The organism is Rhizobium mulingense (genome assembly GCF_029194105.1).
GTDB classification, from domain to species: domain Bacteria; phylum Pseudomonadota; class Alphaproteobacteria; order Rhizobiales; family Rhizobiaceae; genus Rhizobium; species Rhizobium mulingense.
This window is the reverse complement of the sequence record NZ_JARFVE010000008.1, coordinates 277,730-333,553: the sequence shown is the minus strand read 5'-3', so window position 1 is coordinate 333,553 and position 55,824 is coordinate 277,730. Positions and strand designations below refer to the sequence as shown.

Below are 55,824 nucleotides of genomic sequence, written 5' to 3'. Positions count from 1 at the left end.
GGTTGCCTTCTCGAAGCCGAATTCGGAGGCGCGCGCCTCAGCAAGCCCGGCATTGGCTTCAGCCAGATGCACGAGTCGCGGACGCTCGACATCGCCGAACACGGTCTTCACCGCATTCCACGCCAGCGCATGGCACTTGCCCATATAACCCGTGCCGATCAAACCGATGCCAAGTGGCTTCATTTCCGTCTCCTCCAGGACTGCGCGCGGATTTTTGGAATATTTAGATCATTTTGGCAAGAGACCGTTCACCGGCATTTTCCGTCTCATCCCCTGCCAAAACTGTTTAAAAGGCTTGAATTACAGGCGATTAAAAACAATTAGGCGTGCCGTTTGAAATCGTTTATGCTCAATAATATGGAATATTTGTTTCATCCCGTGAGCCGCACGCATGGATAATGACCCCCAGAGGCACGCACGTGTGCCGCGCGATTTCGAAAGCCTGCGCAGCACCATCATCGAGCGCAAGGCGAGCATGCCGAAGCGGCTAGCGCAGGTCGCTGCCTTCGCGCTGGGCAATCCCGACGAAATCGCCTTCGGCACGACGGCGAGCATCGCCGCTGCCTCCGACGTCCAGCCCTCGACGCTGGTGCGCCTGGCACACCATCTGGGTTATGAAGGCTTTTCCGATCTGCAGAGCATCTTCCGCGAAAGGCTGCGCGACCGGACACTGAGTTACGAAGAACGGCTCGTCACTCTGGAGCAGGCGAGCGGCGACGACGAGGACGCGAACCTGCTCTCCGGCTTCATTGCCGCGGCAAGCCAGTCGGTCAACCGGCTGGCGGCGACCGTGCAGAGCGATACGTTCACGAAAGCGGTGGATATCCTGGCCGCCGCCGAAACGATCTATCTGATCGCCAAACGACGCTCCTATCCGCTGACGGCGCATATGACCTACGCTTTTTCCAAGCTCAACATCCGCCACCAGATCGTCGCCTCGCCGAACGGCGTCGATCCTGAGATGGTGCAGTTCGCAACGCCGAAGGATGCGGCGATCGCGGCAAGCTTTTCGCCTTATGCGGCCGACAGCCTCAGCCAGAGCCAGGAGCTTGCCGACCGCGGCGTCCCCATTATCGCGATCACCGATTCGGCCTTCTCGCCGCTTGCCGCCTGCGCCACCCATTGGTTCGAGGTGGCGGAGGCCGATTTCGCCGGCTTCCGCTCACTGTCGGCCTCGATGGCGCTCACCATGGCGCTGCCGGTCGCCATCGCCGAGCGGCGGCGCAAGCGACAGCACGCAAAAGCGGGAAAAGCGAAAATGGAATAAACATTCCGAATTGACAAAATATCGGAACCAATGTTTCATTATTATAATTCGCAGGCACTGGAAGCCGCGCAAAATCTAGCGGGAGGACATCATGGTACAATCGAATCCGGGTTTACAGCCGGAGCCGGCGCTTGATGTAATCACCATCGGCCGCTCCTCGGTCGATCTTTATGGTCAGCAGATCGGCTCGCGGCTGGAGGATATCGCCTCCTTTGCCAAATCCGTCGGCGGCTGCCCGTCCAATATCGCCATCGGCACGGCGCGGCTCGGCCTCAAATCCGGCCTCATCACCCGCGTCGGCGACGAGCAGATGGGACGCTTCATCCGCGAGCAGGCGGCGCGCGAAGGGGTCGCGACGGACGGCATCGTTACCGACAAGGAACGGCTGACGGCGCTCGTGCTGCTTGCGGTCGAGGCTGAGGGCGTATCGCCGATGATCTTCTATCGTTCCGACTGCGCCGACATGGCGCTTGAGGAAGGCGATATCGACGAAAATTTCATCAAGTCGTCACGCGCCGTTCTCGTATCCGGCACGCATTTCTCGCGGCCAAATACCGAGGCCGCGCAGCGCAAGGCGATCCGCATCGCCAAGGAGAACGGCCGCAAAGTAATCTTCGACATCGACTACCGGCCGAACCTCTGGGGCCTTGCCGGCCATGCCGAAGGCTTCGAGCGCTACGTGAAGTCCGACCGCGTCTCCTCGAAGATGAAGGAGACGCTGCCCGATTGCGATCTCATCGTCGGCACTGAAGAGGAAATCCTGATCGCTTCCGGCGCCGACGACGTGCTCGGCGCGCTGAAGGAAATCCGCCGCCTGACGCCGGCGACGATCGTCCTGAAGCGCGGCGCCATGGGCTGCATCGTCTATGAGGGGCCGATCGCCGACGACCTCGAAGCCGGCATTGTCGGCCAGGGTTTCCCGATCGAGGTGTTCAACGTGCTAGGCGCCGGTGATGCCTTCATGTCCGGTTTCCTCCGTGGCTTCCTGCGCGACGAACCGATGAAGACCTGCGCCACCTGGGCCAATGCCTGCGGGGCTTTCGCCGTCTCCCGGCTGCTCTGCTCGCCGGAATATCCGACCTGGGCGGAGCTCGACTTCTTCCTGAAAACCGGCAGCAAACATCGGGCGCTGCGCAAGGACGAGGCGATCAACCATATTCATTGGGCATCCACCCGGCGTGGCGACATCCCGCTGCTGATGGCGCTGGCGATCGATCACCGCTCGCAACTCGTCAGCGTCGCCGATGAAGTCGGCGTCGGCCACGAGAAAATCGTCGCCTTCAAGCGGCTGGCAGTCGAAGCGGCGGCGCGCGTTTCGAACGGCCGCGACGGTTACGGCATGCTGATCGACGAACGCTTCGGCCGCGATGCCTTTTTCGATGCGGCGACGAAGAATTTCTCCTGGATCGGCCGGCCGGTGGAATTGCCGGGTTCCAAGCCGCTGCGCTTCGAATTCAGCCAGGATATCGGTTCGCAGCTTGTCGAATGGCCGCTCGGCCATTGCATCAAATGCCTGTGCTTCTATCATCCCGACGACCCGGCCGAATTGAAGAGCGAGCAGCAAGAGAAGCTGCGCACGCTGTTCGAAGCCGCACGCAAGGTCGGCCGCGAGCTGCTGGTCGAGATCATCGCCGGCAAGAACGGACCGCTTACCGACGATACGATCGCAACCGCGCTGGAAGAACTTTATGCGCTCGGCATCAAGCCGGACTGGTGGAAACTGGAGCCGCAAGCCTCCGGCGAAGCCTGGAAGAAGATCGACGCGGTGATTGCCAAAAATGATCCATTGTGCCGCGGTATCGTGCTCCTGGGCCTCGAGGCGCCCGCCGAGGAACTGATCTCCTGCTTCGAGGCGACGCTGGCGGCTCCTTCGGTGAAGGGCTTCGCCGTCGGCCGGACGATCTTTGCTGATGCGGCGCGCGCCTGGCTTTCGGGCGCCATGAACGACGAGGAGGCGATTGCCCATATGGCCGGCCGCTTCCGGCAACTGACAGAGGCGTGGCTGAAGACACGCGGGCTTCAGTAGCAATAGAATTGAACCCCTCCCCAACCCCTCCCCACAACGGGAGGGACTTAACTTGAGGCGCCGCCTCACGCCATCATCGAACATCCTCTGGATGAGACGTGCGGCGGGAACGCAGAGAGGCGAACAGGTTAGCCCCTCCCCTTGTGAGGAGGGGTTGGGGAGGGGAAAAGATAAAGAGTTAAAACTCCGGGAGACCCCGATGGGCAAGACGATTCGGTTAACGATGGCGCAGGCCGTCGCGCATTTCCTTAAAAAGCAGATGACGGTTGTCGACGGCAAAAAGGTGCCGATCTTTGGCGGCGTCTGGGCGATCTTCGGTCACGGCAACGTCGCCGGCATAGGCGAGGCGCTTTATCAGGTGCGCGGGGAATTGACGACCTATCGCGCCCACAACGAACAGGGCATGGCGCATGCCGCGATCGCCTATGCCAAGGCGAATTTCCGCACGCGCTTCATGGCCTGCACGACCTCGATCGGTCCCGGCGCGCTGAACATGGTGACGGCCGCCGGTGTCGCACATGTCAACCGCATTCCCGTTCTTTTCCTGCCGGGCGACGTTTTCGCCAACCGCGCGCCGGATCCGGTGCTGCAGCAGATCGAGGATTTCGGTGACGGCACTGTTTCGGCCAATGACGCCTTCCGCCCGGTTTCGCGCTATTTCGACCGCATCACCCGGCCGGAGCAGATCATCTCGGCGCTGAAGCGTGCCATGCAGGTGCTGACCGATCCACTGGATTGCGGTCCGGTGACCTTGTCGCTCTGCCAGGATGTTCAGGCCGAAGCCTTCGATTATCCGGAAAGCCTGTTTGAGGAAAAGGTCTGGACGACCCGCCGGCCGCAACCGGATGCAGACGAGCTCGCCAATGCCATCGCGCTGATCAAGGCATCGCAGAAGCCGGTGATCGTCGCAGGCGGCGGCGTGCTCTATTCACAGGCGACGAAGGAGCTTGCCGCCTTTGCCGAGGCCCATGCCATTCCCGTCGTCGTCACCCAGGCCGGCAAATCCTCGATCGACGAAACTCTGCCGCTGGCGCTCGGCTCGGTCGGCGTCACCGGCACATCGGCAGCGAATGCGATCGCCGAAGAGACGGACCTCGTCATCGCCGTCGGCACACGCTGCCAGGATTTCACCACCGGCTCCTGGGCATTGTTCAAGAACGACAGCCTCAAGATGATCGGGCTCAATATCGCCGCCTACGACGCGGTGAAACATGACAGCCATCCTGTCGTCGCCGATGCCCGCGAAGGGCTGAAGGCGCTTTCGGCGGGCCTTTCCGGCTGGAAGGCGCCGGCGGCGCTGACCGAGAAGGCGGCTGCGGAAAAGAGAGTCTGGATGGAAGCTGCGGCGAAGGCCATGGCGACGACCAATGCCGCCCTGCCCTCCGATGCGCAGGTGATCGGCGCGGTGGTGCGCACGATCGGCGGCGACAGTACGACGCTGCTTTGCGCAGCCGGCGGCTTGCCCGGCGAATTGCACAAGCTCTGGCCGGCGACGGCGCCCGGCAGCTATCACATGGAATACGGCTTTTCCTGCATGGGTTACGAGATCGCCGGCGGCCTCGGCGCCAAGATGGCGCGTCCCGAACGGGATGTCGTCGTCATGGTCGGCGACGGCTCCTACATGATGATGAATTCCGAGATCGCAACCTCGGTGATGCTCGGCCTCAAGCTCAACATCGTCGTGCTCGACAATCGCGGCTATGGCTGCATCAACCGGCTGCAGATGGGAACCGGCGGCGCCAACTTCAACAATCTGCTCAAGGACTCCTATCACGAGGTGATGCCGGAGATTGATTTCCGCGCGCATGCCGAAAGCATGGGGGCCATCGCCGTCAAGGTCGGCTCGATCGCGGAGCTGGAGCAGGCGATTGCCAGTTCGAAGAAGAACGACCGTACCTCGGTCTTCGTCATCGACACCGATCCCTTGATCACTACTGAGGCCGGCGGCCACTGGTGGGATGTCGCGGTGCCCGAGGTCAGCCCACGCGAAGAGGTCAACAAAGCGCGGAAGGGCTATATCGAAGCACGCGCCGCCCAGCGCATCGGCTAAATCATTGCTGTCATTTTTCGGAGGAGCGGAACCGCTCCTCCGCATTATCTTTAAGGAGAATGTTGATGAAGGCCAAACTCGGCATGTCGCCCATCGCCTGGTGGAACGACGACCTTCCAGAACTCAGCGACGATGTGTCCCTGGAGGAATGCCTGCGGCAGTCGCGCAGCGCCGGCTTTACCGGCATGGAGCAAGGGCGCCGTTTCCCGAGCAACCCGGAAGAAATGCTGCCGATCCTGCGCGCCGCCGACGTGACGCTGTGCGGCGGCTGGTTCTCCGGCACGCTGGTCAATGAGGAGCTTGCGGTCAACAAAGACCGCATCGCGCCGATGATCGAACTGTTCAAGGCAGTCAACGCGCCCTGCATCGTTTACGGCGAAGTCGGACGCTCCATCCAGGGCGACCGCTCAAAACCGCTCGCGACCAAGCCGCGCCTCGCCGACGACGAGATGAAGGCCTATGCGCGCCGCGTCACAGAATTCGGCGAATGGTGCGCCGAGCAGGGCATGCCCCTCTCGTACCACCACCACATGGCGGCCGTCGTCGAAACCGAGCCGGAGCTCGATGCCTTCATGCGCAATTCGGGCGAAGGCATTCCGCTGCTGCTCGATGCCGGTCATCTGGCTTTTGCCGGCGGCGACGTGCTGCGCGCCATCGACAATCACCATGCCCGCATCAATCATGTCCACGTCAAGGACATTCGCCAATCCGTGGTCGATGGGCTTGACCGCAGCCGGCAGTCCTTCCTCGACGCAGTAGCGCTCGGCGCCTTCACTGTCCCGGGCGACGGTTCGCTCGATTTCGGCGCCATCGTCCAGCGGTTCGCCGACCACGGCTACGAGGGCTGGTTCGTCGTCGAGGCCGAACAGGATCCGCGCAAAGCGCCGCCGCAGAAGATGGCCGAGATCGGCCATGCGGAATTGATGCGGGTGATGGCCGCGGCTGGTTATACGGTGGAAACGGAAGGTTTTCCCAAGGGATAACGGAAAAGAAAACCCCTCCCCAACCTCTCCCCACAAGGGGGAGGGACTTACTTGAGGCACCGCCCTGCTCCAGACAGCGCCACCTTGCAAAAGGAACGTCGCAACATGAGCGAGACAGCGCCGCAGATTAAGGCCCTCCCCCCTTGTGGGGAGGGGTTTGGGGCGGGGATTTTGTAACGTACGAGGAGAAACACCAATGCCAAACCTCAAGGTGAAACCGTCCGGCACGCATGGCCGCGTCACGCATGTCACCCCTGAAAATGCCGGCTGGACCTATGTCGGCTTCGATCTGCATCGCTTGAAGCCGGGCGAGACGGTTTCAGGAGAGACCGGCGATCGGGAAATCTGCCTCGTCTGGGTCACCGGCAAGGGCAAGGCATCGGCCGGCACCAGGGATTTCGGCACGCTCGGCGGCCGCATGAGCCCGTTCGAAGGCGCGCCGCATGCACTTTACATCCCGATGGAATCGACGTGGTCGGTGACGGCGGAGACCGATCTCGAGCTCGCCGTCTGCTCGGCGCCCGGCGGCGGCACCTACCAGGCGAAGGAAATTCCGCCCGGCACGCATCCACAGGTGACGCGCGGCAAGGGCACGAATGTGCGCTACGTCAACAATATCATGCCGGAGGACGACAGCTCGGCGCATTCGCTGCTCGTCGTCGAGGTGATCACGCCCGGCGGCCACACCTCCTCCTATCCGCCGCACAAGCACGACCAGGACGACCTGCCGAACGAGAGTTTTCTGGAAGAGACCTATTACCATCGCCTCAACCCGCCGCAGGGCTTCGGTTTCCAGCGCGTCTATACCGACGATCGTTCACTGGACGAAGCGATGGCGATCGAGGACGGCGACGTGACGCTGGTGCCGAAGGGCTACCATCCTTGCGCGGCAACGCACGGCTACGATCTCTACTACCTCAACGTCATGGCCGGACCGAAGCGCATCTGGAAATTCCACAATGCCGCCGAGCACGAATGGCTGCTGAAAGCATAAGCGCGCCTCCGATCGCTAAATAATCTGACAGCGGCAAGCCGCCGCTGATGGTTCACTGCCTCCATCCAACAAGAATGGAGGATCATCATGCACAGCTCGAATAACACCATAGCAGGCCGCAACGTCCGTTCTTCGCATCAGGGGCGCGGCCTGTTGCTTGCGGCAATTACGGCTGTCCGCTGGCTGGCACGCAAGGTCGGCGAAAGGCGCAACCGCAATGCGCTGATGGAACTTTCCGACGATCAGTTGAAGGATATCGGCCTTTCCCGGGGGCAGACGGAAAGCGACGTTCACGTCTATAGCCGCTACTGAACACAGGCATCAGTCGTGATACTGTCCGCGGGTCGCCTTGTCGGCGGTCTGTCCGGCTGGAATATAGGATGTCGCAGTTTTCAACAACATTGCTCCTGGAAACAAAGACCGTCACCATTCGTGACATCGTCTGCAATGGCGAATGCCGGCATAAGAGCGACGAGGAATGCGCCCACAAGACAAGCCTCGTCTACCCCTATCGCGGCATCTTCATGCGGCATGTCGGCCGCGCCGATACGGTGGCTGAGGCCAATCAGATGCTGTTCTTCAATGCCGGCCAGAGCTATCGGATCAGCCACCCGATCGAAGGCGGCGATGCCTGCATCGATCTGGCGGTTGACGAATCCATGCTCGAAGAGCTCGCGCCGAAGGACCAGGTGCAGCTGGGTGCGGCCTTTTCATTCCGCCGCCAGCGCCGCCGGATCGATCCGCGCGCGCAGGCGCTGGTCGCTCTGCTGCGTCACGGTCTCCGCCGCAACATCGCCGAAACGCTGGAGGCGGAAACATTGGCGCTGACGCTGGTGCACCGTTCGCTCGGCGAGCGCACATCGCATGCGGCGGGCGCCAGCGCCGGCCGGCAGAAACTCGTCGACCGGGCAAAGCTGGTGCTTTCCTCCGATCTCGCGCGGCGCTGGACACTTTCGGAAATCGCCTCCGAGGTTGGCGTCTCGCCCGTTTATCTCACCCAGGTCTTCCAGCAGGTCGAGGCGACGCCACTTTACCGCTATCAGCTGCGGCTCAGGCTTGCCCGCGCACTCGATCTGCTCGGCCAGTACGAGGATCTGACCGCGCTTGGCCTCGATCTCGGCTTTTCCAGCCACAGCCATTTCAGCGCGTCCTTCAAGCAGTCCTTCGGGCAGACGCCGGCCGAATTCCAGCGCTCGGCGCAATTGCGGCGCAGGTAAGTCCGACATCGATCGCTAAAGATTTCGACAGCGGCGATGCGGTCTTTGATGATCTTATGAAGACTGTCCCGATCCGGGACGATCAACCGGAGGATCATCCAATGAAGAAGTCGACCTGCGCTGCCTGCGACTGCGAACTCGGCACGGAGACGATTACCGTCAAGCTCGGCGGCAAGACCGTCGAGGTCTGCTGCCAGGAATGCGCCGCGGCGCTGAACGAAGCGGAAGCCGCGACATCGGCCGCTTCGGCAGACACGGAATAGAATATCCGGCAAGGCCGCGCACCGGCGCAGCTTTGCCATCTCAGGCAGGCAGAAGCCCGTAGCGCCAGCCGTGACGTTTCGCGTTTTGCGACAGAACCAGCACGGCCAGAACGACCATGCCGACTTCGGCGAAGACCGGCACCATCCAGATCCCCTGCTCGCCGAAGACGAAGGGCAGCAGGAAGGTAAGCGGCAGGGTGAAGAGATACGGCCGCGACAGGCCAAAGATCGCCGCGCGCGGCGCATCGCCGATCGACTGGAAATAGGACGACAGGATCAGCATCTGCCCGAAGAGAAAATAGGCGCCGATCGTCCAGGGCAGAATACGCCTAACCTCGGCGACAATGGCAGGATCGGCGACGAAGACGGCGCCGAGGCGGCCAGCCAAAAGTTCGACCGCGATCTCCACCAGGCTGCAATAGACGAGCGCCGAAAGCATGGCGATCTGCAAGCTGCGGCCGACGCGAAACCCGAGGCCGGCACCGTGATTGTTGCCGGCAATCGTCTGCAGGGCGACGCTGAGGCAAGCAGCGGCAGATAGGTGAAGGTCATGATCCGCGTGATGATGCCGTAAGCGGCGACCGTCGCGACATAATCTGCCACGCTCCAGAGCGAGATATTGACGAGAATGGCGGCGGATGCCAGCGATATGCCGATGAAGCCGAGGCTCATCGGCGCGCCGAAGGCGGCGATGCCGCGCCATTCGGCAAGGGCCAATCCTCGAGAAGGTCTGAGTGCCGCCGCCCGGCGCCAGCGATAGGCAAGCACGGCAGCGAGACAGACGAATTGCGAGGCGATGGAGCCGGCGGCCGAACCGAGCACGCCCCAATGCATCACGGCCATGAACAGCCAGTTGGCGAGGATGTTGAGCAGCGAGGCCGACAGCGTCACCAGCGTCATGAAACCGATCTTGCCTTCGCAGCGCAATCCGTCGAGATGCAGCGACAGAAAGAAGCTCACCGGCGCAAAGGCAATCATCGTGCCCATGAACAGCATGGCGCCATTGGCCACGGCGGGCGTGCCGGCACCGGTATCGATGATCTGGCGGCCGAGGGTCCAGTAGAGCATATTGAGGACCAGGGTGACGGCCAGCGCCAGCGTATGGGCGCCGGCAAATACCCTGCCCGCGCTCTGGCGATCGCCGGACCCGAGCCGGCGGGCGAGCATGCTCGCCATGCCGTTCGAAACGAGCGATTGCAGGGCGATCAGCAGCATCAGGCCCGGGAAAATCAGGCTAACGGCGGAGAGCGCATCGGGGCCGGCATAGGCGCCGAGGAAATAGGCGTCGACGACGGTGAAGAGGCCGTTGAGCGTGGTGATCGCGACGATCGGCACCGCCGTCCTGATGAAGACGCCCGGCAACCAGCCGGTGAGAAAAGCATTGCCTTGGGAAAGATCGGTCATGGAGAAATCCGTACAATATGGCGCTCCGATCCGGGGTGACATCATCCGGATTCAGATGGCCTCAAAGTGAATCAAAAGTGATTTAGAGATCGAGCACCAAATGCGGCACGCCGTTCGAGGTTTTCCTCGGCGAGACGCCGTCGGCATCGATCTGCGCGCTCACACGCCGGCGAAAGGCTGAAAAGCTCTCGAAGGTCACGACATCGACCGCTTCGTCGAAATGGATGGTGATCCTGTGGAGTTCGCCTCCCGGCAGGGCCGACAGCGCCAGAACCTCGCCGGTGAACGGCTGATTGAGATAACGGCCGCGAATGTGCGCCCCGACGAAAAGGGGTGTCTTCGCAGCCGCATTGGGTTTCGCCGCCAGCGCCGCCAGCGTGTTCCAGTCGCGCGCGCCGTACTGGCGGGCGATCATTTCGAGCGCCGCACTATGGGTCAGCGCGGTGCCGCGATCGTTCATCGCCTGGCGCAGGCGTTTGGCCTGGGCCTTCAATTCGTCAATGCCGGGATAGGTCGTCGTCATGGAGTGGGCCTTTGCAAAAGGCATGCTCTTCGACTGTGGATGGGAGCTCGCATTGCCGTCAGTCAGCATGCACCAAGGGGCCGTGACCATGATCGCGAGGACTTCACCATGGATTTTCATCCGCGAGCGGCCGGTGCCTCGAACCGGGAGTTTGTATGCGCGAATGCCGCCGACATGTCAAGGATGGCCGATATGCACCGGGAATGAACAAATTTGGAGCAACACTGCCAGAAATCGATGCGATTTTCCGGCAATCTCCCAAGAAGACTTCAATCTTAACGATGTTCTTCAGCAGCTATCAGTAATCTCGTGTTAATTTTCTCATATGATAGCGGAGGCTAAAAGGGCCTTTCAGATGCACCTCGACACAGAACACCCCAAGCCGGAACGTGCTTACAGGGAATTCAACCTCGACAGGCCCGGCAACATCATCTTCGTCGGCCATCACCTCAGCACCGGAACGCAGGTGCGGTGCCTGATTCGGACGATCACGCTGGCCGGCGCGGTACTCGAGGTCAGCCCGGGCCTGGAGATGCCGAGCCATTTCTTTCTCGAAATCCTCGGCATTCACGACGAGATCGGCGCCACCATGGTCAAGCGCGAAGGCGAATTGGTGACGGTCAGCTTCAACATGCTGCTCAATCCGGAATTCCTGCACCACGTGCTGCGACTGAGCTTCGAAACCTGAAGCTTCTTTCAATCCGTGCCTTATCGCGGCGTGGCCTCGTCTCGCCTCTTCTTGAGGAGAGATACGCGATGATCGGGATGATCCAGAGAAGTCCGCGCCATTCCGGACCATCGAGCGGATCGGCCATGGGATCGCGGCGCATGCGGCGTTTGCGAGTTTCGACTTCCTCGAAGAGAACGACCCAGTTGAGAAGCATTGCCTATCCTCCATATTGCTGGAGCACTTGAGCTAGGCCTTCACGCGCTGGCTATGTAGAGGCGCCGGGGAAAGGGGGTTTTCATCCATGAAAGATGCGAGCTGGGACGATCTGCAACTCTTCTTCCATGTTGCGACCGGCGGCGGGCTTTCGGCGGCGGCAACACGCACCGGCCTCAGCGCGCCGACGATCGGCCGGCGCATGCTGGCGCTCGAACGGGTGACCGGGCGGTCGCTGTTCAGCCGTGGCCCCACCGGTTACCTTCTGGCGAAGGACGGTCAGGAGCTCCTCGATCGCGTCCGGCGAATGCAGGATGCGGCGCAGGCGATCTCAGACTGGCGCGACGAGGTGCTGATGCTGCCGATCGTCTCGACGGCCGCCGACAGCTGGACCCTGCGCTTCATTGCCGACCATCTGGCCGGCGTCTGGACGCCGAAGGACAGTTTCCGCATGTGCTATAAGACGTGTGATGCGAGCGTCGACTTCACCTATCGCGAGGCGCACATCGCCATTCGCCATAGCCGGCCGGACAGCGGCAACGTCGCGATCCGCCGTTCGGTCAAAGTCGCCCATGCCGCTTACCACGCGGCCGACTTTGCGCAGACCAATTGCAACTGGATTTCGCTTGGCACCGACACCGCGATCACCCCGGCGGACAAATGGACGTTCGAACCGCCGGATTATTGGATCACCAGCTGGACGAACACGCCGCATGTGCTCTTTTACCTGATCCGGGGCGGAGCCGGCCGCGGCGTACTGCCCTGTTTCATCGGCGATCAGGAGCGCAAGCTCGTGCGCGCCGGGCCTGTCATCGACGATCTGACCTACGACATGTGGATCGTCGCGCATGACGATGAGCGGCAACGGCCGGAGGTCAGGATCGTCATCGACCGCCTGGGAGCCCTGTTTGCCGACCATGAAGATCTGTTTGCCGGGCAGAGGCCGTCGGAGTGAGGGGAACAAGAAGCGCGGGCCAGCCAGTCCGCGCTCTCTTATGCCTTTGATCAGGCGGCGAGATGTCGCTCGATCTCGTCGATCGGCAGATTGGTATAGTCTTTCGCCAATTCCGCCGAAATCGCCGCCTGCGTCTCGGCGCTGAGCGCCGGCCGCAAGGTGCCGAGCGCCTTCGGCGGCGCAATGAGGACGATGCGGTGTGCATCCTTTGCCTGGGTCAGCTCGTCCATTCGTTCCGCCACATGTCTCAGGAATTGAGCTTCGGCCTGCTCCTGCCAGCTGGTCTCTTCGACAGCGCTGCGGCTGAACCCATCGGCGGCATGGCTGCGACCGGGCTTGTCGGCGCCGATCTCGCGATCGGGCTCGTTCGGCTGCGTCAGGGTTTCCAACACCTTGAGGTTCACCAGTTGGGCATCGCCGGCATTCTGCATGATCAGGGCCTTGGCTCCATTGCAGACTACGACCCATGATTTCCCAGGAATTCTGACGTCGGTCATCTTCAACTCCTCGCTGTCCTCATCGAAGCGCGCTGTGCTTCATCGATCAAGACAGAACGTCCGGCCGTTGAAAGAGTTCGAGAAATGGCGCCGGAAATCGATTGGAGCGGCGGTCCGGTTTCCAGGCCTCGCTGTTTTCTCGTCTTTCGCCGCCGCGGCGATTTGTGCAGGCGATGTTGTCCGGCAGCTGCGGCGCCGACCGCTGGCCGACGCATATCTCGCCCTCAGAAATCTCGGATGAAACGGGTGTCGGGCTGACGGCCCCGTCCCGATTGTGAACATCGGGGCGTCCCGCTTGGGAACAAAATTGAAAGTCGTTAAAATTGTCATTTTATATTTGACGAATGCGCAAAACATTCATGTGACCTTGGCCGGAGCAAGATCAGCTTGCACCAGAGCAAGAACCCCAACTGTGCCCTGCCTGACGGAGAATGCAAGATGACTATGCTCCGCGCCACACACCTTGCCACGGTCAAATCCGCCATCTACGACCTGCGCTGGGAAGAATTCCACGTCAAGCGCCCCGCCCGTATCGTCGCCGTCCGGCCGTGCCTCACCGGCGTATCGATGCGAAGCGCCGAGGTCATCGATATCTCGCAAGGCGGCGCCACCTTCATCGTGTCGACCACCGCCGGTCTGCCGAAACATTATTATCTCAACATTCTCGGCCTCGCCTATCGGATCGGCTGTGCCGAGGTCTACCGTCGCAAGGAACGCATCGGCGTGCGGTTCATCAACCTGATGGATCCCGAGGTTCTGCGCCGCGTGGTGCGCACCGACTTCCTTGTCGGCAACATGGAAGCGCTCGATGCACGGCGTGCGCCGATGTTCCGCCCGCAGGCGTCGCCCATCGGTCAGCTGTTGAAATAATCTGGCTTGCCTTGGCCGTACCCCGGCCTATTGTTGCGTCAACCGTCAACATGTCCGGGAACTTGCCTTCGCATGTCCGCCTTTTCGCGCTTCACGCCCCTCATCAGCGCCCTGCCCTCCACAGTTCCCTTCGTGGGCCCCGAGGCCATCGAGCGCCAGCGCGGACGTGCCGTCTTGGCACGCATCGGCGCCAACGAGAACGGCTTCGGCCCGGCCCCTTCCGTGCTTGCGGCGATAAGCGAGGAGGCGGGCAATATCTGGAAATACAATGACCCGGAAAATTTCACGCTGAGGGAAGCGCTCGGCGCTCATCTCGGCACCTCCTCCGCCAATATCGCCATCGGCGGCGGCATCGACGAGTTGCTTGGCCAGATCGTCCGGCTGGTGATCGAAACCGGCGCGACGGTCGTCACCTCGCTCGGCGCCTATCCGACCTTCAATTTCCATGTCGCCGGCTTCGGCGGCCGGCTGGTGACCGTGCCCTATGTCGATGACCGCGAGGATCTCGACGGGCTGCTCGAGGCCGTCAGGCGCGAGAATGCGCCGCTCGTCTATTTCGCCAATCCCGACAATCCGATGGGAAGCTGGTGGGACGCCGACAGCATCGTCGCTTTCGCCCGGGCACTGCCCGAGACGACGCTGATGGTGCTCGACGAGGCCTATAGCGAGACGGGACCGGCAAATTCGCTGCCGTCGATCGCTTCGCTGATCGATCTGCCGAACATCGTGCGCACCCGCACCTTCTCCAAGGCTTATGGCCTTGCCGGCTCCCGCACCGGGTACGTTATCTCGACGCCCGGCACGGCGCAGGCCTTCGATAAGATCCGCAATCATTTCGGCATGAACCGGCTGGCGACGGCAGCCGCGCTCGCCGCCCTCAAGGACCAGGCCTATCTCACCGAGGTGGTCCGCAGGATCCATGCGGCGCGGGAGCGCATCGGCCGCATCGCCCGGGCAAACGGCCTTGAGCCGCTGCCCTCGGCGACGAATTTCGTGGCGATCGACGCCGGCCGCGACGGCGCTTATGCGCGGGCGATCGTCGACGGGCTGATGGAGCATGGCGTCTTCATCCGCATGCCCGGTGTGGCGCCGCTCAATCGCTGCATCCGCGTCAGCGTCGGGCCGGAGACCGACATGGCGCTGTTCGAGGAAGCGCTGCCGCAGGTGCTGAAGGCGATCGGCTGATCAAGCATGATGCTGAAACATGTGAGCGGTTTTCGTTCGACATCATGCTGATAATTAAACGAAGAACCGCGGCCGGTATCCGGCCGCGGTGCTCTTCTCCCGGCATCGGCGTTTCAAACGCCCCGCCCGCCCCTCTTTCGAGGTTGTTATTTCTGTCGAAGCGCCAGCAGGAGACGGTTTCAGTGAACCGTCATCCATTCGCGGGCAGCGCGCAACGCTTCCACGAGCTGCATCTTGTTCATGGTGGCGGCCACGTCGGCGCGAAGCTCGGCGGCGCGGTCGTTACCCTTGATCGCGGCAATGTTCAGCCATTTGTGGGCAGCGACGAGATCGACGGCGCAGCCGCGGCCGGTCGCATACATCAGACCCATTTCGCAGAAGACATCGGCGCTGTTGTCGCCACCCATGGTGGCCGTTTCAGCATTGTGCATTTCAAAGCGTGCCATCGGTTTTATCCCTGTTAGTCTGTTTATGACTTACCCTGTTTTACCTCCGGACCTTGCCGTCTATTGCGGCTTGCAGCCCTTCAGTTTCGGCGGGTTTGCCCCGCTCGTTTGATGGCTTCACTATGCCGAACCGCCTTCAAAAAACGCCTAAAATCCATGATTAATTTGAGACAAACAAAGTGCAAACACTTGGTAAAATTGGATTTTTATTAAACATCGGATGCCCTGGAGCTTAAGGGTTTTCGTTCGAATTTTACGAAAGATTCAGATTCGAAAATAAACCGATCGTTCATCATGAAATCAGCAGACGACAGATTTAAGAGCCTCGACCTTTCGCTTTTTTTCCAGCTTTCGGCGATCTCCGGCGATAGCGATCACCCTGTATTTACCTTTACGTTCGCGTCAGTTATTTTCGCGGCCGGTCAAAGGACATCAGGGAGGAAAAGATGATCCGCAGCTTCATTCTCGCCGGCGCCATCGCCGTGATCGCGGGCACAGCGCATGCCGAAGAGCCGATCGTTGGCAATTGGAAAACCGCCTCGGGCGAAACGGCGGTGATCGCGGCCTGCGGCGGCAGCTACTGCGTGACGCTAAAAACCGGCAAATACAGCGGTCGGAAGATCGGCAGGCTTGCCGGTACCGGCGGCAGTTACGCCGGCGAGATCACCGATCCGGCCGCCGACAAGACCTATAGCGGCTCGGGCAAGGTTTCCGGCAATTCGCTGCGGATGCAGGGCTGTGTCTTGAAAGTCCTCTGCAAGTCGCAGACCTGGACGCGGCTCTGATGCGATAAGGCCAACATAGCAAATATCCAAAACGCCTAATCATGCCGGCCGAAATGCCGGCATGCCTCGGAGCTTTCTCAGCTCGCCAATCGTCACGACAATTCTTCAATCCTGCCCCGCAAGCTGAACGGTGGATGAACCGGCATCTCAGCACTCGTTCAGCCGTCGCATGGCAAAACTCATGTCATGGTTAGGTTGCGCATCGGGGCATGAGATGAACCTCTACATTCTGGCAAGACGTTTCAGCATCATCACGCTGTTCGCAGCAATCTTCGCGATCACATTTTCGGCGATCGTTGTGCATGAAGGCGGCGGCGGCACGCAGTCGCATTTCGGTGCGAGCTATACCTGCCTGGAGAGAAACGGGACCTTCTGCGCGCCGACGGTGCGGTGAACGGTACAGACACGGAAGAAGATTAAAAATCGATTTCCGCCGGCGCACGTTGTTTGCTTGTCAAAAACAACTCTCTATAATGCGTCATGAACAAACGAATCTCCCCTTTGTCGCCCCTCGACATTTCCTCTCCGCCCCCTTTCCAGCCGCAGAGCTTCGATGATCCCGCCAAGGCCGTCGACACGCTGACCGAACTCTACGAGCGCAATACGGCCTTCCTGATCGAGAGCTTCACCGAGCTTGCCCAAGGCGCTCCGATCGCCTCGCGCTACCGCGCTTTCTATCCGCAGGTGAGCATCGAGACGACCAGCTTCGGGCATGTCGATTCGCGCCTCTCCTACGGCCACGTCACGGCGCCCGGCATCTACACGACGACGGTTACGCGGCCGAAGCTCTTCAAGCATTACCTGAAGGAGCAGCTGTCGCTGCTGATGAAGAGCCACAATGTTCCAGTGATCGTCTCGGAATCGACGACGCCGATTCCGCTGCACTTCGCCTTTGGCGAGGGCGCGCATGTGGAAGCAGCGACCTCCGCCTTCGTCGACGTCCCGATGCGCGATATCTTCGACACGCCGGACCTCAACACCACCGACGACGAGATCGCCAACGGCGAATATATCCCGCCGCCGGGCGAGCCCTCACCGCTTGCTCCGTTCACCGCCCAGCGTATCGATTATTCGCTCGCCCGGCTGTCGCATTATACGGCGACGCATGCCGAGCATTTCCAGAATTTCGTGCTATTCACGAACTACCAGTTCTATATTGACGAATTCTGCAGCTGGGCGCGCAAGCTGATGGCCGAGGGGGGCGACGGTTATACCGCCTTCGTCGAGCCCGGCAATATCGTCACCCTGCCCGGTTCGAGCGTGCCGGATACGGATGCGACACTTGCCCGCCTGCCGCAGATGCCGGCCTACCATCTGAAAAAGAAGGGCCATGCCGGGATCACCATGATCAATATCGGCGTCGGTCCCTCCAACGCCAAGACGATCACCGACCATGTCGCCGTGTTGCGCCCGCATGCCTGGTTGATGCTCGGCCACTGCGCGGGCCTGCGCAACAGCCAGCGGCTCGGCGATTATGTGCTTGCCCATGCCTATATGCGCGAGGACCATGTGCTCGACGACGACCTGCCGGTCTGGGTGCCGATCCCGGCGCTCGCCGAAGTGCAGGTGGCGCTGGAGGCGGCCGTCGCGGAAATCACCGGCTACGAGGGTTTCGAGTTGAAGCGCATCATGCGCACCGGCACCGTCGGCACGATCGACAACCGCAACTGGGAACTGCGCGACCAACGCGGGCCGGTGCAGCGGCTGTCGCAGGCACGCGCCATAGCGCTCGACATGGAATCGGCAACGATCGCCGCCAACGGGTTCCGCTTCCGCGTGCCTTACGGAACGCTGCTCTGCGTCTCCGACAAGCCGCTGCACGGCGAATTGAAGCTGCCGGGCATGGCTACCGCCTTCTACCGCACGCAGGTCAACCAGCATCTGCAGATCGGCATCCGCGCCGTGCAGAAACTGGCCGCCATGCCGAAGGAAGCCCTGCATTCGCGCAAGCTGCGCAGCTTCTTCGAGACAGCCTTCCAATAGAGATTTCCGTTTCTTCGACGGAAATCTCTTTGTCTTCACGCAATTCCGGCAAAAGCGCTTCGCGCTTTGCCTGGCAAAACCCACCGCGCATTTTTACCGGAATTGCTGTAGGCCGTTTCCTCATCGGCCTGCGACGACAGGCGCTGGCTGCTGCGCAACCACCTGCGGTCGGCCGGCAGCAAGATTCAGCCCTGCTATCAGCAGGGTGAAGGCGACGAAGGTGAAAGCGGTGCGCAGCAGAATCTTCAGCCCATCGCCTTCGTCGAACGCCTGGGGACGCTTGTCATGGCGGCGGGCCCAGATTTGGCTTGCGAGCGCGATTTCAAGAATACTCATTGCCGTTCTCCTCGACAGGTTTCGATGAAGCCTTGTCGAGTGCTGCCTTGCGATTTCGACAGCCGGCGGCGACAAAGATTTTTTCTGCCGCTGTCGAAATGTGTGAAGCTCGATCGTCCAGAGTCATTGAAACATCCCAAGGAGGCTGTCTGCGATGAAATATCTCTGTCAGGTCTGGTTCGACGGCGCGGTGCTCGACGCGATGACGAAAGAGGAGAAGGCCGAGTTCGACGCGAATTCCTTGAACTACGACAAGGACCTTGCCGAAAGCGGCCACATGATCGTCGCCCAGGCGCTGCAGCCGCCGACATCGGCGGTGACCGTGCGGGTGCGCAGCGGTGAAACATCGGTGACGGACGGTCCTTTCGCCGAGACGAAGGAGGCGCTCGGCGGTTTCATCCTGATCGAGGCCAAGGATCTCAACGAAGCGATCCGCATCGCCGCCGGCATCCCGCTTGCGAAGCTCGGTGCGATCGAGGTGCGGCCCATTCATTCCTTCGGAAAAGACGCGTGAGGAGACGGCGATGAAATATCTGTGCCAGGTCTGGTTCGAAACCGCGAAGATCAACGCAATTTCCGCCGAGGAAGGCGAAAAGCTGACGAAGGATTCGATCATCAACGATGATCGGCTGCGCGACAGCGGCCACCTGCTCGTCGCATTGGCGCTGCGCGAGCCGGCCACAGCCGTGACGGTCAGGGTTCGCAGCAACGAAGTGACGGCGACGGACGGCCCTTTCGCCGAGATCAAGGAACATCTCGGCGGCTTCGTGCTGATCGAGGCCAAGGATATGCAGGAAGCAACCGCGATCGCCGCGACCTTTCCCGTGGCGCGTTATGGCGCGATCGAGGTGCGACCGGCCTATTCGATCAAGGAGGAGTGCTGAGCGATGCGCTACATCTGCCTGATCTATAACAGCGCCGACACCGACGGCAGACTGACAGCTGACGAAGGCGTCGACCTCATCAAAGCGCATTTCGCCTTCGACGAGGAACTGCAACGCGACGGCTTCATGATCCATTCCGATGCGCTCGAAATGCCTGACCAGGCGAGCGTGCTGCGGGTTCGAAACAATAGGCTCTCCGTCACCGACGGCCCCTATGTCGAAACGAAGGAGCATCTGGCCGGCTTCTACGTCATCGAGGCGCCTGACATGGCGAAGGCGAAGGAGATCGCCGGGCGAATTCCGTCGGCCCGCTATGGCGCGGTCGAACTGAGACCGGTGCGAACGCTCACCCTCCCGAACTGAGGTGCCCCCTTGGAAAGCGTCATCGAGGAGATCTACCGAAGCCAGTCTCGCCGGGTGCTGGCGACGCTGATCCGATTGCTCGGCGATTTCGACCGTGCGGAGGAAGCGCTGCACGATGCCTTTGCAGCGGCCGCACGAACATGGCCGGTCGACGGCGTTCCCGACAACCCCTCCGGCTGGCTGGTGTCGACCGGCCGCTTCAAGGCGATTGACGCAATCCGCCGGCGAGCGCGTTTCGATGCCGCGCAGCAGCACATCGAGGACAGCCTCTACAGCATCGACGCAACGGAGATGGGCGAGATGGAAGCGATCGAGGACGACATGCTGCGGCTGATCTTCACCTGCTGCCACCCTGCGATCCCGGCGGATGCGCAGACGGCGATGGCGCTGCGGGAGATCTGCGGACTGACCACCGAAGAGATCGCCCATGCCTTCCTCATCCCGGCGCCGACGGTCGCCCAGCGGATCGTGCGCGCCAAAGGCAGGATACGGACCGCGAACATCCCTTATGAAGTGCCGGGCCGCGAGGCGCTGCCCGAGCGGCTCGACCGGGTGCTGCATGTCATCTATCTCGTCTTCAACGAAGGCTATTCCGCCTCTTCAGGAGACGCGGTCGTTCGTGCCGACCTGACCGGAGAAGCAATCCGGCTGGCGCGGCTGCTGCTGGCGCTGCTGCCGCATCCTGATGTTTGCGGACTTCTGGCGCTGATGCTGCTGCAGGATTCCCGCCGCAGCGCGCGCAGCAGCGAGGAGGAAGCGCTGGTGCTGCTTGCCGATCAGAACCGCTCGCTCTGGGACCGCGCCAAGATCTTGGAAGGCCTGGCACTCCTGGCCAAGGCAATGCGGACAGACGAGATCAGCACCTATACGGTACAGGCGGCGATCGCCGCCGAACATGCGAAGGTGGCGACCGCCGAGCAAACCGACTGGCCGCGGATTGCCTTCTACTACGACCTGCTTCTGGCAGCCCAGCCCTCGCCGGTCGTCGAGCTCAACCGCGCCGTGGCGATTTCGATGGCCGAGGGGCCGGCAAAGGGGCTGGATCTGATCGATGCCATTCTGGGACGCCAGGAACTGCAGGCCTATCATCTTGCCCATTCGGCCCGTGCCGATTTCCTGCGGCGGCTCGGCCGGAGGGAGGAGGCGATTGCAGCCTACCAGACGGCCTTGTCGCTCTGCCGGCAGGAGCCGGAGCAGGCGTTTCTGCGAAAGCGGATTTCAGCGCTTGCCGCGGCGTCCGAGCGGCAGTGAGATCGCTGTGCCCGTCAGCGCCGAAACGATGATCAGCAGATGGGCATTGACGCTCGCCTGCGCCAGCACGGCGAGTGCCGCCCGCTCGCTCGACGCTCCGAGCGCAATGGCGCCGGCGGTGATGCCGGCCGGATAGGTGCCGACCCCGCCCGGCGCATGCACCGGCAGGACGGAGGAGAGTTCGCCGCCAAGCGCGCCGCCGAAGCTGGCCGCCATGGGAAACACGCCCATCAGGCCGAGCGCCCATGCGAGCACGATCACCTTCACCAGCCAGTTGACGATGGTCATCGCCCAGGCGCGCGCAAAGGCTGCGGCATCGAGCGGCAAGCCGTTTTCGATCTCGACGACCAATCTCTGCGCCTTTGCAGGCAGAAGCCTGGCGGCGACGCGCAACAGCGGCTTGCGCGCGGCGAAGGCTGCGACCGGCAGCAGCAGGAAGGCCGCCCAAAGCGACCATGCGACGAGAGCATCGGCTGCGGCGAGCGCAAAGCCAATGCCGGCGGCTGCCAGCAGAGCATGCAGGTCGAGCAGCCGCATGACTAGGAGTGCCGAGGTCCCGCGCGTCAGCGGAATGCCGAATTCAGTGCGCATCAACAGAGGAAAACTGGTCTCGCCGGTCCGGAAGGGTAGCATGATGTTCAGGAGATTGTGGATCTGCGTGACCCGGAAGAGGGTCGCAAACCGGCCCGCGGTCTCCGTCGGAAAATAGTCGTAGATGCGCCAGGTGCGCAGGAAATAGGTACCCGTCAGAGCCACGAGCGCGCCGATCACGGGACCTGCCCCGACATCGGCCCATTGGCTGATGATGACGGGCCACCCCCAGAACCACTGCACGAAGAGCGCATAGGCTGCGACAATTACGACCGTCAGCGCCGTCATGCGATTGCGCATAAACCAGGACTGCTGGCTTTCAACGATCGAACTCTTCATGTAGTAGGCATTCCTCGCTTGGCGTCGGCATGGGCCTCGGTTCCGTCCCCGGCGTTTTAGGAGAAATGAAGGTTGCGCACAACGGCGGAGTTGATGACGGTGACGGGATCGCCTCAAGCCGGCGATCCGCGCGGCGGACCGACAGATGGCGAGGCCTTGCCGGCTTGACTTGGAGATCGATGTTGGAGCGCATTACCAAAAGCATCAAGAGCGCCAGCATTTTTCTGGCAGTCTATTTCCTGCTGAACATCCTGCTCCGCATCTCATTGCCTCATACGCTCGATCTCGACGAGGCAGAGCAATCATTCTACTCGCAATATCTTCTGGCCGGCTACGGCCCACAGCCGCCCTTTTATAACTGGATCCAGTACGCCATCGTCTCGGTGACCGGCATCACGATGTGGGCGCTCTCGGTTCCCAAAAACATCATCCTGTTCGGCTGCTATCTTTTCTACGGTCTGGCTGCCCGCGAGGTGCTGAAGAGCCGTTTGCTCCCGCCCATCGCCATGCTGAGCCTGATCACCCTGCCGCAGGTCGGCCTGATGGCGCAGCGCGAGCTCACCCATACCGTTGCCCTGCTGTTTGCGACCTCGCTCTTCCTCTTCGGCTTTTTCCGGACGCTGCGCCAGCCGACGACCGGCAGTTATCTCGTCATCGGCATTGCCACCGGCATCGGTCTCATCTCCAAGTATAATTTCGCCATCCTGCCGTTTGCCGCCTTCGTCGCCGTGCTGCCGGACTGGAAGTGGCGCAACCGCCTGTTTGACTGGCGCCTGCTGCCGGCCGCCGTCATCGCCATTTTGATCGTTCTGCCGCATGCGCTCTGGCTGCCCGATAACCTCGTCAGCGCTTCGGCCCCGACGTTGGAGCGGATGACTGCCGAGCATGAGGCCGCAGCCGGCCTCCCCCGCATCGGACAGGGGCTGTTGTCCCTCGTCATCGCCGTGCTGGGCTTCATCGCGTTGCCGATCGTTCTCATCGCGGCTGCCTTCAGGCGGGATTTCTTCCATGCGCTCTCTTCGTCCAGTCCGATGATCCGGGTGATCGAGCGGATGATGGTTGTCAGCCTGCTCGCCTTCGCAGGCATCGTCGTCTTTGCCGGCGCGAGCGACATCCATGAACGCTGGCTCGACCCGTGCCTGCTCGTCCTGCTGATCTATCTGTTCCTGAAGCTGGAAACAGCAGGTTTCGATCTCTCCGCCGGCCTTGCACGCTTCCGGCCGGTGGTGCCGGTTTTCATGATCGTCATCCTGTCGATCCTGCTGCTACGGATCGTCGCCATTCAATATATCGGCACCTATACGAGAACGAACGTCCCCTTCGCGAACTTCGTGACCGAACTGACCGCGACCCGGAAACCGGTTCTGATCGTGGCGGGGACCAAGTTCGTGGCGGGCAACATGAAGCTGGAGTTTCCCGACGTTCCCGTCGTGATCCCGTTCTTCCCCGGCCCCGGGGTTCCCGAATATGCGGCTGCGAAGGGGCCGGTGCTGGTTGTCTGGCGCGGCGAAACGGCAAACGACCCTACCATTTCCCCCGGCTTGGCCAACGATCTCGTGAAATCGGGTATTCATCTGAACGAGATAAATACCCTGACGCTGCCCTATCTTTTCGGTGACGGCAAACATACCTTCTCCATAGGCTACTCCTGGGTGGAGGGCGGCGCGCAATAGCGTTGCGGCAGCTGGAGCGAGGGAAACCGGCATTGCCCGCTGGCAACGGGCGGACACTTCATGTAGTAGGCTTCCGCATACGCGGTGGCGGCAGTAAGGACTGCCAGGCCGCCGGCCTTTTGGAGATGAAAGTTGCAGACAACGGTAGAGCCCATTCGCGGCACGAATGATCCGGTACAATCGCTCGAGCTGTCGCTGGTCGTGCCCGTTTTCAACGAAGAGGAAAGCGTCGGCCCTCTGGTCGAACGTATCCTTGCAGCGATGTCCCAATATCCTCATCGCTGGGAACTGATCCTCGTCGACGACGGCAGCACGGATGCGACACTTGTCAACGCCCGCAAATACGTCGGGCGCGAGGGGCTGGCGCTGAGGATCGTAGAGCTGCAGCGCAATTTCGGCCAGACCGCCGCCATGCAGGCCGGCATCGATACCGCCCAGGGCCGGCTTATCGCGACGATGGACGGCGACCTGCAGAATGATCCGAAGGACATTCCTGCGATGGTCTCGGAGCTCGAGCGGCGAGAACTCGACCTCCTGGTCGGCTGGCGCAAGAACCGCAAGGACGGTCTGTTCCTGCGCAAGATACCCTCCTGGTGCGCCAACTACCTGATCGGCCGTATCACCGGCGTCAAGCTGCACGATTACGGCTGCAGCCTGAAGATCTACCGTGCCTCGATCATCAAGCAGGTGAAGCTGATGGGCGAAATGCACCGCTTCATCCCGGCCTGGGTGGCCGGTGTCGTGCCGAGCTCGCGCATCGGCGAAATGGCCGTCACCCACCATGCCCGCGAGCACGGCGTTTCGAAATACGGGATTTCGCGTACCTTCCGCGTCATCCTCGACCTGCTGTCGGTGATGTTCTTCATGCGCTACAAGGCGAGGCCGGGGCATTTCTTCGGCTCGCTGGGTCTCGGTCTCGGCGCCGTCGCCATGCTGATCCTGCTTTACCTTGGCTTCGACAAGTTCATCATGGGCAATGATATCGGCACGCGACCGATGCTGATGGTCGGCGTCGTGCTGCTGCTGTCGTCGGTGCAGATGATCACCACCGGCATTCTGGCGGAAATGATCGCGCGCACTTATTATCGTGACGACGCCTCTCCGAATTATATCGTGCGGCAGATCTTCGACGATCAAAGCCAAGCCTAAGCCGGCAGCACGATGCTGGAACGCGCGACCAGGACGATCGGAATCGCGGGTCTGCTGCTCGCAGCCTATTTCGTGCTGAACGTCGGGCTGCGACTTGCGCTTCCGCATTCGCTGGAGCTGGATGAAGCCGAGCAGTCCTTCTTCTCGCAATATCTGCTGGCGGGCTACGGCCCGCAGCCGCCCTTCTATAACTGGATGCAATATGCCGTCGTTTCGGTGACGGGCATGTCCATCGGCGCGTTGATCGTGCCGAAGAATATCCTGCTCTTCCTATGTTACTTCTTTTATGGCCTTGCCGGGCGCGAAGCACTGAAGGACCAGGCGCTCGCCGCCGTCGGCATGCTGGCGCTGATCACCCTGCCCCAGGTCTCCTACATGGCCCAGCAGGATCTGACCCACACGACGGCCCTGCTCTTCGCCAGTTCCCTGTTCCTCTATGGCTTCTTCCGCACGCTCGACCGGCCAGGCATCGGCAGCTACCTCCTGCTCGGCCTTGCAACGGGCATCGGGCTGATCTCGAAGTACAATTTTGCGCTGATGCCGGCGGTCGCGCTGATTGCCATCCTGCCTGACGCCGAATGGCGGCGCAGGGCGCTCGACTGGCGCATGCTGATCGCAATCGCCGTTGTGCTCATCATCGTCCTGCCGCACGCGATCTGGCTGCAGGGCAATCTCGAATTCGCCTCCTCCGACACTCTGGTCAAGATGGCCGCCGGCAACGAACCCGCCGGCATCGTGCGGATCGGCAAAGGCATTCTCGCCTTTGTCGTCGCCATCCTCGCCTTTGCAGCACTGCCGATCGCAATTTTCGCCGCCGCCTTCCGCCGGGATTTTGTCCTGATGCTTTCATCCGGAAACCGCTGGACCGGGATGATGGAGCGGATGATGCTTGCTAGCCTCGCCGGAATCCTTCTGATCGTGCTGTTCACGGGTTCCACCACGGTGCGCGAGCGCTGGCTCGATCCGTTCCTGCTGGTGCTGCCGATCTACTTTTTGGCAAAGATGAAGGCGGCCGGGCTCGATCTTTCCGCCGGGCTGCGCCGCTTCCGGCCGGTCGTGCCGGTGCTGATGGCCTGTGTGCTGGTCGCGCTCGGCTTCCGTGTGGTCGGCGCCGGGCTGATCGGCACCTATAGCCGACCGAATGTGCCGATCGCCGATCTCGCCCGCGAAATGACCCGGCAGGCCGAACCCGCGCTGGTGATTGCCTCGGATACCTATGTCGCGGGGAATATGCGTCTGCAGCTTCCCCATGTGCCCGTCGTCATCCCCGATTTTCCCGTTGCCGGCATTCCGGCCTACACGACAGCAGGCGGACCGGTGCTGATCGTCTGGCGCGGCAAGAAGACGGCGACGGCGGCGGATGCCGTCATGCCGGAGCGGTTTTCATCGGCGCTGACGGCGGCGGGCATCGCGCCGCAGGAGATCGGCGCCTTGTCGCTTCCCTATTATTTCGGCCGCCAGGGCGATAATTTCGCACTCGGCTATGCCTGGGTTCGGCCGGGGGCCAGATAGAATGATCAAGACCGGTCTTCGCGACGTGCGCTGGATTTTCGTGCTGCTGGCCGTCTATTTCACGCTTCAGGTCGGTGTGCGGCTCGCAACCTCGCATTCACTCGATCTCGACGAGGCCGAACAGGTTTTCCGCTCGCAATGGCTCGCCGCCGGTTACGGGCCGCAGCCGCCGTTCTACAACTGGCTGCAATATGCCGTCTTCCGGTTTGCCGGTGTTTCGCTTGTCGCGCTTTCGGTGGTGAAGAATCTCCTGCTGTTCAGCGCCTACCTGCTATATGGCCTGACCGCGCATCTGATTTTGCGCGACAAGGCGCTGGTGGCGATCGCGACGCTCGGATTGCTGACCATCCCGCAAATGGCTTTCGAGATGCAGCGAGACCTGACGCACACGGTCGCGGTGTTCTTCTCGGCCAGCATCTTCTTCTACGGCTTCATCCGCAGCCTGAAGCAGCCGAGCCTTGGCTCCTATCTGATAACAGGCATCGGCATCGGCTTCGGCCTGCTGGCCAAATATAATTTCGCGATCTTGCCGGCGGCAGGGCTGATTGCCGCGCTGGCGGAGGCGCGCCTGCGGCCGCGGATCTTCGACCGGCGGCTGGTGCTGACCGCTGTCGTGGCGCTTATCATCGTCCTGCCCCATCTCTTCTGGCTGAAGGACAATCTCGATTTCGCCACCGCCCGCACGCTGGAGAAAATGACCGCGAGCGGCGATGCGAGCTATCTCATGCAGGTCACCATGGGTGTCAGCTCGCTTGTTCTCGCCACCTTAAGTTTCGCCGGATTGACGGTGGCGGTCTTCGCCATCGTCTTCGGCAAGAGCCTTCGTCCGGCGCTCACCGCCGGTTCGGAATGGACGCGGCTCATCGAGCGGATGCTGCTCGTCTTCCTCATCGGCATCCTGCTGTTGATCGTCTTCGGCGGTGCTGCCGGCATCAAGGATCGCTGGCTGGTGCCGATGCTCTTCATCCTGCCGCTCTATTTCTGCCTGAAGATCGACGCCGCCGGCGTCGTGACCGACAAGGCGTTTCGGCGTTTCATGGCCGTCGTCGCCGTCATCATGATCGCTGTTCCGGCCGCCCTTTACGGCAGCGTCGCCGCCGCACGCTTCACCGGCCATTACGAACGGCTGAGCAGGCCCTATGCCACGATGCTGGAAAGCTTGCGCAAACAGGCCGAACCGGCGGCGATCCTTGCGGGCGACAGCCTGCTCGCCGGCAATCTCAGGCAGGATATTCCCGGTGTGCCGGTCCTCTCCGTGGATTATCCCGGTTTCCGTCCGGATCTTAGCGGCCGGCAACCGTTGCTTCTCGTGTGGCTGATCCCGCCGAAGGGGGGAAGCGAGGGGCTTCCGCGGACCATGGCTGACTGGCTCCAGGCCAATCTCGGCGTGTCCGCGCCTGAGACATCAGTGATCGACGTGCCCTATTTTTATCAGCGCGGCGACGACCACTACCGATTCGGGTATGCTTGGCTCGACCGGTCGGCTGAGTGAAATCAGAAATACGGCGGTCGCATCAACCGAATGGCCGGAATAAGTGTAGCCTTGATTAAAGTGGCCGACCTCGTTGATCTGCACATGGGCTATCATCCGCCTCGTCACCGGTTTAGGCCGTGACTGGACATTGTCTGGTTTCCCTGGCGGGTGCTGACACGGGCGTCTGCCCTGTGAATGCTTTGCCGTGCCTAGCTCATCATGCATCAGCAGCAGCGGCATGGATCGCAGGCTCAAGGGGCCTGGGACGACGGAGAGTGGGGTTGGCGTTCTCGCCAAGGTCGCCGCAGCGTACAGAGACACACTACAACCGGTGCTTCAGTAGGCCAGCCTTACCACGTCCGCCTCACCTGTGTTTCAGGCGGCGGCGTCAATGGTGCGATACGGCCGGAAGTGCGGGCATTGCGAGCGCCTGCTTATCGCCGCATTTGCAATGGACCCAGCCGGCTGGGCGACATCAGGATCTCAGTTCCTTCCAGGTCGCATCCAGCGCCAGCTTGGTAATCCTGGCCATCTCGTCCACCTCCGCGTGGCTGATGACGAGTGGCGGCGAAGCAAGCATGCGGTCGCCGGTGGCGCGCAGCACGAGACCGTTCGCCAGCGCGTGATTGCGCACCAGCGCGCCGACCGGATCGGGCTTCTCATAACGCCTGCGCGTGCTCTTATCGGCGGCAAGCTGCAAGCCGCCCATCAGGCCGATGCTGACGGCCTCGCCGACCAGATCATGGTCCACGAGCGCTTCCCAGGCCCTGCCGAAATGGGGGCCGATATCGTCACGCACGCGTTCGACCAGCCCTTCCGCCTCGATGATGCGCAGATTTTCGAGTGCGGCGGCAGCACAGACCGGGTGGCCGGAATAGGTGAAGCCGTGATTGAACTCGCCGACCTCGTTGATCAGCACGTCGGCAATCCTATCGCTGACGAGTACGCCGCCGATCGGCAGGTAACCGGAGGAAAGCCCTTTGGCTATCGGCGCGAGATCCGGCGGGACGCCGAAATGCTGGTGGCCGAACCAGGCGCCCAACCGGCCGAAACCGCAGATCACCTCGTCGGTCACCAGCAGGATATTGCGCGCCTTGCAGATGCGGTCGATCTCCGGCCAATAGGTTTCCGGCGGGATGATGACGCCGGCAGCTCCCTGCACCGGCTCGGCGACGAAGGCGGCGACGTTCTCCTCGCCCAGTTCATCGATCTTCGCTTCGAGTTCGCGGGCGACCTTCAGGCCGAATTCATCAGGCGAGAGATCGCCGCCCTCGCCGTACCAATAGGGCTGGCCGATATGAACGATTCCAGGGATCGGCAGGTCGCCCTGCTCGTGCATGTATTTCATGCCGCCGAGACTGGCGCCGGCGACGGTCGAACCGTGATAACCGTTCTTTCTCGCGATGACGATCTTCTTCGACGGCTTGCCGACGGCGCTCCAATAGACGCGAGCCATGCGGAACCAGGTGTCGTTCGCCTCCGAACCGGAACCGGTGAAAAAGATATGGTTGAAACGCGCGCCGGCGTGCGACGTCACCTTCTGCGCCAGCAGCGCCGTCGGCGTCGAGGTCGTGCCGAAAAAGGTGTTGTAATAAGGCAGCTCGTTCATCTGCCTTGCGACGGCCTCAGCGATCTCGCCGCGGCCATAGCCTATATTGACGCACCAGAGGCCGGCGAAGCCATCGAGATATTTCCGGCCGCGATCATCGAAGATGTAAACGCCCTCACCGCGCTGGATGACGCGGGCGCCATCGGCGTTCAGCTTCTTCATGTCGGCGAAGGGGTGCAGATGATGGGCTGCGTCGATCGCGGCAAGGTTCGAGGGAGGGTAAGTATCGGGCATGGCTGGTGAAAGACCCTCGCGGATTGAAAGGCTGCTATCGATGGGATAGGAGCTTGGCCTTGTCCCGGAGGATTTTCAAGGTCATGGCGAGCGACAGGATGGACGGCAAGGCCGGTGGCGACCCGCGTTTCGAGATCCTGATCGTCGGCATGAACGGTGAGCTGCGCGGCAAGCAGCTTCCATCAGGCGCCGAAGGCAAGGTCTGGGCCGGTGAGATCCGCCTGCCGACGTCAACGCAGTCGCTCGATATCTGGGGCGACGACAATGACGACATTACCGGCCTGTCGCTGACGATCGGCGATCCCGACGGCATGGTCGTCGCCGACCGGCGCAGCCTTGCGCCGATGCCCTGGGCGCCCGAGGGCTCGATGCAGGTGCTCGCCACCATGTGTGAATTCGACGGCAGCCCGAGCTTCATGGATCCGCGCGCCATCCTCGCTTCGGTGGTCGAGCGCTATCGCAACCGCGGGCTGACGCCTTTGGTCGCCACCGAGCTGGAATTCTACGTGATGTCAGCGGACTGGCGCGATACCGGGCGACCCTCGCCGCCTGAAAGCCTTACCTATCGCGGCGAACCGAACGGCTTTCAGCTCTACGACATGAGCGCCGTCGATGCACTCGAGGACTATCTGCAGACGCTCAAGGCCTACGCCAAGGCGCAGGCACTACCGGCGGATGCAGCGACGGCGGAATTCGGCCCGGGCCAGTTCGAGATCAATCTCATGCATCGCGCCGATGCGCTGGCCGCCGCCGACGATTGCCTCTATCTCAAGCGTATCGCCGAACAGGCGGCGCGCCGCCATGGGCTGAAATCAACCTGCATGGCCAAGCCCTATTCCGAGCATGCCGGTTCCGGTCTGCATGTGCATGCCAGCGTCATCGACAGCCAGGGCCGCAACATCCTCGATGCCAAGGGCGGCGAGCCGAAGCTGTTGAAATCGGTGACGGCCGGCCTGCTCGACAGCATGCGCGCGGCGCAGCTGATCTTCGCGCCCTTCGCCAATTCCTACCGCCGCTTCCAGCCGGGCTCCTTCGCGCCGGTCGATCTGACCTGGGGCAGCGGTCACCGCGGCACGGCGGTCCGCATCCCTGACAAGGACGGGCCGGCCGCGCGTATCGAGCACCGCGTCGCCGGTGCCGATGCCAATCCCTATCTGCTGCTCGCGGCAATCCTCGGCGGCATGCTGAATGGGCTCGACCGAGAACTCGACCCCGGCGAGGAGACAACGCCTTCATACACGCCCGCGAACACGACCCGGCTGACCCATGATTTCCTCAGCGCGGTCGAGACGTTCCGCACCTCGCCCTTCATCGCCGACATCTTCGGCGCACGCTACCAGGCACTCTACGGCGACACAAAGCGCAAGGAAGCGCTGGCGCATCTCAGCACCGTGTCGGATTTCGACTACCGCACTTATCTGCCGCGGCTCTGAGGCTTATGCCGCAGCCGACTACGCAGCGGGCTCGCGGCGTTCGTCCTCGTCCACCTGGGCTGCGAGGCCTTGCTTGACCAGGACCTTCAACTCGCCGGGATGCAGCCTGATCGAGACGTCACGCTCAAGCGGCAGCAACTCGCCGTCCATGACGCAATTGGCCTTGCGGCGCAGTTTCGGGAAATGCAGGTGCACCTCCGCCGGGTGCATCACCATGACGTCGGCATTCTCACGGACTTTGCCGCGCAGCATGTCGACGGCGAGGCGGGCGACACCGAGCGGCTTCAGTGGGTTTGCCGTATAGAAGCCGAGTTCGCCGCTTGTGAGATTATCGGCATACAGCAACGCATTTTCGCCGAAAGGATTGTTGGAAACCGAGATTGCCGAGACCCTGCGGCGTTCTCGCATGCCGGCGGCTTCGAACTCGACCTCAAACTCAGGTGGATTGAAGATCACGCCGAGAGCTGCCTTGGTGCTTGCCCGTATTTTGCCGAGCCGCGAACGATAGCTGTAGGCATTGCGGTAGCGTACCATCCGGGCATGCAGGCCGGCGGAAAACTGGTGAATGAAAGGCCTTCCGTTGGCGCTGGCGATATCGACATTGTCGATCTCGCCGGAAGCCAATACGTCGAGCGCCTGCCAGATATCGAGCGGCACCCTCAGCGAGCGGGCAAAAAGGTTCATCGTGCCGGCCGGTACGACGCCGAGCGCAATGCCGTTTTTCCAGGCGATCGACGCCGCCGCCGAAATCGTCCCGTCGCCACCGCCGGCGACGATGCCATCGATATCGTCGCGCTTAGCCGCCCTTTCCATGGCGGGAATGATTTCCTTGCCGGAGAAAACGATGGCATCGAAATCGTGCCCGGCATCCCGAAAGGCCGCCTCCGCCCTCTTCTCGTAGGCCAGCATATCGGTGGTCCTGAAGGTGCCGCCGTCGCGATTGAAAAAGCCTACAAGCTTCATGAGGCCTCCCTTCTCTGGCGCGGAACTTCTCCTGCCTTGCTCCTCAGATGGTTGCGGTATCGGCGATTTCAAGCGCCGCCGCTTTTCCCCAGAAGCTCCGGAAGTGCAAAAATTGCAATAGACATATGCACATAACAGGACGCTGCACTGCAAAAAATGCACTCGACGCGGGCGGGGACCTCACGGATAGATAGAGGTTCCCAATACCTCTCCACGTCCTGCCAATCAAAACGATCGGCCCGCCTCCGTGCCAGGCCCTTTGCCAAGCAGAGAACCGCCTCAAGGAGCTCTCGTGAGCCAGATCGCGATCAATGAACCCGTCGAAATCGAGCCGGATGCCAAGCTGCCGTCGGCGACCACTGTTGCCTTGGTTCAACTGGCGCTTGCCTGCGGCGGCTTCGGCATCGGTACCGGCGAATTCGCCATCATGGGACTGCTGCCCAATGTCGCCGAAACCTTCTCGGTGACGACGCCGCAGGCCGGCTATGTCATCAGCGCCTATGCGCTCGGCGTCGTCATCGGCGCACCAGTCATCGCCGTGCTCGCCGCCAAGATGGCGCGCCGCACACTGCTGTTGACGCTGATGCTGGTCTTTGCCGCCGGCAACATTCTCAGCGCCGTCGCCCCGACCTTCGAGACCTTCACTCTGCTGCGCTTCGTGAGCGGCCTGCCGCATGGCGCCTATTTCGGCGTTGCGGCCCTGGTCGCCGCCTCGATGGTGCCGGTACATCGGCGGGCACGCGCGGTCGGGCGCGTCATGCTCGGATTGACGGTGGCCACCCTTCTCGGCACGCCGGCCACAACGCTCTTCGGCCAATCGCTCGACTGGCAGGTGGCATTTCTGACGGTCGGCGTCGTCGGCCTGCTGACGGTGGCACTGATCTGGTTCCACGTTCCGAAGGACAGGGTTTCAGAAGAAGCGAGCTTCCTGCGCGAACTCGGCGCCTTCCGCCGGCCGCAAGTCTGGCTGACGCTCGGCATCGCCGCCGTCGGCTATGGCGGGATGTTCGCCATGTTCAGTTATATCGCCTCGACGACGACCGAGGTGGCGATGCTGCCGGAAACCGCGGTTCCGATCATGCTGGTGCTGTTCGGCGTCGGCATGAACGCCGGCAATTTCATCGGCTCGTGGCTCGCCGACAAGTCGCTGCTCGGCACGATCGGCGGATCGCTGGTCTATAATATCGTCGTGCTGACCACCTTCTCGCTGACCGCCGCCAACTCCTACATGCTCGGCCTCTCAGTCTTCCTCGTCGGCTGCGGTTTCGCCGCCGGCCCGGCACTGCAGACGCGGCTGATGGATGTCGCAGCCGATGCGCAGACGCTTGCGGCCGCCTCCAATCATTCCGCTTTCAACATCGCCAATGCGCTCGGCGCCTGGCTGGGTGGTCTCGTCATCGCCCGGGGCTACGGTTTTGCGGCAACCGGTTATGTCGGCGCGGCGCTGTCCTTCCTCGGTCTTTTCGTCTTTGCAGCCTCGCTACGACTGGAGCGCCGTAGCGCAAGCTTCGAAGCCCTCTGACGCGGCCTCCGGGCTGCAGAAGACGTGTTCCTCTCCCCATGCGGCCAGCGCAAGGATGACAGGCTTCAGCGTCGTGCCAAGCGGCGTCATCTTATATTCGACGCGTGGCGGCACGACCGGGTAGACGGTGCGCGACACCAGGCCTGACTCTTCCAGTTCCCGTAACTGCTTGGTCAGCATACGTTGTGTCACGGCCGGCAGCTTTCGGCGCAATTCGTTGAACCGCAACGTGCCCTGCATCAGGTGAAACAGAATCACGCCTTTCCATTTGCCGTCCAGAAAACTCAGCGTTGCCTCAACCGGACAGCCCGGGAAATTCTTGACAAGCTTGGCGCGGGGCAGCGACATCGACAGTATCCTTTTTGGTACTACGTACAGAATTTGTGCATTCTTGCGTTGCCTGAGCGTAATGCGCATCTAGCTTCCGTGCAATGAACACAGGAGCTTCCGATGCGCGCCGTTGCTTACAAGACGCCCCAACCGATAACCTCGGAGACCTCGTTGATCGATGTCGATCTGCCGATGCCCGAGGCCAGCGGCCACGATCTGCTCGTCGAAATCCGGGCGGTCTCCGTCAATCCGGTCGATGTAAAGGTGCGCGCCCATTCCGCACCGCCGGCCGGCCACCTCAAAGTGCTCGGGTGGGATGCCGCCGGCACAGTCAGGGCCGTCGGCGCCGATGTCACCTTGTTCACGCCGGGCGACGAAGTCTTTTATTCCGGTGTGATCAGCCGCCCGGGCAGCAATGCCGAATTCCATCTTGTCGACGAGCGCATCGTCGGCAGGAAACCCACGAGCCTCGATTTCGCGGCGGCAGCCGCCCTGCCGCTGACCTCGATTACCGCTTATGAGGCGCTTTTCGACCGGTTGAAAGTAATGGATCCGGTGGCGGGCGCGCCGCGCACGATTCTCATTATCGGCGGCGCCGGCGGCGTCGGCTCGATCGCCATCCAGATCGCCCGCGCGCTCACTGATCTGACCGTTATCGCCACGGCGTCACGGCCGGAAACACAGGGCTGGGTGAAGGAACTCGGGGCGCATCACGTGGTCGATCACTCCAAGCCGATCGCCTCACAGGTGGCAGCGCTCGGCCTCGGCGCACCCGGCTTCATCTTTTCGACGACCAATACCGACAGCCATATCGGCGACATCATCGAAGCGATCGCACCGCAGGGCCGTTTTGCGCTGATCGATGATCCGAAGACGCTCGATATCGTGCCCTTCAAGCGCAAGGCTGTTTCCATCCATTGGGAGTTGATGTTCACCCGCCCGCTTTTCGCCACGCCCGACATGATCGAGCAACACAAGCTGTTGAACAAGGTTTCCGAGCTCGTCGACGCCGGCAAAATCCGCACGACGCTTTCCGAGGTCGTCGGTCCGATCAACGCGGAGAACCTGAAGAAGGCGCATATGATGGTCGAAAGCGGCCGGATGAAGGGCAAGGCGGTGCTTGCCGGATTTTGACGGCACGCCTAACGTCTCGTACGGGGCTGCAAGACGCCATCAAGGAACATTGGGTGTCGCCTCACAGGGTGCGACATTCTGGCGTTAAGCATTTCTCCCGCTTGACTTATTCCGCGTTCGGGACCACTAGCATGACACGTGGATGACACCTGTCTTCCACGGATTTCAACGGAGCCATCACTCAGATGCCAAGCGACAGTAGCAGTCGATTGCCTTTGCCGTACGCGGCCCTCGTGCGCTGACCGACTCCTGTCGGCTCGCCCGTCGGGACGCTACGGCGGATCGATGGAAAGGCGAGCCTCAATGAATATCAATCGCTTCCCTCTTCGGGCAGGCCATGCCGCCCGTGCCTTCATCAACAACAGCCGCGGTGCAACGATCGCCGAGCGCGTCGACGCGTTGAACGCACTCACCGTCCAGGATGCCGGCCGCGTGCTGACCGGCATGCCGCTCGACTATGCCGTCAACATCCTCGACCGGCCGGAGCTTCGCAACGCCGCACAGATCCTGGCGCTGCTGAGCGCCGAGGATGCCGCACGGCTGCTGCACGGCATGTCCAACGACCGCGTCGCCGACGTGCTGCTCGAACTTGACGCAGAGACCCGCGCCCGGCTGTTTGCCGGCCTCGACGAGCCGGTGCGCATCGCCATCCAGCACCTGATGGGCTATCCGCCGCGAACCGCCGGCGGCATCATGACGACGGAGTTCGTCAGCGTTCCTGACAGCTGGACCGTTGGCCAGACGCTCGACCATGTGCGCCAGGTCGAACGTTCGCGCGAGACCGTCTACGCCATTTATGTGCTCGACGAGGCAAGCCATGCGCTGATGCATGTGGTGACGCTGCGCCGCCTGATCACCGGCGAGCCGGATGCTTCCATTCTTACGGTGGCGCAGAAGGGCGTTCCGGTTGCGGCCGATCCGCTGATGAAGCAGGAGGATGTCGCCCGGCTGATCCGCAAGCACGATCTGCTCGCTTTGCCTGTGACCGACGACCATGGACGGATGCTCGGCATCGTCACCGTCGACGACGTGATCGATACGATGATCGCCGACACGACGGAAGCAGCTCAGAAGTTCGGCGGCATGGAGGCGCTCGGCCAGCCCTATATGAAGATCGGCTTTGCCGGCATGATCCGCAAGCGCGCCGGTTGGCTCGCCGCGCTCTTCCTCGGCGAGATGCTGACGGCAAGCGCCATGCAGCATTTCGAGGGCGAACTGGAAAAGGCCGTGGTGCTGACGCTGTTCATCCCGCTGATCATGAGCTCGGGCGGCAATTCCGGGTCACAGGCAACATCGCTGATCATCCGGGCCTTGGCGCTCGGCGAGCTGAAGCTTTCGGACTGGTGGAAGGTGCTGGTCCGCGAACTCCCGACCGGCATCGTGCTCGGTGCGATCCTCGGTCTCGTCGGCTTCATCCGCATCGTCTTCTGGCAGACCGCCGGGCTCTACGACTACGGCCCCCACTGGCAGATGGTCGCCATAACGGTGTTTGCCGCCCTGATCGGGATCGTCACCTTCGGCTCGATCTGCGGTTCGATGCTGCCCTTCGTGCTGCAGAAGCTTCGGCTCGATCCGGCCAGCGCCTCGGCACCCTTCGTCGCCACACTGGTCGACGTCACCGGGCTCGTCATCTACTTCTCGGTGGCGCTGCTCATCCTCAGCGGGACGCTGCTTTAATTCATGTCGCAGCATGCCCGGGGGAACTTACTTTCCCTCGGGCAGCTTCAACGGCCCATGCGTCTTGATACTGCGGATGGCGAAATTCGAGCGGATGTCGCTGACATTGGGAAGGGTCAGCAGCGTCTCGGTCAGGAGCCGCTCATAGGCGGCGAGATCCTCCACCACCACTTCGGCGAGGAAATCGGCCGTTCCCGAGATCAGGAAGCAGGAGACGATCTCGGGGATGGCGAGCAGCGCCTTCTGCTGCGCCTCGGAATTCTCGCGGCTGTGGTGGACGACCTTGAATTCGACGAAGACCGTCAGGCCGAGACCGACTTCCTTGCGGTCGATATCGGCGGAGTAACCGCGGATGATGCCGGAACGTTCGAGATTGCGGATGCGGCGCAGGCAGGGCGACGGGGAAAGATTGACCTTCTCGGCGATCTCGACATTAGTGGCGCGCGCATCTTCCTGCAGGCATTTCAGGATGGCGAGATCGAATTTATCGAGATTTGGCATTTTCGTAATGTCCATCGGCATCATTTGGCAGAAGATTGCGTTTAGCACGATTTTGTTGCCACAGATAGCAAGGACATGCCCCGGCATCTGGCGCTAATCTTCACTTCAACCGGACAGGATCCGGACGGAGGAAAGGATTAGGACGATGAGTACGATCGCATTTTCAAACGACAAATCGCCTTCACAGTCCCTCGGTTATGCCGCCGGCGCGATTACCGTGCTGATCTGGGCGACCTGGTTTCTAGCGACCCGCCACAGCGCCGCAACCTCGCTCGGCCCAATCGATATCGGCCTCATCCGCTTCGGCATTCCGGCCCTCGTGCTTTCGCCCGTCTGGCTTCGGATAGGCCTGCTGCCGAAGGGGCTGCCGCTGCATGTGCTGGCGATCATGGTCGCCGGCTGCGGCGCGATCTTCTTCCTGGTGACGACGCTTGCCATTCACTCCACGCCGGCCGCCTCTTCGGGCATCCTGCTCGGTGGCTCGATGCCGCTTGCCACGGCATTGATCGGCGTTCTGCTGTTTCGGGAGCGGCCCGACGTCACGCGCATCGCCGGGCTGCTGGCAATCGTCGGCGGTGTTCTCATTCTGCTCGCCCGCAGCCTTGGCGATGCCTCCCTGCCCTGGACGAGCCTTGTCCTGCTGCCGGCAGGCGCCGTACTCTGGGCAAGCTACACGCATGCCTTCCGCCGCTCGGGCCTGACCGCCATTCAGGCCAGCGCGTTGATTGCCGCCTGGTCTTTCCTGATCATGGCTGTGCTGGCCCTCGTCTTCGGCATCTCGCTGCCGCAAGCGCCGCTTCCGGAAATTGGTCTTCAGGTGCTGAGCCAAGGCATTCTTTCCGGTCTCGTCGCCATGGTCGCCTATGGCACGGCCGTCCGGACCCTCGGCGGAACGCAGGCCGCCGCCTTCACGGCGCTGACGCCTGTTCTGGCGACGCTCGGGGGCGGCTTCCTGCTCGGCGAAACGATCGGCACAGCCGAAATCAGCGCCGCCGTCATCACCGGCATCGGCGTGGCGCTCTCGACGGGGATTGCCGCACGCCGCCGCTGACGCGCCAACTTTGGCGCCAAGCCAAAAGCCGCCGGCAGCCCGGGCTGCGGCGGCTCTTTTGATGGGTCCGTTTTAGCCGCTCAAGCCTGGATGACCACAACCCTGGCGCCGACTTCGACGCGGCTATAGAGGTCGATCACGTCATGATTCATCATGCGGATACAGCCGCTCGACATGGCCAGGCCGATTGATTCCGGCTGGTTGGTGCCATGGATGCGGAAATGGGTATCGTTGCCGCCGCGATAGAGATACATCGCCCGCGCGCCGAGCGGGTTGTTCGGGCCGCCCGGCATGCCGCCGGCAAGCCTGCGGTAGCGCTCTTCGCGGCGCTGCATGTTTTCCGTGGGGGTCCAGCTCGGCCATTCGGCCTTGCGGCCGATATAGGCATTGCCGGCAAATGCCAGCCCTTCGCGGCCGACACCGACGCCATAGCGCATCGCCCTGTTGTCACCGAGAACGTAGTAGGCGCGACGCGCGGGTGTGTCGATGACGATCGTGCCCGGCGCGTGAGAGCTTTCATAAGCCACCTCCTGGCGGCGCAGCTCGGGCTTGATCTTGTCGATCGGCACCTGCTTCAGCGGAAATTTTTCATCCGGAAGAGCGGCGTAGTTCGTCTGGCTGTTGAGGCCGGTCGAAGAGCAGCCGGCAACAAAGAGCGGCAGAGCGATCAGAAAGCCGCGACGGGAGATCGTCATGAATGTGTCCTTAGTGCGTCAACACGATGTCGCAAGCTAAGGAAATTATGGTTAATGAATCGCTAAGGACGACCGTGGGATATGATCACGAAGGCGTCAGCGGGTGAAATTGCCGGCCGCAGCCGGCAATCGCCCTTACATATTCGGATAGACCGGTCCCTCGCCGCCCTGCGGCGGTACCCAGTTGATGTTCTGGTTCGGATCCTTGATGTCGCAGGTCTTGCAGTGCACGCAGTTCTGGGCGTTGATGACGAATGTCTTGTCGCCATCCTTCTCCACCCATTCATAGACGCCGGCCGGACAGTAACGCGTTGACGGGCCGGCATAGATGCCGAGCTCCGAGCTCTTCTGCAGCGCCATGTCCTTGACCTGCAGATGCACCGGCTGGTCTTCCTCGTGATTGGTGTTCGACAGGAACACCGAGGACAGCCGGTCGAAGGTCAGCACACCATCCGGTTTCGGATAGGCGATCGGCTTGTGCTGCGCGGCCGGCTCCAGGCTTTCCGCATCGCTCTTACCGTGTTTGAGTGTACCGAAGAAGGAGAAGCCGAACAGCGTGTTGGTCCACATGTCGAGGCCGCCGAGCGCCACACCGAGGGCGGTGCCGAACTTCGACCACAGCGGCTTGACGTTGCGGACAAGCTTCAGGTCCTTGCCGATGTCGCCATTGCGCCAGTCGTTCTCGATCTCGACGACCTCGTCATGGCTGCGGCCTGATACAATCGCCGCCGCCAGCTTCTCGGCCGCCAGCATGCCCGACAGCACCGCATTGTGGCTGCCCTTGATGCGCGGCACGTTGACGAGACCGGCCGAACAGCCGATCAGCGCCCCGCCGGGGAAGGACAGCTTCGGCACCGACTGATAACCGCCTTCGGTGATGGCACGCGCCCCATAGGAGAGCCGCTTGCCGCCCTCGAAAGTGCCGCGGATCGCCGGATGCGTCTTGAAGCGCTGGAACTCCTCGAAGGGGTAGAGATAGGGATTCTTGTAGTTCAGGTGAACGACGAAGCCGACCGCCACCAGATTGTCTTCCAGATGATAGAGGAAGGAGCCGCCGCCGGTCTTCATGCCGAGCGGCCAGCCGAAGGAGTGCTGCACCAGACCCTGTTTGTGGTGCTCCGGCTTGACCTGCCAGAGCTCCTTGATGCCGATGCCGAATTTCTGCGGCTCGCGGTCCTTCTGCAGATCGAACTTGGCGATCAGCTGCTTGGCGAGTGAACCGCGCACGCCCTCGCCGATCAGCGTGTATTTGCCGCGCAGCTCCATGCCGCGGGTGTAGTTCGGCCCCGGCTCGCCGTTCTTCTCGATGCCCATATCGCCGGTGGCAACCCCGATCACCGCGCCCTTGTCGTCGTAGAGCACCTCGGTTGCGGCAAAACCCGGATAGATCTCGACGCCGAGCTCTTCCGCTTTGCCGGCCAGCCAGCGACAGACAAGCCCAAGCGAGACGATGTAGTTGCCGTGATTGTTCATCAGCGGCGGCATCATGAAATTCGGCAGGCGGATCGACCCGGCCGGGCCGAGCAGCAGAAACTGGTCGTCTGTCACCTCGGTTTTGAAGGGATGATCGGCCTCATCGCGCCAGCCGGGCAGCAGCCGGTCGATACCAACAGGGTCGACGACGGCGCCCGAGAGAATATGGGCGCCGACCTCGGCCCCCTTCTCCAGCACGACGACCGACAATTCGGGATTGACCTGCTTCAGCCGGATCGCCGCCGCAAGCCCGGCAGGGCCTGCTCCGACGATCACAACGTCGAATTCCATGCTCTCGCGCTCGGGCAGCTCAGTCGTCTCGGTCATTCATTCGTCTCCGCTTGGCCGCCTGTGGCCATCATCCCATGGTCCCTGTCTTGTCAAAACGACGAAGCATTGTCGAGCCGGGATGCGACAGCCAATCCTCAATTCGCACAATGATATTCAGCTGATCGAAGATTCATAATAACGCTTACGTCAACGTCAATTGAGAAACCCCGAACGCGTTACTGCCCTCCCTTTCCTTTTTCGTCGCCTGCGGCTTATACATCGCTCGAAGACATAGGAGGATATCATGGATCTCGGCATCAAGGGCAAAAGGGCACTCGTTCTCGCCTCCTCACGCGGGCTCGGCCTCGGCATTGGCGCGGCGCTGGCGCGGGAGGGCGCAAACGTGCTGCTCTGCGGGCGCAGCGGCGAGCAGCTCGAGGCCAATTGCAAGGCAATCAACAGCGAAGGCAATGGCCGGGCTGACTGGATCTGGGCCGACCTCACGGACGAGCGCTTCGTCGAGACGGCGACGACGGCCGTGAAGGACAAGTTCGGCGGCCTCGATATCCTCGTCAACAATACCGGCGGACCGACGCCCGGCACGACCGAGGAGATGACGCCCGAAAAGCTCGAAACCTACTTCCTCTCCATGGTCGCCCGCGTGATCACCCTCACCAATGCACTGCTGCCTGGTATGAAGGCGCAGGGCTGGGGCCGCATCCTGACGGTCGCCTCATCGGGCGTGATCGAGCCGATCGCCAACCTGGCGCTGTCGAATACGTTGCGCCCGGCGCTTGCCGGCTGGAGCAAGACGCTTGCCGCCGAAGTGGCGAGCTTCGGCATCACCACCAACCTGCTCCTGCCGGGCAGCATTCTGACGGCGCGGCTCGACGATCTCGATGGCGCCGCAGCAAAGCGCACGGGCAAAAGCCTCGAGGAGGTCCGCGCCGACAAGGAGGCGCGCATTCCCGTCGGCCGCTACGGCCGGGTGGAGGAGTTTGCCGCAACGGCCGCCTTCCTCTGCAGCCAGCCGGCAAGCTACATCACCGGCTCGCTCATCCGCTGCGACGGCGGCGCGGCACGATCCGTCTAGTCTAGAGGCTGCTCAGGCGGCGCGGGCCGACGCGGCGGCCCAGCTCGCCGCGCTGCGGATCATCTGCTCGACATTGCCCGGATCGTCAGCAAATTCGGCGAGTTCGGAAAGCCGGTGGAAGCCGGTCATGATCGCGATGCGCCGCCGGTCGAGCCGGCGCCCGGTCAGGACCTCATAGGCCGAGATGATGCGCGCGGTCAGATCGGGCGAGATGAAGTTCGAATAGACGAACTCCTGGTGCAACGGCCCGAAACCGGAATCGGCGAAATCGTAAAGGCCGTTGAGCCTGCCCTGCCGAAAGTCGAAGGCCATGTTCCATCCGTGGCCGTCGAAAAAGCCGTAGACCTTGCCGTAGGGATCCGGCGGCAGGAATTCGAAATCCGAAATGACGACCTCGGCAAAGCGCTGGATGTCGGCCGGCAGCAGCGGCAAAGCCTTCTTTCTCACCACGTCCGGCGATTGCCACGGCTGGATCGCCGTTGCGCCGGCCGCACGCAGGCGGTCGGCGTCGAGCGCATGCAGCTCGGCGTAAAAACGCGCGAGATCATCCGCCAGACGCTGACGGTCGCCCTCCCCGAGCGCATCGTAATCTTCGGCAATGAGGTGTTCGCCCTCCAGCTTGGCGTGGCTGGAGAAGATCGGCGGGCCGTCGTGTATGCGCATATCGGGAACCGCAATCGACAGCGCCGGCCTGATGATGTCGAGCAGGGCCGCTTCCCTCACCAGCGCCCTTTCGGCGCCGAGATGGCGGGGAAACTTGAAGATCAGCGTGTCATCGACGTCGACCGCCATCGAATCCCAGCCCTTCGCCGCCAGCTTGAAGACTGAGGCCGTCAGTTGGGGAAACACGCTTATGATGAGAGAGCGAAATTCGCTGGCGTCCAACTCAGTCATGGCGACCTGCCTCCTCTGTTTTTCCGCCTTTCTCGCGTGCAGCGCTCCGCGTGCGGGAACGGCATCAGCCTGCGCCGCGGACCGCCGGCAATGCCGCCACGGAACCGCGTCAAACGCACCCCTATATATTAGTATAGTTTGAATATTACGGAATATTCATTACAAAATTTTAAGCCGTTATAACCACTTAGTGATCGCGGCCGGGGAATTATGTCTTTTTTGCGCCGCAATATAAGCGGCTCAATCGGAGCATAAAATTCGCAACCCTTGCTCAACCCGGTTCTGCCCCATGAAGAAATTTTGGATCACCGTCAGTATTATCGCCGTTGCCGCCGTCGGCCTCTGGCAATTCGGCAATCTAATCCCCTATGCCTCGCATATTCCCTACCTGTCGGAGCTGATCCGGCAGCCGGCCGGCGGCAATGGCGGTGGTCAGCAGGCCGACCAGGCCCAGGACGGTGGACAGCATCAGGGCGGCGGGCGCAGACGCGGGGGTGGCGGCCCGACCGTCGTCAAAACAGTCGCAGCCGTCAAAACGACGCTGCCGATGGATGTGACGGCGTCCGGCTGGGCCGACGCGGATGACAACACCACGATCGCCGCCCAGGAGCAGGGGCTGATCGTCAGTATCGCTGCGCAGGACGGGGCGACCGTCAAGGCCGGCGACCTGATCGCCAAGCTCGACGACCGGACGGCCAAGGCCGCCGTCGACAAGGACAATGCTATGATCGTGCGCGACACGGCGACGCTTTCGGAGGCCGAGACCGCGCTGGTGCGTGCCCAGGATCTGTTCGACCAGAAGGCCGGCACCCAGCAGAGCCTCGATCAGGCGAGAGCCGCGCGCGATACCGCCGCCGCGACGGTCGATGCTGATAAGGCAACACTTGCCTCCGATCAGATACTGCTCGAGCATACCGATATCCGGGCACCGTTCGACGGCCGGCTCGGCGATATCGCCGTCAGCAAGGGCGCCTTCCTCAATGCCGGCGCGGCCATCGTCACCATCGCCAAATACGATCCGATCTATGTGAAATTCCACCTGCAGGAACGTTATCTGCGCGAGCTGAAGAAGGCACTCGCAGCCGGTCCGGTCGAGGTCAGCACGGCGCCCAATTCCACCAAGGGGCAGGTCCGCAAGGGCGAGATCAGCTTCTACGACAACACGGTCGATACGGCCTCGGGCACGATCCTCGCCAAGGCGAAATTCGAGAACGCCTCCGGCGCGCTCTGGCCTGGCCAGTCGGTCAATATCGTGGTGCATTTTAACAGCAAGGAACAGCAGGTCGTGGTGCCGACGGTTGCCGTCAGCCCCGGCCCGGATGGTTTCTTCGCCTTCGTCGCCAAGGACGGAAAATCGCATCTGACGCCGGTCACCGTCGCCCGCGCCAATGGCGGCTTCACCGCCATCGAATCCGGACTTTCCGAAGGCGACCATGTCGTGGTCGAGGGTCAGGGCCAGCTCAGCGATCAGCAGGCGATCCACGAAGAGTTCGACGAAAAGGCGCTCGATGTCGCCTCCGCCGACGCGCCTCGGCAGCCGCTGCAGTCCGAGACGATCGCCGTGGGAGCGCAGCAATGATCCCGAATTTCTGCATCCAGCGCCCCGTCGCGACGACACTGCTTGCCATCGGCGTCATTCTCGCCGGCCTTGCCGGTTACCGGCTCGTGCCGGTCGCCGCCCTGCCGCAGGTGGATTTTCCGACGATCAACGTTTCGGCGCAGCTGAGCGGCGCCTCACCGCAGACGATGGCGACGTCGGTCGCCACGCCGCTGATCAAACAGTTCGAGACCATTCCCGGCATCAGCGAGATCAGCGCCTCGAGCTCGCTCGGCAGCACCAGCATCGTGCTGCAGTTCGACCTCAACCGTGATATCGACGCGGCCGCGGCCGACGTGCAGGCGGCAATCTCGCATGCGACCCGGCAGCTGCCCGACAATCTGACGACACCGCCGAGCTATCGCAAGACCAACCCGGCCGATGCGCCGGTCATGCTGCTCTCGGTGCAGAGCAACACCATGCCGCGCAGCAAGCTCGACGAGATCGCCGAAGACATCATCTCGCCGTCGCTTTCCACCCTCCCCGGCGTGGCCCAGGTCAGCGTCTATGGTGCCCAGACCTATGCGGTGAGGGTCGAGGTCGATCCCAACAAGCTGCTCACCCGCGGCATCGGCATCGATACCGTCAACAAGGCGCTTTCTGCCGCCAACAGCCAGCAGCCCGTGGGCACGCTGCAGAACAATGCGCAGAGCATGACCATCACGGCGAATACGCAGCGCACCAATGCCGAACAATTCCGGTCGCTGGTCATCGCCAATCCGAATGGCGCGCCGATCCATCTCGGCGATGTCGCCGATGTGCAGGACGGCGTCGAGAACCAGTATACCGGCAGCTGGTATGATGGGCAGCGCGGCATCATTCTCGCCATCCAGCGCCAGCCGGATGCCAATACGGTCGACGTCGTCGACGCCATCAACGCCAAGCTGCCGCAGCTTCACGCCGAAATCCCGGCTTCAGTCACGACTGTTGTCATGAACGACGCCGCAAAACCCATCCGTGCGGCCATCGCCGACGTGAAATTCACGCTGTTCCTGACGATCGGCCTCGTCGTTCTGGTTATTTACCTCTTCACCGGCCATGCGACGGCGACGATCATTCCCGGGCTTGCCGTTCCGCTGTCACTGATCTCGACCTTCGGCATGATGTATGTGCTCGGCTACAGCATCGACAATATATCGCTGCTCGGGCTGACGCTCGCGGTGGGGCTGGTGGTGGACGATGCCATCGTTATGCTCGAAAACATTCTGCGCCATGTCGAGGAAGGCATGCCGGTGCGCGAGGCGGCGATCAAGGGTGCCGGCGAAGTCAGTTACACCATCATCTCCATGTCGGTTTCGCTGATCGCCGTCTTCATCCCGATCCTGCTGATGGGCGGCGTCGTCGGCCGCGTGTTCAACGAGTTCGGCATGGTGGTCGCCATCGCCATCATCTCGTCGGCCATCGTCTCGCTGACCGTGACGCCGATGCTCGGCTCGCGCCTCTCCAACAATCACAGTCGGCCGCCGCCCCTGATCCGACTCTTCGATGCCGGCTTCGAGCGGACGCTCAGCGGCTACGACAGAGCGGTCGGCTGGTGCCTTCGCCATCGCTTCACGATCCTCGGTCTGTTCCTCGGCTCGGTGGCGCTGACGATCTATTTCTTCATGACGCTGCCGACGAGCTTCTTCCCACAGGAAGACATCGGCCGCCTGACGATCAGCACCCAGGCCCGCCAGGACATTTCCTACTCGGCCATGGAGGCGCTGCAGCAGCAGGCGGCAGCCGCCGTCAAGGCGAACCCGGCGGTGAACCACGTGATGTCGACGATCGGAGGCAACCCGAACAAGCCGCAGAACAACGGTTCGATGTTCGTCGAACTCAAGGACAAGAAGGAGCGTCCGCCGCTCGACCAGACGCTGCGCGAGTTGCGCACGGCGATCAACAAGATCCCCGGATTGCAAGCCTTCGTGACGCCGAACCAGAGCCTGCGCTTCGGTGGCCGCCAGACTGCAAGCCAGTATCAGCTGGTGGTGCAGGCGCTGAGCGCCGACCAGACCAACCTCTGGGCCGGCAAGATCCAGGCGGCGATGCGCAAGGACCGGCTGTTCACCGACGTCACCTCGGACGCCCAGAACAACGCCCTGCAGGCCAATATCGTCATCGATACCGAGCGGGCGGCCGCCTACGGGATCGACAACGACACGCTGCGCACGACGCTGCAGGAATCCTTCAGCGGATATGCGGCGGCGGAGATCCAGTCGACCGGCGACAGCTACGATGTCATCGTCGAATATGACACGAGCAAACCCTGGGACGACCAGAAACTGGCGGAAATACGCGTCGCTTCGTCAAATGGCAGCCTGGTGCCGCTGTCGAACTTCGCCCACGTGCAACGCACTACCGGCCCCGTGACTATCAACCAGACGGGCCAGCTCGTCTCGACCACCGTCTCCTTCAACCTGCCGGAGGGCGTTTCTCTCAGTGACGCGACCGCGGCGATCGATCAGATCAAGAAGGAGATCAGCCTGCCGGCCGACGTCTTCACCTCCTATGGCGGCACGGCGGAGATCTTCCAGCAGTCTCAGGGCAATACGCCCTACCTGATCCTGGCGGCGATCCTGACCATCTATGTCGTGCTCGGCGTGCTCTACGAAAGCTTCATTCACCCGCTGACCATTCTCTCCGGCCTGCCGGCGGCGGCCTTCGGTGCACTGCTGGCCTTGAAGATCATGGGCTTCGACCTGTCGATCATCGCCCTCATCGGCCTGCTGATGTTGATCGGTATCGTCAAGAAGAACGCGATCATGATGATCGACGTGGCGGTGGAGACCATGCGCACAACCGGCGAGAAGGCGACGGCGGCGATCCACGAGGCCTGCGTGCGCCGCTTCCGGCCGATCATGATGACGACCTTCTGCGCCCTGCTCGGCGCTCTGCCGATCGCGCTTGGCACCGGCGCGAGCTCGGAGCTGCGCCAGCCGCTCGGCATCGCCGTCGTCGGCGGCCTCGTCGTCTCACAGCTGCTGACGCTGTTCATCACCCCGGTCATCTTCGTCGAGATGGACCGGTTCGGAAACTTCCTCGGCCGGTTAATGGGCCAGAAGAAGATCGAGGCGCCGGTGATGCAGGAGACAAGGGCAATGGCTGCCGAATGATGATTGCCCTCTGACTTCCGCCGCCATCAGCCCTTGGGGCGCACGTCTTCCCCAGGAAGAATACGTGCGCCCTTGATCACATCAACTTTCGATCCTCTTGAATGTGTCACGCCTCTGTGGCATCACCCGCCCTCCTGACTCCGGGCGTCCTCTCGCCCTTCACGGAGCGATGCTCCGTCCCCAATGACAATCGGCATGAAGAGGTGCGGGCATGGCTCAGGCGCTGGGTTTCGACTTCGGCACGACGAATACGGTTCTCGCCATGGCGGATGGCGGGGCGACACGTTCGATGGCGTTCACAAGCACGGCGGGAACGGCCGATAGCATGCGGACGGCACTCTCCTTCATGAAGGATGCCCAGCTCGGCGCTTCGGCGCTGAAGGTGGAGGCGGGCCATGCGGCAATCCGGCAATTCATCGACAATCCCGGCGAATGCCGCTTCCTGCAATCGATCAAGACCTTTGCCGCAAGCGCGCTGTTCCAGGGCACGCTGATCTTCGCCAAGCGCCATAATTTCGAAGATCTGATGGAGATCTTCGTGCGGCGCCTGCGCAACTATGCCGGTGACAGCTGGCCTTCCGATGTCAGCCGTATCGTCACCGGCCGTCCGGTGCATTTCGCCGGCGCCAGCCCCGATCCTGATCTGGCGACCGAACGCTACAACGAGGCGCTGTCGCGCTTCGGTTTTCCGGAAATCCACTATGTCTACGAGCCGGTCGCCGCCGCCTTCTATTTCGCGCAGAACCTGAAGCAGGACGCGACGGTGCTGGTTGCGGATTTCGGTGGCGGCACGACCGACTATTCGCTGATCCGCTTTGAAACCGTCGCCGGCAGGCTGACGGCAACGCCGATCGGCCATTCCGGCGTCGGCGTCGCCGGCGATCATTTCGACTATCGGATGATCGACAACATCGTCGCGCCGCTGATCGGCAAGGGTAGCCATTTCAAGAGCTTCGACAAGATTCTCGAAGTGCCGTCCAACTACTATTCCAGCTTCGGCCGCTGGAACCAGCTGTCGATCTTCAAGACCACGCGCGAATTCGAGGATCTGAAGAAGCTGGTACGAACCAGTCTGGAGCCGGAAAAGCTCGAGATCTTCATCGATCTCATCGACCATGACGAAGGCTACCCACTCTACCAGGCGGTCTCGGCGACGAAGATGGCGCTTTCGGCCGCCGAGGAGGCGCCTTTCGATTTCGCGCCGCTTGGCCGCGGCGGACACCGCAGCATCAAGCGCAGCGATTTCGAAGGCTGGATCGCCGAGGATCTCGCCCGCATTGAAGGCGCGCTCGACGAGGTGCTCGACAAGACCGAGACGAAGCCGGCGGAGATCGACAAGGTGTTCCTCACCGGCGGCACCTCCTTCGTGCCGGCCGTGCGCCGCATCTTCACCGAACGCTTCGAGCGCGACCGGATCGAAAGCGGCGGCGAACTGCTGTCGATCGCCCATGGCCTGGCGCTGATCGGCGAGCGCGACGACATCACGCAATGGACTGTGCAATAAAGCCGGCAGGAGCGGCCGATGTGCCGCCCGCTCTTTCAATGCCCATTTGTCTCCGTTAAGCTTGCCGCATGATCTCCGCCAACGACCTTTCCCCCGCCGAGCTGGCAGCGCTTCTGCATTTTCATGCGGATGCCGGCGTGGAGTGGCTGCTGGAGGAAGAGGCGGTCGACCGCTTCGCCGAGTTCGAGGCGATGAAGGCGGCGCGCCGTCCGGCGTCGACGCAGCAGGAACGTCCCGCGGCCGGGGAACGCCCAAGTATCGGAGAACGTCAGACATCGCCGCGCCCGACGGCGGCAGCACGTCCGGCCCCTGTCTCCGGCCCGCAACCCGCGATTCCCGACGGCGAGGCTGTGCAGCAGGCGCGTTTCGTCGCCGAAGGCGCGCGATCACTCGGCGAACTGAAGACCGCAATCGAAGCGTTCAACGGCTGCAACCTCAAACACAGCGCCCGCTCGACGATCTTTGCCAGCGGCGATGCCGAAAGCGGCATCATGGTGATCGGCTCGGCGCCGAGCGCCGAAGACGATCGGGAGGGGCTGCCCTTCTCGGGCAAGTCCGGCCAGTTGTTCGACAAGATGCTGGCGGCGATCGGGCTGAACCGCTCGAGCGTTCTGTTGACGCAGGTCATTCCCTGGCGCCCGCCCGGCAACCGGGCGGCATCGGCGGCCGAGATCGACATCTGCCGGCCCTTCATTGAGCGTCAGATCGCGCTCGCCGAACCGCAGGCGATTCTGTTGCTCGGCAATTTCGCGGCACGGTTCTTCCTCGGGGAAAACGACACGATTCACGGCCTGCGCGGCGTCTGGAAGGACATCGTCATCGCCGATCGCGCCATTCCGGCCATCGCCAGCCTGCATCCCCAGGATCTGTTAACCGCACCCGTCAACAAGCGCCTGGCCTGGAACGATCTTCTCGCCTTTCAGGCAAAACTCAAATCCCTCTCTCTGCTCAGAAATTAGCCGAAGTTGAATAATTTATGAAGCGCGCCATGCATTTTTCGCATGGCTGCATCGCGCCAGCATGCATTGTAGAATCTATGTTGCACTGCAATATAAGCCTGTGTCTTGGGAGGAATCACAGGAACCAAGGCCATGCACAAGAGATTTCGTCCTATTCATTCCGGGTTTGAAACCCTTCGCCTTGCAGGCGACCAGCTTCGCTCCACTCATGGCTACAGCCGCTTCGGCTTCGCCACGAACGAACAGATGATCGCCCGCGGCACCGGCATCAACAGCCGCACGGCGCGCCCTAACGCGATCTTCTCGGATTTCCAGCAATACTGAGCGGGGTCGCTACGGCACCGCGCATCTCTCCGGACGTGCAAATGATGCTGTAGCGTTTTTTGCTGCCTTTCCATGTCAGAGTAACCACCATGTCGACGATCCTGCTTTCGCTACTGCGCAACATCGAAACCTTCGAGCAGATCCGCGCCGCGGTCTGCGCCGCGCGCGAATATGAGCGCGAGCTGTCGGTAAAGCCGGCCAGTGCTGCCCCCGGCTCAGCAGCGATCGTGTTGTAATCACACCGTCAGCGCGTCGATCCGGGCCGTTGCCCACTCGAAGGCCTCGTCGACATAGGCGAACTTGACCGCCTGCCAGGCGCAATATTCCTCGACGAAATGCCGCGATAGCCAAAGATGCGCCTTGCGCGGCTCATCATACCAGCCGACGCAGCCACGCTGTGCCGCCTTTGCCAGAAGCCGCTGCAGGTGCGTACGCGACATCATGAAATCGGCGGCGAGCGCACGGGTTTCGACGCGCCCGACGAGAAACTTGCCCGCCTTGGCGTCTTCCGTATCCATCCTGGCGATGAAGTTGTCGACGACCAGACCGCCGGCTTCCGTCCAGAGAAACAACGCCACCTGCGTCGGCGGCTCCCGCCAGGCGGCATCCTCCAGGCAGTGGCGGGCAATGCGCGGCTGAATGAGCTTCATCAATGCTGGATTTGCCTGGAAAACAGCCGCCCTTTCACCGCCGTCGAGCAGGTCGAGCGCGGCGAGATTGGCATGGATCCAGGCGGACATCGCCTGGAGGCTGACATTGGCGGGCTCGAAATGGCGCGGCCGGCGCCGCTCGTCGCCGGGCGTATGGGTGATGAAGCGGTAGGTATAGAGTTCTTCGATGAAGGCGAGAACGGTGTTGCGGCTCGCCACCTTGTGGGCGGTGATGCGGCCGGTCAGGCGAACGGCGGTAAGACCCGAGGTCGGGTCGCGCGGATCATATTCCAGGTGAAGAGCATAGGCGGTCTGGGTCAGCAGCCAGCGCTGGTGAGAGGCGAGCAATCGCGCCAGACGCGGGCCGGCGTCGAACATGCCGCGCGTCTGCCCGGCCAGAAAGCGGATACTCATCAGAAAGGAGCAGTTCCCCGCCAATTGCTCCGCCGTGAATGCCATTACGCTTTTCTCCACCTCCGCTCGCAGGCCAGCGTTCGGAGCAGTAATATCGAAAGCCGCGGTGGCATCGGCTCGTCAGCCGTGCACAGCGTTGAATAAATGATAGTTTCTCATGTTCAACAATCATATTCCGCAAGTCGACGCCATCCTAAGAATTGACCATTCCTGCCTTGGACCTCATGCCTGCGGCGTCGTCGCCTTGCGCGCTTCCCGCTGTTCGATGCCCAGTTGATGCTCGCGATAGATGATGAAGATACCGGCGGCAACGACGATGACGGTGCCGATCAGCATGGTGACGCTCGGCACGTCGCCGAAGATGAAGTAGCCGACGATGCCGCCAAGCAGGATCGACGTATATTCGAACGGCGCGATGGTGGAGACGTCGGCATGGCGGTAGCTTTCGGTCAGCAGGATCTGGGCGACGCCACCGCAAAAGCCGGCAGCGATCAGATAAAGCGCCGACGGCCATGGCAGGACGAGCCAGCCGAAAGGGAGGGAAGCCAGCGAGAAGACCGATGCGGTGAGCGAAAAATACAGCACGATCGTCGCCGTCTTCTCCTCTTCGACGAGGCGACGCACCTGGATCATCGCCATACCGCCGAGAACCGCCGAAAACAGCACGCAAAGCGCGCCGACGGCCTGTTCGGCTTCCATGCCGCCTTCGCGAAACAGCGTGAGTTTCGGCCAGGAGATGATGACAACTCCGGCCATGCCGACCAGAACGGCGCTCCAACGGTAGATGCGCACCGTCTCGCCGAGAAAAACCGCGGCGAAAATCACGGCGACGAGCGGCAATGCGTAGCCGAGCGCAATCGCCTCCGGGAGCGGCAAGTGCAGGAGGCCGTAAAAACCGAAAGCCATTGACAGGATGCCGATCGTGCCGCGCTTCAGGTGGCCGACCGGATTGGCGGTGTGGAAGGCGGCGCGCAGCTGTCCGATATAGGCGAGATAGGCCATGATCGGGAAGAGCGCGAAGAAGGACCTGCAGAAGGTGACCTGACCCGCCGGAATATCAGGGCCGGCCAGCTTGATGAACGTCTGCATGGCCAGGAAGACCACGACCGACGAGACTTTCAGCGCAATGCCTCTCATCGGGCTTCTGAGAACCGAGTGCATGATCCTGGCTCTAATGCTGATTTGAACAAACGGGGAGACGCGTTCGACTCGGGAACGCAACAGGTGACGCCGCCATCGTAGCGAAAGAGAATCCCACTGTATAATCCTTAAATCGGAATCGACATCAGGACAAATTGCGCAGGAGCTCAAAGTTTTACGGCATGCTTTGCGCGTCTGAAGAGGTGCGTTGTCATCGGCAAATCCTCAAGCAAAACCGGCAAATCAGGGCAAAAGGCAGCTATTGCGACAATAACGGCTCGATCGTCGCCTTCGCGCGCACAGCAGACCAAAGCGACGCGACGATCAAGGCCGCCTCAATCCGAAATAGCGGCCTTTCTCCCGGCCGCCGCCTTCATCCGTTTCGAGCAGGATATTTTGCCCGCGAAACTTCGTGTTCACGGGCAATTTGCTTTAACTTTAGTTCAGACTTTAATGTAATCATGCCCGGCAAATTATCGCAGAGTGCGCCCGCCTCTGTGTCCGCGGTTGTCAAATAACGGTCTTCAGGAAACACCATGCGAACAGATACCGGCCAGGTCATTCATCTGGCAGATTACCGTCCCACCGACTTCGTGCTGGAACGCGTGGACCTGACCTTCGAACTCGATCCGACGGAGACCAAAGTCGAAGCCCGCCTCATCTTTCATCGTCGCCCCGGCGCCGACATTACCGCCCCGATCGTGCTCGACGGCGACGAGCTGACGCTGGCGGGGCTGCTGTTCGATCAGGTGGAGCTCGATCCCTCGCGTTATGAGGCAACCCCGGAAAGCCTGACGGTGCGCGACCTGCCGGAAAGCGCCCCCTTCGAACTGACGATCACCACGATCATCAATCCCGAGGCCAATACCCAGCTGATGGGCCTCTATCGCACCGGCGGCATCTATTGCACGCAGTGCGAGGCGGAGGGCTTCCGACGCATCACCTATTTCCCCGACCGGCCCGACGTGCTTGCGCCGTTCACCGTCAACATCATCGCCGACAAGGAGGCCAATCCGCTACTCCTGTCGAACGGCAACTTTCTCGGCGGCGCCGGCTACGGCCCCGGCAAGCATTTCGCCGCCTGGTTCGACCCTCATCCGAAGCCGAGCTATCTCTTTGCCCTCGTTGCCGGCGATCTCGGCGTCGTCGAAGACACCTTCACCACGATGTCGGGTCGCGACGTGGTGCTGAAGATCTATGTCGAGCACGGCAAGGAGCCGCGGGCGGCCTATGCCATGGATGCGCTGAAGCGCTCGATGGCATGGGACGAAGAGAGGTTCGGGCGCGAATATGATCTCGACATCTTCATGATCGTCGCCGTCTCCGACTTCAACATGGGCGCGATGGAGAACAAGGGACTCAACGTCTTCAACGACAGATACATCCTTGCCGATCCGGAGACGGCGACCGATGCCGACTACGCCAATATCGAGACGGTCATCGCGCATGAATATTTCCACAACTGGACCGGCAACCGCATCACCTGCCGCGACTGGTTCCAGCTGTGCCTCAAGGAAGGCCTGACGGTCTTTCGCGACCAGGAATTTACCTCCGACCAGCGCTCACGCCCGGTCAAGCGCATCGCCGATGTGCGCCATCTGAAGTCCGAGCAGTTTCCAGAGGATGGCGGCCCGCTCGCCCATCCAGTTCGGCCGACGACATATCGCGAGATCAACAATTTCTACACGAGGACCGTTTACGAGAAGGGCAGCGAAGTCACGCGGATGATCGCGACGCTGCTCGGCAGAGACGGCTTCAAAAAGGGCATGGATCTCTATTTCGACCGCCATGATGGGCAGGCGGTGACGATCGAGGATTTCGTCAAATGCTTCGAGGATGCGAGCGGGCGCGACCTCACGCAATTCTCGCTCTGGTACCATCAGGCAGGCACGCCGCTCGTCACCGCATCCGGCAGCTATGATCCGGCAGCCGGCAGTTTCACCCTGTCGCTCGAACAGATGACGCCTGCTACACCCGGCCAGTCGAGCAAGGAACCGATGCATATCCCGCTCAGCCTGGCACTCTTCGGCGAAAACGGCGGCAAGATCGCGCCGAGTTCGGTCGAGGGCGCAGAATATGCCGGCGAGGTGCTGCACCTGACCGGCCGCACGCAGACGGCGGTGTTTCATGGCGTGGGCTCGCGCCCGGTCGTTTCGATCAACCGCAGCTTCTCGGCGCCGATCAACCTGCATTTCGATCAAAGCCCGGCCGATCTCGCCCATCTCGCCCGCCATGAGACGGATCATTTCGCCCGCTGGCAGGCGCTGACCGATCTGGCGCTGCCGAACCTTCTGAAGGCTGCCCGCGACGCGCGCGAGGGCAAACCAGTCGTCTGCGAGCCGACCTTCGTCGAGACGCTGATTGCGGCGGCCGCCGACGAAAGCCTCGAGCCGGCCTTCCGCGCCCAGGCGCTGGCGCTGCCGAGCGAAGCCGATATTGCCCGCGAACTCGGCGGCAACAACGATCCCGACGCCATCCATACCGGCCGGCAGGCGATCCTCAAACAGATCGCCGATGCCGGAAAGGATGTCTTTGCCGGCCTCCACGCGGCGATGGCGACATCTGGCGGCTTCAGCCCTGATGCCAAGAGCGCCGGCCTGCGGGCGCTGCGCAATAGCGCGCTGACCTATCTCTCGCACGCCGAACAGACACCTGCGCGCGCCAAGGCAGCCTTCGATGCAGCCGACAACATGACCGACCTCAGCCATGCGCTGACGATCCTCGCGCATCGTTTCCCCGACAGTGCGGAGACAGGCGAGGCGCTGGCCGCCTTCCGCGACCGCTTTGCAGACAACGCGCTTGTCATCGACAAATGGTTCACGATCCAGGCCGGCATTCCGGGCGCCAAGGCGCTGGACCGGGTACGCCGCCTGATGGAGAACCCGCTTTTCAAGCGGACCAACCCGAACCGGATGCGGGCGCTGGTCGGAACCTTCGCCTTTGCCAATCCGACCGGTTTCGGCCGCGCCGACGGCGAAGGCTATCGCTTCCTCGCCGGTCAGATTCTGGAGATCGACGGCCGCAACCCGCAGCTTGCAGCCCGCATTCTCACCTCGATGCGTTCCTGGCGCTCGCTGGAACCGACACGCGCCGATCACGCCCGCTCTGCGCTGATCGAGATCGAGCGGGCGCCCGACCTTTCCACCGATGTGCGCGATATCGTCGAGCGCACACTTAAAGGGTGATTTGCCTGGGTGGACCGTCGCGAATCACGCGGCGGCCGATCGCCCGGCGATTCGAATCACCCAAAAAATACAAAATATAAATAGTTAACGGAATTTTACCTTTGCCTCTGGACAAGGCGAATCACCCATGATTCTCTAGGTCAGGTTCGAGCGAGCGGCGCGCGAATCACACGA

The 55,824-nt window shown here is 62.0% G+C and carries 53 protein-coding genes and 1 pseudogene (1 of these 54 running past the window's edge); 36 read left to right on the top strand and 18 right to left on the bottom strand.

The window, feature by feature from the left end; genetic code table 11:
* A protein-coding gene (locus PYR71_RS20575) for a Gfo/Idh/MocA family protein (protein ID WP_275620662.1) crosses the window boundary here: on the bottom strand, positions 1-183 show its beginning. The gene continues 933 nt to the left of window position 1, outside the view; only the first 183 of its 1,116 coding nucleotides appear in the window; its start codon is at positions 181-183; the stop codon falls past the left edge of the window.
* Positions 184-391: 208 nt separating this feature from the next.
* On the opposite strand from PYR71_RS20575, the gene PYR71_RS20570 reads away from it, so the two are divergent.
* The 8 genes from PYR71_RS20570 (at position 392) to PYR71_RS20535 (ending at position 8,800) form a co-directional block, all read left to right on the top strand.
* Positions 392-1,267 carry a MurR/RpiR family transcriptional regulator gene (locus PYR71_RS20570; RefSeq protein WP_097606347.1) on the top strand — a complete coding sequence of 292 codons (876 nt, stop codon included), beginning with the start codon at positions 392-394 and terminating at the stop codon, positions 1,265-1,267.
* A 91-nt stretch (positions 1,268-1,358) separates the two neighbouring features.
* Positions 1,359-3,293 carry a bifunctional 5-dehydro-2-deoxygluconokinase/5-dehydro-2-deoxyphosphogluconate aldolase gene (locus tag PYR71_RS20565; RefSeq protein ID WP_275620661.1) on the top strand — a complete coding sequence of 645 codons (1,935 nt, stop codon included), beginning with the start codon at positions 1,359-1,361 and terminating at the stop codon, positions 3,291-3,293.
* Positions 3,294-3,492: 199 nt separating this feature from the next.
* Positions 3,493-5,343, top strand: a complete 1,851-nt coding sequence (gene iolD / locus PYR71_RS20560; protein WP_275620660.1) for a 3D-(3,5/4)-trihydroxycyclohexane-1,2-dione acylhydrolase (decyclizing) — start codon at positions 3,493-3,495, stop codon at positions 5,341-5,343.
* Positions 5,344-5,408: 65 nt separating this feature from the next.
* Positions 5,409-6,326 (top strand): myo-inosose-2 dehydratase, encoded by a 918-nt coding sequence (gene iolE, locus PYR71_RS20555; RefSeq protein WP_183915181.1) that lies wholly within the window; start codon positions 5,409-5,411, stop codon positions 6,324-6,326.
* Between the two features lie 196 nt (positions 6,327-6,522).
* A complete protein-coding gene (gene iolB / locus PYR71_RS20550) occupies positions 6,523-7,320 on the top strand; it encodes a 5-deoxy-glucuronate isomerase (RefSeq protein ID WP_183915182.1) in 798 nt (265 codons plus the stop codon).
* A gap of 87 nt (positions 7,321-7,407) precedes the next feature.
* Positions 7,408-7,632 carry a DUF1127 domain-containing protein gene (locus PYR71_RS20545; protein ID WP_275620659.1) on the top strand — a complete coding sequence of 75 codons (225 nt, stop codon included), beginning with the start codon at positions 7,408-7,410 and terminating at the stop codon, positions 7,630-7,632.
* Positions 7,633-7,700: 68 nt separating this feature from the next.
* Entirely contained in the window at positions 7,701-8,537 is an 837-nt protein-coding gene (locus PYR71_RS20540; protein ID WP_275620658.1) for a helix-turn-helix transcriptional regulator, read from the top strand.
* A gap of 101 nt (positions 8,538-8,638) precedes the next feature.
* Positions 8,639-8,800, top strand: coding sequence for a hypothetical protein (locus tag PYR71_RS20535; protein WP_183915188.1), 162 nt, complete (start codon positions 8,639-8,641; stop codon positions 8,798-8,800).
* A 40-nt stretch (positions 8,801-8,840) separates the two neighbouring features.
* Here PYR71_RS20535 and PYR71_RS20530 read toward each other — a convergent pair.
* Together PYR71_RS20530 and PYR71_RS20525 are read right to left on the bottom strand one after the other, a co-directional pair.
* A pseudogene (locus PYR71_RS20530) lies at positions 8,841-10,204 on the bottom strand (MATE family efflux transporter).
* Between the two features lie 82 nt (positions 10,205-10,286).
* Entirely contained in the window at positions 10,287-10,727 is a 441-nt protein-coding gene (locus PYR71_RS20525; RefSeq protein WP_275620657.1) for a glyoxalase superfamily protein, read from the bottom strand.
* A gap of 355 nt (positions 10,728-11,082) precedes the next feature.
* On the opposite strand from PYR71_RS20525, the gene PYR71_RS20520 reads away from it, so the two are divergent.
* Entirely contained in the window at positions 11,083-11,415 is a 333-nt protein-coding gene (locus tag PYR71_RS20520) for a hypothetical protein (RefSeq protein ID WP_010031867.1), read from the top strand.
* Here PYR71_RS20520 and PYR71_RS20515 read toward each other — a convergent pair.
* Entirely contained in the window at positions 11,366-11,611 is a 246-nt protein-coding gene (locus tag PYR71_RS20515) for a hypothetical protein (protein WP_246720352.1), read from the bottom strand. The genes PYR71_RS20520 and PYR71_RS20515 overlap by 50 nt on opposite strands.
* Before the next feature lie 87 nt (positions 11,612-11,698).
* Between PYR71_RS20515 and PYR71_RS20510 the strand changes: the two genes are divergently transcribed.
* Entirely contained in the window at positions 11,699-12,565 is an 867-nt protein-coding gene (locus PYR71_RS20510) for a LysR family transcriptional regulator (protein ID WP_275620656.1), read from the top strand.
* Positions 12,566-12,615: 50 nt separating this feature from the next.
* Here the strand turns inward: PYR71_RS20510 and PYR71_RS20505 are convergent, their stop codons facing one another.
* The gene (locus PYR71_RS20505) at positions 12,616-13,062 is read right to left on the bottom strand and encodes a host attachment family protein (protein WP_275620655.1); all 447 of its coding nucleotides are present in this window, start codon (positions 13,060-13,062) and stop codon (positions 12,616-12,618) included.
* 438 nt (positions 13,063-13,500) lie between these two features.
* On the opposite strand from PYR71_RS20505, the gene PYR71_RS20500 reads away from it, so the two are divergent.
* Both PYR71_RS20500 and PYR71_RS20495 read left to right on the top strand, forming a co-directional pair.
* On the top strand, positions 13,501-13,932 hold the full coding sequence (locus tag PYR71_RS20500) for a PilZ domain-containing protein (protein WP_275620654.1): 432 nt from the start codon (positions 13,501-13,503) through the stop codon (positions 13,930-13,932).
* Between the two features lie 72 nt (positions 13,933-14,004).
* Positions 14,005-15,117 (top strand): pyridoxal phosphate-dependent aminotransferase, encoded by a 1,113-nt coding sequence (locus PYR71_RS20495; RefSeq protein ID WP_275620653.1) that lies wholly within the window; start codon positions 14,005-14,007, stop codon positions 15,115-15,117.
* Positions 15,118-15,296: 179 nt separating this feature from the next.
* Here the strand turns inward: PYR71_RS20495 and PYR71_RS20490 are convergent, their stop codons facing one another.
* The gene (locus tag PYR71_RS20490) at positions 15,297-15,563 is read right to left on the bottom strand and encodes an SEL1-like repeat protein (RefSeq protein ID WP_038687885.1); all 267 of its coding nucleotides are present in this window, start codon (positions 15,561-15,563) and stop codon (positions 15,297-15,299) included.
* A 446-nt stretch (positions 15,564-16,009) separates the two neighbouring features.
* On the opposite strand from PYR71_RS20490, the gene PYR71_RS20485 reads away from it, so the two are divergent.
* The 3 genes from PYR71_RS20485 (at position 16,010) to PYR71_RS20475 (ending at position 18,331) form a co-directional block, all read left to right on the top strand.
* Positions 16,010-16,348: a DUF2147 domain-containing protein gene (locus PYR71_RS20485; RefSeq protein ID WP_183915204.1), complete on the top strand. Its 339-nt coding sequence runs from the start codon at positions 16,010-16,012 to the stop codon at positions 16,346-16,348.
* 214 nt (positions 16,349-16,562) lie between these two features.
* The gene (locus PYR71_RS20480) at positions 16,563-16,742 is read left to right on the top strand and encodes a hypothetical protein (RefSeq protein WP_275620652.1); all 180 of its coding nucleotides are present in this window, start codon (positions 16,563-16,565) and stop codon (positions 16,740-16,742) included.
* A gap of 86 nt (positions 16,743-16,828) precedes the next feature.
* Positions 16,829-18,331, top strand: a complete 1,503-nt coding sequence (locus tag PYR71_RS20475) for an AMP nucleosidase (protein ID WP_183915208.1) — start codon at positions 16,829-16,831, stop codon at positions 18,329-18,331.
* A 120-nt stretch (positions 18,332-18,451) separates the two neighbouring features.
* Here PYR71_RS20475 and PYR71_RS20470 read toward each other — a convergent pair whose 3' ends face one another.
* Together PYR71_RS20470 and PYR71_RS20465 are read right to left on the bottom strand one after the other, a co-directional pair.
* Complete coding sequence (locus PYR71_RS20470) at positions 18,452-18,667, bottom strand: hypothetical protein (protein ID WP_275620651.1); 216 nt, start codon at positions 18,665-18,667, stop codon at positions 18,452-18,454.
* A complete protein-coding gene (locus PYR71_RS20465) occupies positions 18,654-18,794 on the bottom strand; it encodes a hypothetical protein (protein ID WP_170964980.1) in 141 nt (46 codons plus the stop codon). Before PYR71_RS20465 ends, PYR71_RS20470 begins: the two co-directional genes overlap by 14 nt.
* Positions 18,795-18,821: 27 nt before the next feature.
* On the opposite strand from PYR71_RS20465, the gene PYR71_RS20460 reads away from it, so the two are divergent.
* The 4 genes from PYR71_RS20460 to PYR71_RS20445 are packed head-to-tail and all read left to right on the top strand — an operon-like array spanning position 18,822 to position 21,165.
* On the top strand, positions 18,822-19,181 hold the full coding sequence (locus tag PYR71_RS20460; protein WP_183915212.1) for a YciI family protein: 360 nt from the start codon (positions 18,822-18,824) through the stop codon (positions 19,179-19,181).
* A 10-nt stretch (positions 19,182-19,191) separates the two neighbouring features.
* Positions 19,192-19,551, top strand: coding sequence for a YciI family protein (locus PYR71_RS20455; protein WP_183915214.1), 360 nt, complete (start codon positions 19,192-19,194; stop codon positions 19,549-19,551).
* 3 nt (positions 19,552-19,554) lie between these two features.
* A complete protein-coding gene (locus tag PYR71_RS20450) occupies positions 19,555-19,914 on the top strand; it encodes a YciI family protein (protein WP_222144570.1) in 360 nt (119 codons plus the stop codon).
* Positions 19,915-19,923: 9 nt separating this feature from the next.
* Entirely contained in the window at positions 19,924-21,165 is a 1,242-nt protein-coding gene (locus tag PYR71_RS20445) for an RNA polymerase sigma factor (RefSeq protein ID WP_275620650.1), read from the top strand.
* Here PYR71_RS20445 and PYR71_RS20440 read toward each other — a convergent pair.
* A complete protein-coding gene (locus PYR71_RS20440; protein ID WP_183915220.1) occupies positions 21,133-22,095 on the bottom strand; it encodes a lysylphosphatidylglycerol synthase domain-containing protein in 963 nt (320 codons plus the stop codon). The two genes, PYR71_RS20445 and PYR71_RS20440, sit on opposite strands and share 33 nt — an antisense overlap.
* A 179-nt stretch (positions 22,096-22,274) precedes the next feature.
* Here PYR71_RS20440 and PYR71_RS20435 point away from each other — a divergent pair, with 179 nt between their 5' ends.
* The 4 genes from PYR71_RS20435 to PYR71_RS20420 all read left to right on the top strand — a co-directional run bounded on the left by PYR71_RS20435 (position 22,275) and on the right by PYR71_RS20420 (position 27,921).
* The gene (locus PYR71_RS20435) at positions 22,275-23,768 is read left to right on the top strand and encodes an ArnT family glycosyltransferase (RefSeq protein WP_275620649.1); all 1,494 of its coding nucleotides are present in this window, start codon (positions 22,275-22,277) and stop codon (positions 23,766-23,768) included.
* 132 nt (positions 23,769-23,900) lie between these two features.
* Positions 23,901-24,917 carry a glycosyltransferase family 2 protein gene (locus tag PYR71_RS20430; protein ID WP_183915224.1) on the top strand — a complete coding sequence of 339 codons (1,017 nt, stop codon included), beginning with the start codon at positions 23,901-23,903 and terminating at the stop codon, positions 24,915-24,917.
* Positions 24,918-24,929: 12 nt separating this feature from the next.
* A complete protein-coding gene (locus tag PYR71_RS20425; protein WP_275620648.1) occupies positions 24,930-26,429 on the top strand; it encodes a glycosyltransferase family 39 protein in 1,500 nt (499 codons plus the stop codon).
* A gap of 1 nt (position 26,430) precedes the next feature.
* Positions 26,431-27,921: a glycosyltransferase family 39 protein gene (locus tag PYR71_RS20420; protein WP_275620647.1), complete on the top strand. Its 1,491-nt coding sequence runs from the start codon at positions 26,431-26,433 to the stop codon at positions 27,919-27,921.
* Positions 27,922-28,378: 457 nt separating this feature from the next.
* On the opposite strand, the gene PYR71_RS20415 is transcribed toward PYR71_RS20420, so the two are convergent.
* A complete protein-coding gene (locus PYR71_RS20415; RefSeq protein ID WP_275620646.1) occupies positions 28,379-29,746 on the bottom strand; it encodes an aspartate aminotransferase family protein in 1,368 nt (455 codons plus the stop codon).
* Between the two features lie 83 nt (positions 29,747-29,829).
* Between PYR71_RS20415 and PYR71_RS20410 the strand changes: the two genes are divergently transcribed.
* Complete coding sequence (locus tag PYR71_RS20410; protein ID WP_275620673.1) at positions 29,830-31,179, top strand: glutamine synthetase family protein; 1,350 nt, start codon at positions 29,830-29,832, stop codon at positions 31,177-31,179.
* Positions 31,180-31,197: 18 nt separating this feature from the next.
* Here PYR71_RS20410 and PYR71_RS20405 read toward each other — a convergent pair whose 3' ends face one another.
* Positions 31,198-32,142 (bottom strand): diacylglycerol/lipid kinase family protein, encoded by a 945-nt coding sequence (locus PYR71_RS20405; RefSeq protein ID WP_275620645.1) that lies wholly within the window; start codon positions 32,140-32,142, stop codon positions 31,198-31,200.
* A gap of 292 nt (positions 32,143-32,434) precedes the next feature.
* Here PYR71_RS20405 and PYR71_RS20400 point away from each other — a divergent pair, with 292 nt between their 5' ends.
* A complete protein-coding gene (locus tag PYR71_RS20400; protein WP_275620644.1) occupies positions 32,435-33,664 on the top strand; it encodes an MFS transporter in 1,230 nt (409 codons plus the stop codon).
* Here the strand turns inward: PYR71_RS20400 and PYR71_RS20395 are convergent.
* Positions 33,623-34,012 carry a winged helix-turn-helix transcriptional regulator gene (locus tag PYR71_RS20395; RefSeq protein ID WP_183915482.1) on the bottom strand — a complete coding sequence of 130 codons (390 nt, stop codon included), beginning with the start codon at positions 34,010-34,012 and terminating at the stop codon, positions 33,623-33,625. The two genes, PYR71_RS20400 and PYR71_RS20395, sit on opposite strands and share 42 nt — an antisense overlap.
* A gap of 102 nt (positions 34,013-34,114) precedes the next feature.
* Here PYR71_RS20395 and PYR71_RS20390 point away from each other — a divergent pair, with 102 nt between their 5' ends.
* The gene (locus PYR71_RS20390) at positions 34,115-35,128 is read left to right on the top strand and encodes a zinc-binding alcohol dehydrogenase family protein (protein WP_275620643.1); all 1,014 of its coding nucleotides are present in this window, start codon (positions 34,115-34,117) and stop codon (positions 35,126-35,128) included.
* Positions 35,129-35,431: 303 nt separating this feature from the next.
* Positions 35,432-36,805, top strand: a complete 1,374-nt coding sequence (gene mgtE, locus PYR71_RS20385) for a magnesium transporter (RefSeq protein WP_275620642.1) — start codon at positions 35,432-35,434, stop codon at positions 36,803-36,805.
* Positions 36,806-36,832: 27 nt separating this feature from the next.
* Here mgtE and PYR71_RS20380 read toward each other — a convergent pair whose 3' ends face one another.
* The gene (locus tag PYR71_RS20380; protein WP_275620641.1) at positions 36,833-37,306 is read right to left on the bottom strand and encodes an Lrp/AsnC family transcriptional regulator; all 474 of its coding nucleotides are present in this window, start codon (positions 37,304-37,306) and stop codon (positions 36,833-36,835) included.
* 145 nt (positions 37,307-37,451) lie between these two features.
* Between PYR71_RS20380 and PYR71_RS20375 the strand changes: the two genes are divergently transcribed.
* Positions 37,452-38,357 carry a DMT family transporter gene (locus PYR71_RS20375; protein ID WP_275620640.1) on the top strand — a complete coding sequence of 302 codons (906 nt, stop codon included), beginning with the start codon at positions 37,452-37,454 and terminating at the stop codon, positions 38,355-38,357.
* Between the two features lie 80 nt (positions 38,358-38,437).
* Here the strand turns inward: PYR71_RS20375 and PYR71_RS20370 are convergent, their stop codons facing one another.
* Complete coding sequence (locus PYR71_RS20370; RefSeq protein WP_064682023.1) at positions 38,438-39,052, bottom strand: L,D-transpeptidase; 615 nt, start codon at positions 39,050-39,052, stop codon at positions 38,438-38,440.
* Positions 39,053-39,187: 135 nt separating this feature from the next.
* Positions 39,188-40,852 carry an electron transfer flavoprotein-ubiquinone oxidoreductase gene (locus PYR71_RS20365; RefSeq protein WP_275620639.1) on the bottom strand — a complete coding sequence of 555 codons (1,665 nt, stop codon included), beginning with the start codon at positions 40,850-40,852 and terminating at the stop codon, positions 39,188-39,190.
* A 247-nt stretch (positions 40,853-41,099) separates the two neighbouring features.
* On the opposite strand from PYR71_RS20365, the gene PYR71_RS20360 reads away from it, so the two are divergent.
* On the top strand, positions 41,100-41,888 hold the full coding sequence (locus PYR71_RS20360; RefSeq protein WP_275620638.1) for an SDR family oxidoreductase: 789 nt from the start codon (positions 41,100-41,102) through the stop codon (positions 41,886-41,888).
* 12 nt (positions 41,889-41,900) lie between these two features.
* On the opposite strand, the gene PYR71_RS20355 is transcribed toward PYR71_RS20360, so the two are convergent.
* Positions 41,901-42,782, bottom strand: a complete 882-nt coding sequence (locus PYR71_RS20355; RefSeq protein WP_275620637.1) for a phosphotransferase family protein — start codon at positions 42,780-42,782, stop codon at positions 41,901-41,903.
* Between the two features lie 289 nt (positions 42,783-43,071).
* Between PYR71_RS20355 and PYR71_RS20350 the strand changes: the two genes are divergently transcribed.
* The 6 genes from PYR71_RS20350 to PYR71_RS20325 all read left to right on the top strand — a co-directional run bounded on the left by PYR71_RS20350 (position 43,072) and on the right by PYR71_RS20325 (position 50,497).
* A complete protein-coding gene (locus tag PYR71_RS20350; protein WP_275620636.1) occupies positions 43,072-44,361 on the top strand; it encodes an efflux RND transporter periplasmic adaptor subunit in 1,290 nt (429 codons plus the stop codon).
* Entirely contained in the window at positions 44,358-47,474 is a 3,117-nt protein-coding gene (locus tag PYR71_RS20345; protein ID WP_275620635.1) for an efflux RND transporter permease subunit, read from the top strand. Before PYR71_RS20350 ends, PYR71_RS20345 begins: the two co-directional genes overlap by 4 nt.
* 211 nt (positions 47,475-47,685) lie before the next feature.
* Positions 47,686-48,978, top strand: a complete 1,293-nt coding sequence (locus PYR71_RS20340) for an Hsp70 family protein (RefSeq protein ID WP_183915255.1) — start codon at positions 47,686-47,688, stop codon at positions 48,976-48,978.
* Between the two features lie 68 nt (positions 48,979-49,046).
* Positions 49,047-49,937: a uracil-DNA glycosylase gene (locus tag PYR71_RS20335; protein WP_275620634.1), complete on the top strand. Its 891-nt coding sequence runs from the start codon at positions 49,047-49,049 to the stop codon at positions 49,935-49,937.
* Between the two features lie 132 nt (positions 49,938-50,069).
* The gene (locus PYR71_RS20330; RefSeq protein ID WP_096764249.1) at positions 50,070-50,261 is read left to right on the top strand and encodes a hypothetical protein; all 192 of its coding nucleotides are present in this window, start codon (positions 50,070-50,072) and stop codon (positions 50,259-50,261) included.
* Positions 50,262-50,350: 89 nt separating this feature from the next.
* Complete coding sequence (locus PYR71_RS20325) at positions 50,351-50,497, top strand: hypothetical protein (RefSeq protein ID WP_275620633.1); 147 nt, start codon at positions 50,351-50,353, stop codon at positions 50,495-50,497.
* Here the strand turns inward: PYR71_RS20325 and PYR71_RS20320 are convergent, their stop codons facing one another.
* Both PYR71_RS20320 and PYR71_RS20315 read right to left on the bottom strand, forming a co-directional pair.
* Positions 50,498-51,370, bottom strand: coding sequence for a hypothetical protein (locus tag PYR71_RS20320; protein ID WP_275620632.1), 873 nt, complete (start codon positions 51,368-51,370; stop codon positions 50,498-50,500).
* Positions 51,371-51,547: 177 nt separating this feature from the next.
* Positions 51,548-52,486 carry a DMT family transporter gene (locus tag PYR71_RS20315; RefSeq protein WP_275620631.1) on the bottom strand — a complete coding sequence of 313 codons (939 nt, stop codon included), beginning with the start codon at positions 52,484-52,486 and terminating at the stop codon, positions 51,548-51,550.
* Positions 52,487-53,001: 515 nt separating this feature from the next.
* Here PYR71_RS20315 and pepN point away from each other — a divergent pair.
* Positions 53,002-55,650 carry an aminopeptidase N gene (pepN, locus tag PYR71_RS20310; RefSeq protein WP_275620630.1) on the top strand — a complete coding sequence of 883 codons (2,649 nt, stop codon included), beginning with the start codon at positions 53,002-53,004 and terminating at the stop codon, positions 55,648-55,650.
* Positions 55,651-55,824: the final 174 nt, after the last annotated feature.

Excerpts from the sequence above, each read along its gene's own strand:
- PYR71_RS20465 (WP_170964980.1), bottom strand. The coding sequence starts at position 18,794 with ATGACTCTGGACGATCGAGCTTCACACATTTCGACAGCGGCAGAAAAA.
- PYR71_RS20565 (WP_275620661.1), top strand. The coding sequence starts at position 1,359 with ATGGTACAATCGAATCCGGGTTTACAGCCGGAGCCGGCGCTTGATGTA.
- PYR71_RS20475 (WP_183915208.1), top strand. The coding sequence starts at position 16,829 with ATGAACAAACGAATCTCCCCTTTGTCGCCCCTCGACATTTCCTCTCCG.
- PYR71_RS20405 (WP_275620645.1), bottom strand. The coding sequence starts at position 32,142 with ATGAAGCTTGTAGGCTTTTTCAATCGCGACGGCGGCACCTTCAGGACC.
- mgtE (WP_275620642.1), top strand. The coding sequence starts at position 35,432 with ATGAATATCAATCGCTTCCCTCTTCGGGCAGGCCATGCCGCCCGTGCC.
- PYR71_RS20425 (WP_275620648.1), top strand. The coding sequence starts at position 24,930 with ATGCTGGAACGCGCGACCAGGACGATCGGAATCGCGGGTCTGCTGCTC.
- PYR71_RS20330 (WP_096764249.1), top strand. The coding sequence starts at position 50,070 with ATGCACAAGAGATTTCGTCCTATTCATTCCGGGTTTGAAACCCTTCGC.
- PYR71_RS20520 (WP_010031867.1), top strand. The coding sequence starts at position 11,083 with ATGCACCTCGACACAGAACACCCCAAGCCGGAACGTGCTTACAGGGAA.
- PYR71_RS20380 (WP_275620641.1), bottom strand. The coding sequence starts at position 37,306 with ATGCCAAATCTCGATAAATTCGATCTCGCCATCCTGAAATGCCTGCAG.
- PYR71_RS20440 (WP_183915220.1), bottom strand. The coding sequence starts at position 22,095 with ATGAAGAGTTCGATCGTTGAAAGCCAGCAGTCCTGGTTTATGCGCAAT.
- PYR71_RS20325 (WP_275620633.1), top strand. The coding sequence starts at position 50,351 with ATGTCGACGATCCTGCTTTCGCTACTGCGCAACATCGAAACCTTCGAG.
- PYR71_RS20320 (WP_275620632.1), bottom strand. The coding sequence starts at position 51,370 with ATGGCATTCACGGCGGAGCAATTGGCGGGGAACTGCTCCTTTCTGATG.
- PYR71_RS20495 (WP_275620653.1), top strand. The coding sequence starts at position 14,005 with ATGTCCGCCTTTTCGCGCTTCACGCCCCTCATCAGCGCCCTGCCCTCC.
- iolD (WP_275620660.1), top strand. The coding sequence starts at position 3,493 with ATGGGCAAGACGATTCGGTTAACGATGGCGCAGGCCGTCGCGCATTTC.
- PYR71_RS20570 (WP_097606347.1), top strand. The coding sequence starts at position 392 with ATGGATAATGACCCCCAGAGGCACGCACGTGTGCCGCGCGATTTCGAA.
- PYR71_RS20525 (WP_275620657.1), bottom strand. The coding sequence starts at position 10,727 with ATGACGACGACCTATCCCGGCATTGACGAATTGAAGGCCCAGGCCAAA.
- PYR71_RS20365 (WP_275620639.1), bottom strand. The coding sequence starts at position 40,852 with ATGACCGAGACGACTGAGCTGCCCGAGCGCGAGAGCATGGAATTCGAC.
- PYR71_RS20435 (WP_275620649.1), top strand. The coding sequence starts at position 22,275 with ATGTTGGAGCGCATTACCAAAAGCATCAAGAGCGCCAGCATTTTTCTG.
- PYR71_RS20460 (WP_183915212.1), top strand. The coding sequence starts at position 18,822 with ATGAAATATCTCTGTCAGGTCTGGTTCGACGGCGCGGTGCTCGACGCG.
- iolE (WP_183915181.1), top strand. The coding sequence starts at position 5,409 with ATGAAGGCCAAACTCGGCATGTCGCCCATCGCCTGGTGGAACGACGAC.
- PYR71_RS20370 (WP_064682023.1), bottom strand. The coding sequence starts at position 39,052 with ATGACGATCTCCCGTCGCGGCTTTCTGATCGCTCTGCCGCTCTTTGTT.
- pepN (WP_275620630.1), top strand. The coding sequence starts at position 53,002 with ATGCGAACAGATACCGGCCAGGTCATTCATCTGGCAGATTACCGTCCC.
- PYR71_RS20355 (WP_275620637.1), bottom strand. The coding sequence starts at position 42,782 with ATGACTGAGTTGGACGCCAGCGAATTTCGCTCTCTCATCATAAGCGTG.
- PYR71_RS20315 (WP_275620631.1), bottom strand. The coding sequence starts at position 52,486 with ATGCACTCGGTTCTCAGAAGCCCGATGAGAGGCATTGCGCTGAAAGTC.
- PYR71_RS20505 (WP_275620655.1), bottom strand. The coding sequence starts at position 13,062 with ATGACCGACGTCAGAATTCCTGGGAAATCATGGGTCGTAGTCTGCAAT.
- PYR71_RS20455 (WP_183915214.1), top strand. The coding sequence starts at position 19,192 with ATGAAATATCTGTGCCAGGTCTGGTTCGAAACCGCGAAGATCAACGCA.
- PYR71_RS20420 (WP_275620647.1), top strand. The coding sequence starts at position 26,431 with ATGATCAAGACCGGTCTTCGCGACGTGCGCTGGATTTTCGTGCTGCTG.
- PYR71_RS20480 (WP_275620652.1), top strand. The coding sequence starts at position 16,563 with ATGAACCTCTACATTCTGGCAAGACGTTTCAGCATCATCACGCTGTTC.
- iolB (WP_183915182.1), top strand. The coding sequence starts at position 6,523 with ATGCCAAACCTCAAGGTGAAACCGTCCGGCACGCATGGCCGCGTCACG.
- PYR71_RS20510 (WP_275620656.1), top strand. The coding sequence starts at position 11,699 with ATGAAAGATGCGAGCTGGGACGATCTGCAACTCTTCTTCCATGTTGCG.
- PYR71_RS20350 (WP_275620636.1), top strand. The coding sequence starts at position 43,072 with ATGAAGAAATTTTGGATCACCGTCAGTATTATCGCCGTTGCCGCCGTC.
- PYR71_RS20395 (WP_183915482.1), bottom strand. The coding sequence starts at position 34,012 with ATGTCGCTGCCCCGCGCCAAGCTTGTCAAGAATTTCCCGGGCTGTCCG.
- PYR71_RS20410 (WP_275620673.1), top strand. The coding sequence starts at position 29,830 with ATGGCGAGCGACAGGATGGACGGCAAGGCCGGTGGCGACCCGCGTTTC.
- PYR71_RS20545 (WP_275620659.1), top strand. The coding sequence starts at position 7,408 with ATGCACAGCTCGAATAACACCATAGCAGGCCGCAACGTCCGTTCTTCG.
- PYR71_RS20375 (WP_275620640.1), top strand. The coding sequence starts at position 37,452 with ATGAGTACGATCGCATTTTCAAACGACAAATCGCCTTCACAGTCCCTC.
- PYR71_RS20540 (WP_275620658.1), top strand. The coding sequence starts at position 7,701 with ATGTCGCAGTTTTCAACAACATTGCTCCTGGAAACAAAGACCGTCACC.
- PYR71_RS20515 (WP_246720352.1), bottom strand. The coding sequence starts at position 11,611 with ATGCTTCTCAACTGGGTCGTTCTCTTCGAGGAAGTCGAAACTCGCAAA.
- PYR71_RS20335 (WP_275620634.1), top strand. The coding sequence starts at position 49,047 with ATGATCTCCGCCAACGACCTTTCCCCCGCCGAGCTGGCAGCGCTTCTG.
- PYR71_RS20500 (WP_275620654.1), top strand. The coding sequence starts at position 13,501 with ATGACTATGCTCCGCGCCACACACCTTGCCACGGTCAAATCCGCCATC.
- PYR71_RS20360 (WP_275620638.1), top strand. The coding sequence starts at position 41,100 with ATGGATCTCGGCATCAAGGGCAAAAGGGCACTCGTTCTCGCCTCCTCA.
- PYR71_RS20345 (WP_275620635.1), top strand. The coding sequence starts at position 44,358 with ATGATCCCGAATTTCTGCATCCAGCGCCCCGTCGCGACGACACTGCTT.
- PYR71_RS20340 (WP_183915255.1), top strand. The coding sequence starts at position 47,686 with ATGGCTCAGGCGCTGGGTTTCGACTTCGGCACGACGAATACGGTTCTC.
- PYR71_RS20390 (WP_275620643.1), top strand. The coding sequence starts at position 34,115 with ATGCGCGCCGTTGCTTACAAGACGCCCCAACCGATAACCTCGGAGACC.
- PYR71_RS20450 (WP_222144570.1), top strand. The coding sequence starts at position 19,555 with ATGCGCTACATCTGCCTGATCTATAACAGCGCCGACACCGACGGCAGA.
- PYR71_RS20470 (WP_275620651.1), bottom strand. The coding sequence starts at position 18,667 with ATGAGTATTCTTGAAATCGCGCTCGCAAGCCAAATCTGGGCCCGCCGC.
- PYR71_RS20415 (WP_275620646.1), bottom strand. The coding sequence starts at position 29,746 with ATGCCCGATACTTACCCTCCCTCGAACCTTGCCGCGATCGACGCAGCC.
- PYR71_RS20490 (WP_038687885.1), bottom strand. The coding sequence starts at position 15,563 with ATGGCACGCTTTGAAATGCACAATGCTGAAACGGCCACCATGGGTGGC.
- PYR71_RS20485 (WP_183915204.1), top strand. The coding sequence starts at position 16,010 with ATGATCCGCAGCTTCATTCTCGCCGGCGCCATCGCCGTGATCGCGGGC.
- PYR71_RS20535 (WP_183915188.1), top strand. The coding sequence starts at position 8,639 with ATGAAGAAGTCGACCTGCGCTGCCTGCGACTGCGAACTCGGCACGGAG.